At 63.7% G+C, this 57,671-nt stretch carries 46 protein-coding genes, 4 tRNA genes and 1 riboswitch (1 of these 51 running past the window's edge); of the genes, 18 read left to right on the top strand and 32 right to left on the bottom strand.

The window, feature by feature from the left end; all coding sequences use genetic code 11:
* Positions 1-37: 37 nt before the first annotated feature.
* The 11 genes from nusG to AC1RDJ_RS08800 all read right to left on the bottom strand — a co-directional run bounded on the left by nusG (position 38) and on the right by AC1RDJ_RS08800 (position 8,882).
* The gene (gene nusG, locus AC1RDJ_RS08750; protein WP_071325699.1) at positions 38-664 is read right to left on the bottom strand and encodes a transcription termination/antitermination protein NusG; all 627 of its coding nucleotides are present in this window, start codon (positions 662-664) and stop codon (positions 38-40) included.
* Positions 664-1,047 (bottom strand): preprotein translocase subunit SecE, encoded by a 384-nt coding sequence (secE, locus tag AC1RDJ_RS08755; protein WP_010394308.1) that lies wholly within the window; start codon positions 1,045-1,047, stop codon positions 664-666. The genes nusG and secE overlap by 1 nt, the downstream gene beginning before the upstream one ends.
* 32 nt (positions 1,048-1,079) lie before the next feature.
* A tRNA-Trp gene (locus AC1RDJ_RS08760) sits at positions 1,080-1,155 on the bottom strand.
* Positions 1,156-1,221: 66 nt separating this feature from the next.
* Positions 1,222-2,412, bottom strand: a complete 1,191-nt coding sequence (gene tuf / locus AC1RDJ_RS08765) for an elongation factor Tu (RefSeq protein ID WP_034753125.1) — start codon at positions 2,410-2,412, stop codon at positions 1,222-1,224.
* An 88-nt stretch (positions 2,413-2,500) separates the two neighbouring features.
* Positions 2,501-2,575, bottom strand: a tRNA-Thr gene (locus tag AC1RDJ_RS08770).
* Between the two features lie 43 nt (positions 2,576-2,618).
* Positions 2,619-2,692: transfer RNA gene (locus AC1RDJ_RS08775), tRNA-Gly, on the bottom strand.
* A 60-nt stretch (positions 2,693-2,752) separates the two neighbouring features.
* Positions 2,753-2,837 (bottom strand) — tRNA-Tyr (locus AC1RDJ_RS08780).
* 234 nt (positions 2,838-3,071) lie between these two features.
* The gene (locus AC1RDJ_RS08785; RefSeq protein ID WP_289887738.1) at positions 3,072-4,718 is read right to left on the bottom strand and encodes a tetratricopeptide repeat-containing response regulator; all 1,647 of its coding nucleotides are present in this window, start codon (positions 4,716-4,718) and stop codon (positions 3,072-3,074) included.
* Between the two features lie 134 nt (positions 4,719-4,852).
* Positions 4,853-6,448 carry a DUF3369 domain-containing protein gene (locus AC1RDJ_RS08790; protein ID WP_071325701.1) on the bottom strand — a complete coding sequence of 532 codons (1,596 nt, stop codon included), beginning with the start codon at positions 6,446-6,448 and terminating at the stop codon, positions 4,853-4,855.
* Positions 6,449-6,511: 63 nt separating this feature from the next.
* Entirely contained in the window at positions 6,512-7,591 is a 1,080-nt protein-coding gene (locus tag AC1RDJ_RS08795; protein ID WP_493027234.1) for a J domain-containing protein, read from the bottom strand.
* Between the two features lie 139 nt (positions 7,592-7,730).
* Complete coding sequence (locus AC1RDJ_RS08800; RefSeq protein WP_493027235.1) at positions 7,731-8,882, bottom strand: class I SAM-dependent methyltransferase; 1,152 nt, start codon at positions 8,880-8,882, stop codon at positions 7,731-7,733.
* A gap of 78 nt (positions 8,883-8,960) precedes the next feature.
* Here AC1RDJ_RS08800 and AC1RDJ_RS08805 point away from each other — a divergent pair, with 78 nt between their 5' ends.
* The 4 genes from AC1RDJ_RS08805 to pepF all read left to right on the top strand — a co-directional run bounded on the left by AC1RDJ_RS08805 (position 8,961) and on the right by pepF (position 13,232).
* Positions 8,961-9,758, top strand: coding sequence for an SDR family oxidoreductase (locus AC1RDJ_RS08805; RefSeq protein WP_493027236.1), 798 nt, complete (start codon positions 8,961-8,963; stop codon positions 9,756-9,758).
* 67 nt (positions 9,759-9,825) lie between these two features.
* A complete protein-coding gene (locus AC1RDJ_RS08810) occupies positions 9,826-10,224 on the top strand; it encodes a dihydroneopterin aldolase (RefSeq protein ID WP_046682033.1) in 399 nt (132 codons plus the stop codon).
* Complete coding sequence (ttcA, locus tag AC1RDJ_RS08815; protein ID WP_493027237.1) at positions 10,221-11,177, top strand: tRNA 2-thiocytidine(32) synthetase TtcA; 957 nt, start codon at positions 10,221-10,223, stop codon at positions 11,175-11,177. The genes AC1RDJ_RS08810 and ttcA overlap by 4 nt, the downstream gene beginning before the upstream one ends.
* Before the next feature lie 177 nt (positions 11,178-11,354).
* The gene (pepF, locus tag AC1RDJ_RS08820; protein WP_493027238.1) at positions 11,355-13,232 is read left to right on the top strand and encodes an oligoendopeptidase F; all 1,878 of its coding nucleotides are present in this window, start codon (positions 11,355-11,357) and stop codon (positions 13,230-13,232) included.
* 103 nt (positions 13,233-13,335) lie between these two features.
* Here the strand turns inward: pepF and kefC are convergent, their stop codons facing one another.
* The 6 genes from kefC to hppD all read right to left on the bottom strand — a co-directional run bounded on the left by kefC (position 13,336) and on the right by hppD (position 26,595).
* Positions 13,336-15,150, bottom strand: a complete 1,815-nt coding sequence (kefC, locus tag AC1RDJ_RS08825; protein WP_493027239.1) for a glutathione-regulated potassium-efflux system protein KefC — start codon at positions 15,148-15,150, stop codon at positions 13,336-13,338.
* A 69-nt stretch (positions 15,151-15,219) separates the two neighbouring features.
* Positions 15,220-17,001 carry a M14 family metallopeptidase gene (locus tag AC1RDJ_RS08830; RefSeq protein ID WP_493027240.1) on the bottom strand — a complete coding sequence of 594 codons (1,782 nt, stop codon included), beginning with the start codon at positions 16,999-17,001 and terminating at the stop codon, positions 15,220-15,222.
* A gap of 166 nt (positions 17,002-17,167) precedes the next feature.
* On the bottom strand, positions 17,168-19,891 hold the full coding sequence (locus AC1RDJ_RS08835; RefSeq protein WP_071325709.1) for a TonB-dependent receptor plug domain-containing protein: 2,724 nt from the start codon (positions 19,889-19,891) through the stop codon (positions 17,168-17,170).
* A gap of 162 nt (positions 19,892-20,053) precedes the next feature.
* Positions 20,054-21,550, bottom strand: coding sequence for a S41 family peptidase (locus tag AC1RDJ_RS08840; protein ID WP_071325710.1), 1,497 nt, complete (start codon positions 21,548-21,550; stop codon positions 20,054-20,056).
* A 125-nt stretch (positions 21,551-21,675) separates the two neighbouring features.
* A complete protein-coding gene (locus tag AC1RDJ_RS08845) occupies positions 21,676-25,272 on the bottom strand; it encodes an indolepyruvate ferredoxin oxidoreductase family protein (protein WP_071325711.1) in 3,597 nt (1,198 codons plus the stop codon).
* 195 nt (positions 25,273-25,467) lie between these two features.
* Positions 25,468-26,595, bottom strand: a complete 1,128-nt coding sequence (gene hppD / locus AC1RDJ_RS08850) for a 4-hydroxyphenylpyruvate dioxygenase (RefSeq protein WP_071325712.1) — start codon at positions 26,593-26,595, stop codon at positions 25,468-25,470.
* 125 nt (positions 26,596-26,720) lie between these two features.
* Here hppD and AC1RDJ_RS08855 point away from each other — a divergent pair, with 125 nt between their 5' ends.
* Entirely contained in the window at positions 26,721-27,245 is a 525-nt protein-coding gene (locus tag AC1RDJ_RS08855) for an Lrp/AsnC family transcriptional regulator (RefSeq protein WP_034753092.1), read from the top strand.
* On the opposite strand, the gene AC1RDJ_RS08860 is transcribed toward AC1RDJ_RS08855, so the two are convergent.
* From AC1RDJ_RS08860 to AC1RDJ_RS08875, 4 genes are all read right to left on the bottom strand, one after another.
* On the bottom strand, positions 27,246-27,962 hold the full coding sequence (locus AC1RDJ_RS08860; protein ID WP_493027241.1) for a GNAT family N-acetyltransferase: 717 nt from the start codon (positions 27,960-27,962) through the stop codon (positions 27,246-27,248). It abuts the gene before it with no gap.
* Between the two features lie 87 nt (positions 27,963-28,049).
* Positions 28,050-29,147: a tRNA nucleotidyltransferase/poly(A) polymerase-related protein gene (locus AC1RDJ_RS08865; protein WP_493027242.1), complete on the bottom strand. Its 1,098-nt coding sequence runs from the start codon at positions 29,145-29,147 to the stop codon at positions 28,050-28,052.
* Between the two features lie 13 nt (positions 29,148-29,160).
* Positions 29,161-29,877 carry a glutathione S-transferase family protein gene (locus AC1RDJ_RS08870; protein WP_071325715.1) on the bottom strand — a complete coding sequence of 239 codons (717 nt, stop codon included), beginning with the start codon at positions 29,875-29,877 and terminating at the stop codon, positions 29,161-29,163.
* Between the two features lie 22 nt (positions 29,878-29,899).
* The gene (locus tag AC1RDJ_RS08875; RefSeq protein WP_493027243.1) at positions 29,900-31,825 is read right to left on the bottom strand and encodes a lytic transglycosylase domain-containing protein; all 1,926 of its coding nucleotides are present in this window, start codon (positions 31,823-31,825) and stop codon (positions 29,900-29,902) included.
* A gap of 86 nt (positions 31,826-31,911) precedes the next feature.
* Here AC1RDJ_RS08875 and AC1RDJ_RS08880 point away from each other — a divergent pair, with 86 nt between their 5' ends.
* Complete coding sequence (locus AC1RDJ_RS08880; RefSeq protein WP_493027244.1) at positions 31,912-32,511, top strand: 5-formyltetrahydrofolate cyclo-ligase; 600 nt, start codon at positions 31,912-31,914, stop codon at positions 32,509-32,511.
* A gap of 15 nt (positions 32,512-32,526) precedes the next feature.
* On the opposite strand, the gene metF is transcribed toward AC1RDJ_RS08880, so the two are convergent.
* The 4 genes from metF to metK all read right to left on the bottom strand — a co-directional run bounded on the left by metF (position 32,527) and on the right by metK (position 36,592).
* Positions 32,527-33,357 (bottom strand): methylenetetrahydrofolate reductase [NAD(P)H], encoded by an 831-nt coding sequence (metF, locus tag AC1RDJ_RS08885; RefSeq protein WP_493027245.1) that lies wholly within the window; start codon positions 33,355-33,357, stop codon positions 32,527-32,529.
* Entirely contained in the window at positions 33,344-33,700 is a 357-nt protein-coding gene (locus tag AC1RDJ_RS08890; RefSeq protein ID WP_071325719.1) for a phage holin family protein, read from the bottom strand. The genes metF and AC1RDJ_RS08890 overlap by 14 nt, the downstream gene beginning before the upstream one ends.
* 81 nt (positions 33,701-33,781) lie before the next feature.
* The gene (gene ahcY / locus AC1RDJ_RS08895; protein ID WP_034783536.1) at positions 33,782-35,206 is read right to left on the bottom strand and encodes an adenosylhomocysteinase; all 1,425 of its coding nucleotides are present in this window, start codon (positions 35,204-35,206) and stop codon (positions 33,782-33,784) included.
* Between the two features lie 27 nt (positions 35,207-35,233).
* Positions 35,234-35,302, bottom strand: a riboswitch (S-adenosyl-L-homocysteine riboswitch).
* Between the two features lie 123 nt (positions 35,303-35,425).
* Entirely contained in the window at positions 35,426-36,592 is a 1,167-nt protein-coding gene (gene metK / locus AC1RDJ_RS08900; RefSeq protein WP_071325721.1) for a methionine adenosyltransferase, read from the bottom strand.
* Between the two features lie 188 nt (positions 36,593-36,780).
* Here metK and AC1RDJ_RS08905 point away from each other — a divergent pair, with 188 nt between their 5' ends.
* The 3 genes from AC1RDJ_RS08905 to dapF are packed head-to-tail and all read left to right on the top strand — an operon-like array spanning position 36,781 to position 39,397.
* Entirely contained in the window at positions 36,781-37,650 is an 870-nt protein-coding gene (locus tag AC1RDJ_RS08905) for a lysophospholipid acyltransferase family protein (protein ID WP_289887759.1), read from the top strand.
* Entirely contained in the window at positions 37,647-38,522 is an 876-nt protein-coding gene (locus AC1RDJ_RS08910) for an LpxL/LpxP family acyltransferase (protein ID WP_289887761.1), read from the top strand. Before AC1RDJ_RS08905 ends, AC1RDJ_RS08910 begins: the two co-directional genes overlap by 4 nt.
* A gap of 11 nt (positions 38,523-38,533) precedes the next feature.
* Positions 38,534-39,397, top strand: a complete 864-nt coding sequence (gene dapF / locus AC1RDJ_RS08915) for a diaminopimelate epimerase (protein WP_071325724.1) — start codon at positions 38,534-38,536, stop codon at positions 39,395-39,397.
* Between the two features lie 10 nt (positions 39,398-39,407).
* Here the strand turns inward: dapF and AC1RDJ_RS08920 are convergent, their stop codons facing one another.
* A complete protein-coding gene (locus tag AC1RDJ_RS08920) occupies positions 39,408-40,937 on the bottom strand; it encodes a tetratricopeptide repeat protein (protein ID WP_493027246.1) in 1,530 nt (509 codons plus the stop codon).
* Positions 40,938-41,354: 417 nt separating this feature from the next.
* Here AC1RDJ_RS08920 and AC1RDJ_RS08925 point away from each other — a divergent pair, with 417 nt between their 5' ends.
* From AC1RDJ_RS08925 to AC1RDJ_RS08960, 8 genes are all read left to right on the top strand, one after another.
* On the top strand, positions 41,355-42,374 hold the full coding sequence (locus AC1RDJ_RS08925) for a porin (RefSeq protein WP_493027247.1): 1,020 nt from the start codon (positions 41,355-41,357) through the stop codon (positions 42,372-42,374).
* 184 nt (positions 42,375-42,558) lie between these two features.
* Positions 42,559-43,236, top strand: a complete 678-nt coding sequence (locus AC1RDJ_RS08930; protein ID WP_289887764.1) for a DUF484 family protein — start codon at positions 42,559-42,561, stop codon at positions 43,234-43,236.
* A gap of 7 nt (positions 43,237-43,243) precedes the next feature.
* The gene (locus tag AC1RDJ_RS08935) at positions 43,244-44,191 is read left to right on the top strand and encodes a tyrosine recombinase XerC (protein WP_071325728.1); all 948 of its coding nucleotides are present in this window, start codon (positions 43,244-43,246) and stop codon (positions 44,189-44,191) included.
* A gap of 135 nt (positions 44,192-44,326) precedes the next feature.
* Positions 44,327-45,427, top strand: a complete 1,101-nt coding sequence (locus AC1RDJ_RS08940) for a CobW family GTP-binding protein (protein ID WP_493027248.1) — start codon at positions 44,327-44,329, stop codon at positions 45,425-45,427.
* 478 nt (positions 45,428-45,905) lie between these two features.
* On the top strand, positions 45,906-46,358 hold the full coding sequence (dksA, locus tag AC1RDJ_RS08945; RefSeq protein ID WP_034753066.1) for an RNA polymerase-binding protein DksA: 453 nt from the start codon (positions 45,906-45,908) through the stop codon (positions 46,356-46,358).
* Positions 46,359-46,581: 223 nt separating this feature from the next.
* Complete coding sequence (gene hslV, locus AC1RDJ_RS08950; protein WP_010394217.1) at positions 46,582-47,118, top strand: ATP-dependent protease subunit HslV; 537 nt, start codon at positions 46,582-46,584, stop codon at positions 47,116-47,118.
* A gap of 137 nt (positions 47,119-47,255) precedes the next feature.
* Positions 47,256-48,608 carry an ATP-dependent protease ATPase subunit HslU gene (gene hslU, locus AC1RDJ_RS08955; protein WP_071326752.1) on the top strand — a complete coding sequence of 451 codons (1,353 nt, stop codon included), beginning with the start codon at positions 47,256-47,258 and terminating at the stop codon, positions 48,606-48,608.
* A 15-nt stretch (positions 48,609-48,623) separates the two neighbouring features.
* A complete protein-coding gene (locus AC1RDJ_RS08960) occupies positions 48,624-48,818 on the top strand; it encodes a hypothetical protein (protein ID WP_071325730.1) in 195 nt (64 codons plus the stop codon).
* Positions 48,819-48,954: 136 nt separating this feature from the next.
* Here the strand turns inward: AC1RDJ_RS08960 and AC1RDJ_RS08965 are convergent, their stop codons facing one another.
* Positions 48,955-49,569: a porin family protein gene (locus AC1RDJ_RS08965; RefSeq protein WP_083412039.1), complete on the bottom strand. Its 615-nt coding sequence runs from the start codon at positions 49,567-49,569 to the stop codon at positions 48,955-48,957.
* A gap of 166 nt (positions 49,570-49,735) precedes the next feature.
* Here AC1RDJ_RS08965 and AC1RDJ_RS08970 point away from each other — a divergent pair, with 166 nt between their 5' ends.
* Entirely contained in the window at positions 49,736-50,527 is a 792-nt protein-coding gene (locus tag AC1RDJ_RS08970; RefSeq protein WP_071325732.1) for a helix-turn-helix domain-containing protein, read from the top strand.
* On the opposite strand, the gene AC1RDJ_RS08975 is transcribed toward AC1RDJ_RS08970, so the two are convergent.
* From AC1RDJ_RS08975 to gspD, 5 genes are all read right to left on the bottom strand, one after another.
* Positions 50,500-52,764, bottom strand: a complete 2,265-nt coding sequence (locus AC1RDJ_RS08975) for a patatin-like phospholipase family protein (RefSeq protein ID WP_493027249.1) — start codon at positions 52,762-52,764, stop codon at positions 50,500-50,502. The two genes, AC1RDJ_RS08970 and AC1RDJ_RS08975, sit on opposite strands and share 28 nt — an antisense overlap.
* A 74-nt stretch (positions 52,765-52,838) precedes the next feature.
* Positions 52,839-53,408, bottom strand: coding sequence for a type II secretion system protein N (locus AC1RDJ_RS08980; protein ID WP_071325734.1), 570 nt, complete (start codon positions 53,406-53,408; stop codon positions 52,839-52,841).
* 19 nt (positions 53,409-53,427) lie between these two features.
* The gene (gspF, locus tag AC1RDJ_RS08985; protein ID WP_071325735.1) at positions 53,428-54,648 is read right to left on the bottom strand and encodes a type II secretion system inner membrane protein GspF; all 1,221 of its coding nucleotides are present in this window, start codon (positions 54,646-54,648) and stop codon (positions 53,428-53,430) included.
* A gap of 10 nt (positions 54,649-54,658) precedes the next feature.
* Entirely contained in the window at positions 54,659-56,080 is a 1,422-nt protein-coding gene (gene gspE, locus AC1RDJ_RS08990) for a type II secretion system ATPase GspE (RefSeq protein ID WP_071325736.1), read from the bottom strand.
* 10 nt (positions 56,081-56,090) lie between these two features.
* A protein-coding gene (gene gspD / locus AC1RDJ_RS08995; protein WP_071325737.1) for a type II secretion system secretin GspD crosses the window boundary here: on the bottom strand, positions 56,091-57,671 show its 3' portion. 663 nt of this gene lie beyond the right edge of the window; the window shows 1,581 of its 2,244 coding nt (coding positions 664-2,244); its start codon lies beyond the right edge, outside the window; its stop codon occupies positions 56,091-56,093.

The following is a 57,671-nucleotide window of genomic DNA, read 5'->3' on the forward strand; positions in this document are numbered from 1 at the left end:
AGACTGCCGCGGCGCTCCTGGTGGCGCTTGATAATGCTTAAACTTTTTCGACCTGGCCGAATTCGAGTTCCACCGGAGTGGCGCGGCCGAAGATGGTGACCGAGACGCGCACCTTGGATTTCTCGTAGTTGACTTCTTCGACATTGCCGTTGAAATCGGTAAACGGACCATCCTTGATGCGGACTTGCTCGCCCACTTCGTACAAGGTCTTGGGACGGGGCTTTTCAACACCTTCCTGCATCTGGCGCATGATGGCGTCGATTTCGCGCGCGGAGATCGGCGTCGGCTTGTTCGATTTGCCACCGATGAAACCGGTAACCTTGCTGGTGTTCTTGACCAAATGCCAGCTCTCGTCCGTCATTTCCATTTCAACCAGCACATAGCCAGGATAGAAACGACGCTCGGTAACCGACTTCACACCATTCTTGACTTCAACTACTTCTTCGATCGGCACCAGAATCTGGCCGAACTGGTCTTGCATGCCCGCGCGCTCGATGCGCTCGGTCAGTGCGCGCATGACGCTTTTTTCCATGCCGGAATAAGCATGCACGACATACCAGCGCTTGCTGCTCACTGGCACGCTCAGCGCTGCACCAGTATCCGCTGCCGGAGCGTCGCCCGGAACGGACTCTTCCGCCGCTTCATCATGCACATTTTCGCTCATTATTTTTTCCAACCCAGAATTACGTCATACAACAAAAACTCGAGCAATTTATCCGTGCCCCACAGGAAAATCGCCATGACCAGCACAAAGGCAAACACGATCGCAGTGATCTGCGTGGCTTCTTTGCGGGTAGGCCAAACGACTTTCTTGGTTTCGCGCACAGCTTCTTTGGCGAAATTGAGAAATTCACGGCCGGTCGTCGAGACATACAAGAGCGCAACAGCAATAACCAAACCAGCCACAAGCGCGCTTGCACGCACCAGAGCTGGTTGGCCTGCCAGGTAATAAAACCCGACTACTCCTGCAATCGCAGCTACTATTGCCAGCGCGACTTTTATCTTGTCACTCGACGTGCTAACGGTTTGCACGGATTGATTTGACATTTTTCTACTTTCGGTGCCCTGCACCTTGACGGTGGCAGGGACGGAGGGCATCGAACCCCCAACCTTCGGTTTTGGAGACCGACGCTCTGCCAATTGAGCTACGTCCCTACGTAAAACTTTCGAGGAGTGCTATTCTACCACCCAGGACGCCCCGGGTGGAAGCATAACATTTCCTTATGCGAGGATTTTTGCAACCACGCCGGCGCCGACGGTACGACCGCCTTCACGGATAGCGAAGCGCAGGCCTTCTTCCATCGCGATCGGGTTGATCAGCTTGACGGTGATCGACACGTTATCGCCTGGCATAACCATTTCTTTGTCTGCTGGCAACTCGATCGAACCAGTTACGTCCGTCGTGCGGAAGTAGAACTGTGGACGGTAGTTGTTGAAGAATGGCGTATGACGGCCGCCTTCGTCTTTCGACAGAACATAGATCTCGCCGGTGAAGTGAGCATGCGGCTTGATCGAGCCTGGCTTGGCCAGAACTTGACCACGTTGCACGTCTTCACGCTTGGTGCCGCGCAGCAGCAGACCAACGTTGTCGCCTGCTTGACCTTGGTCCAGCAGTTTGCGGAACATTTCCACGCCGGTGCAAGTCGTTTTGACGGTATCGGTGATACCGACGATTTCGATCTCTTCGCCGACTTTAACAATGCCGCGCTCGATACGACCGGTAACCACGGTACCGCGACCCGAGATCGAGAACACGTCTTCCACTGGCATCAGGAACGCACCGTCAACAGCGCGCTCTGGCGTTGGGATGTAAGCATCCAGCGCATCGGCCAGACGCAGCACTGCGTCAACGCCCATTTCGCCTTCTTTGCCTTCCAGCGCCATACGTGCCGAACCTTTGATGATTGGCAGGTCGTCGCCTGGGAATTCGTACTTCGACAACAGCTCGCGCACTTCCATTTCAACCAGTTCCAGCAGCTCTGCGTCGTCGACCAGGTCGCACTTGTTCAGGAACACGATGATGTATGGAACGCCAACTTGGCGGGCCAGCAGGATGTGTTCGCGGGTCTGTGGCATTGGGCCGTCAGCTGCGGAGCACACCAGGATCGCGCCGTCCATCTGCGCGGCACCGGTAATCATGTTTTTGATGTAGTCGGCGTGGCCTGGGCAGTCAACGTGCGCGTAGTGACGCGTTTCCGTTTCGTACTCGACGTGGGCGGTGTTAATCGTGATACCGCGCGCTTTTTCTTCTGGAGCCGCATCGATCTGGTCGTATGCCTTAGCTTCGCCGCCGAATTTCTTCGACAGAACCGTTGCGATTGCAGCGGTCAGCGTGGTTTTACCGTGGTCGACGTGGCCGATAGTGCCGACGTTGACGTGCGGCTTGGTCCGTTCGAATTTACCTTTTGCCATTTTGAACTCCTAATGATTTGATTAGATTGCTCAGGCACACGCCCGACGGTCTGGTTTGAATTGCTTCTGTGCTGCCTGCTGCGAATTCTGGTGCCCTTGACGTGGATCGAACACGTGGCCTCTCCCTTACCAAGGGAGTGCTCTACCACTGAGCTACAAGGGCTGTAATTTGTTGCATGCGATGCATCAAGCATCTGAACGGAAACTGGAGCGGGTGAAGGGAATCGAACCCTCGTCGTAAGCTTGGAAGGCTTCTGCTCTACCATTGAGCTACACCCGCGAGGTATCGTTCACTTTATCTTCACTTACTTGCTACTACCCAGTTTTCCTTGCAAAAACTTGGTGGAGGGGGCTGGATTCGAACCAGCGTACTCATAGAGAACAGATTTACAGTCTGTCGCCTTTAACCACTCGGCCACCCCTCCGCGGGAACCGCAGAGTATGAAGCATCTACTCACAACTGTCAACCTTATTTACTGATGCCTGACTGCTGCATTTGCTTATAAAGAAGAAGTTGGCTGCTTCGGGGCGTGATTATAAGCTCCCGATTTGAGAATGTGCAAGGGTTGGCGCGAAAAAGTCGTCTTTTTTCGCATTTTTTTTATCCGCCCCGCTTGCAAGCCGCATTTTCCCGTCATTTGCCCCGGTTTTACCCCTGCTCACGGGGCGTCAGGCGGATGCATCCACGACGTGCCGCGCGGCTTATATTTGCGCAATAACTGCTGATGCAGGCCCGACAGCACCGGCAATTTGGGGTTGCGCGGGTCCAGGCGGCGCACGCCGGCGATGAAATCGAGCGCCTGCTGGCCCATGCGTTCATCCCAGCCGCCATGCTCGAGGCATTTCAGCACGGCCACGGCCGCGTTGAACACCACTTGCGGGTTGTCAGGCAGGCGCGTGACGGCTTCGCTCATCAGGTCGACGGCGCCGCGGAAGTCGCCCTCGCCCGCCCTGGCCGCGCCGGCCGCCACCATGTCGGCCACTTCCTGGCGGCTTTGCCGCGCCAACGCCTTGGCCAGCTCTTCGCGCCCCGCCTGTTCGAACACGGCCATGGCGCGCGTCATGGCGGCGCTGTCGGGCGCATTGCGCATGACTTCGCGCATCACCTCGGCGGCGCCATCCTCGCGCCCATGCGCCAGGCAATGGCGCGCCAATTCCGTCTTCAGCGTATTCGAGCCGCCGCCGCTATGGCGGTTGGCCGCCAGCGCCGCATCGAGCGACTGCTGCAGCCTTTCCTCGTTGCCCGTATGCGCATGCAACATGGCGCTGCACAGCGCGCTGCACAGTTCCGCGTTCTTTTGCCCGCCCATCGACTTGTCGAGATCGCGGATCACGGCACCCACCTGCAGCGGGTCGCCCTTGCGCACCAGCGTCTGCACGAGGCGCACATGGTCTTCCGGATCGCGGAATTCCGAATACTTGGCCTTGCTGACGACCAGTTTCAGGGCTTTCTCCGCCATCTCGATATCATCGGCGGCCAGGGCCGCCTCGCCCAAGCGGCGCAGGCGGCGCACGGCATGCGGCGACAGGGCCACCGCTTCGCTCAGCGCCGCCTGCGCCAGTTCCGGCTTGCCTTGCGCCAGATGCGTGCGGGCCAGCCAGTCATAGGCGTCGAGAAAGCGCTTGTTGTTTTCCAGCAACCCCTCCAGCGTGCCCTGCGCCGCGTCGTACTCGCCCAGCAGGAACTGCGTCTTCGCCTGGCCCAGGCGCGCCCAGCCGATGGCCTTGCTCTCATACAGCGCCGCATAGATCGGCTCGGCATCGGCCGCTTCGCCGAGCAGCAGATGCAATTCGGCGCGCAGGCGCATGAAATCGGTCGCATAGCGCGGATACAGGCTGGCGCCTTCGGTGCAGGCGGCAATCGCGGCGCGCTCGTTGCCCACGTCGATCAGCGCATACACGGGCACGAAGGCGTTGCGCTTGTCCAGCGCGCGGCCGATGCGTTCGAGCATGCTGTCAGCGGTAAACGGCTTGAGGATGTAATCGGTGGGCAGCAGCTCGACGGCGCTGACCACCTTGGCAAAGCTGCCTTCGCCCGTGACCATGAAGAACATGGTCGAGGCGTGCATCAGCTTGTGGTGGCGCAAGTCTTCCAGCATCTGCTGGCCATCCTGCCCGCCTTCGAGGTCGTACTCGCACAGGATCAGGTCATACGATTTGTTGCCCAGCATGCGGATCGCCTGGCCCGAGCTGGCCGCGTCATCGATCTTCGCCAGGCCGCACAGGTTGAGCATATTGTGCAGGCTGGCGCGCATGCCCGGATGCGGCTCGATGATCAGTGCGCTGAGACCCTTGAGTTCTTTCATGTCGTGATGTCCGAAAACTCAGCGGCGCACCACACTGGTGCATGGCGCCAGCCAGCATGAGGCTGCCGAGTATATGACGGCGCCGTGCGCAAGGGAATGGCACGGCGCCGAAAACCAGCAAGGAAGCCGGCAAATCAGCCGGTGGCGCGCTCCGGATGCCACAGTTGCGGTTCGTGGTCGATCAGGTCGAGCAGTGCGGCCACCACTTCCGGGTCGAACTGGCTGCCGCTGCGCTGTTCGATATATTCGCGCACCTGCGGATATGGCCATGGCTCCTTGTACGGACGTTCGTGCAGCAAGGCATCGAAGACGTCGACCACGGCGACGATGCGCGCGGCTACGGGAATGTCGCGCCCCGCCAGGCCGTTCGGATAGCCGGCACCATCGAAATGCTCATGGTGGCCGCCGGCGATCTGCGCGCCATACGTCAGGTAGCTGACGCCGTCGACCATGTTGGCAGCGCGCTCGAGGATGGTGCGCCCGACGCTGGCATGCAGCTGCATCTGCGCCCTTTCCTCGTCCGTATGCTTGCCCGGCTTCAATAGCACGGCATCGGGCGTGGCCACCTTGCCCACGTCGTGCAGGATGCTGGCCAGGCCGATCATGTCGAGCAGCTGCGGCGTGAGCTCGTCGGCATATACGCCGCGCTGCTGCATGCGGCGGGCGATGGCGTCGGACAGCTGCTGCACGCGCCGCACATGGCCGCCCGTGTCGCTGTCGCGGAACTCGGCCAGGTCGGCCAGGGCCACCACGGTGGCTTCCTGCGCCTTGCGCAGCTGGCCGAACATGTACAGGTTGTCGAAGGCGGCGGCAATGCGCTGGCAAAACACTTCCAGCAAGTCGCGCTGGATCTGCGCCAGCGGCCACGGCGGCGTGACGGAAATGGCCAGCTCGCGGTTGCCTTCCGTATGGATGAACAGCACATTGGCCGGGTGCTCGAACTGGCTGCGCTTTTCCGCGAACGCCTTGTCGATGGTCGGCGTCAGCGCGTGGTCGGCCGGCATGGCTTCGGACTCGGCCAGCACGGCATAGGTGCCCGTGGCGGCCACCACCTCGGGCCGCCCGGCACCGCCCTGCATCAGGCACAGCACGCCGTCGGCACCCACGTCGAGGATGGCGCTGACCTGGTTCAGCACGCCGGAAGCGAATTCGCGCAGCGAATGGATCTGGTACAGATTGGTGGCGCCGGCCAGGATCTTGCCCAGGCCGATGCGGCTGCGCTCGAGCATCATCAGGCTCTCGTAGGCGCGCAGGGCCGAAATGACGGTGGTAAACAGCTTCTGTGTCGTCAGTTCGGTCTTGGCCTTGTAATCGTTGATGTCGTATTCGATGATCACGCGCTGCTCGGGCGCCTGGCCCGGCTGGCCCGTGCGCAGCACGACGCGCACGATGGCGTTGTTCAGGTCGGCGCGGATGCGCTTGGCGAGGATCAGGCCGGCATCATCCGTTTCCATCACCACATCGAGCAGCACCAGCGCGATATCGGGCGTGTCGCGCAGGATCTCATAAGCCTCGCGGCCGCTGTAGGCGGAGAACAGTTCCAGTTCACGCCCCTTGAAACTGACATTGCGCAGCGCCAGCCGCGTCACCGCATGCACATCGACATCGTCATCGACAATCAAGACACGCCACAGGCGCTGGTCGGGTGCGGCCAGTCCGGCAGGACTCGCCACCGGCTCATCCTCGTCGAGCAGCCAGTTATCATCTGCATCGGCTTTGAGGTCGGTCATGGATACTCCTAAGGGGTAGATTCGCTGTGGATGCTGCTTTGACGCCTATCAAGCATAATCAGATTAGATGTTGCTTACAACAGGATTCTGCGTGTCAGCCTCGCCAGCCACCGGGCTCGGCGCAGGTATGGACGCGCCACTGCGCGTCTTGCCGCCACAACTGTCCTGCGCCGGCTCGACCGCCTGGTAGCGCACCTCGTACTTGCCCGCGCTGAGCTGCTCGACGGCCAGCTTGTCATGCGCCAGGATGAACAGATAGCGCACGTTCGAACGCCGCTCCGTGTCATACAGCTTGACGAACACGGGGGTGGCATTGGCGCGGTTGTCGATGCTCAAGGTCAGCTCGTCACCCTTGTTACTGATCGGAAAACCGTCCACATAGCCGGACTGCGCCGGCCAGGGTTCGCCATTCGGCGCCACCAGCGCCGCGGACTGGGCCGTGCCATCGCAGACGGGCTGCATGGCTTTCAAACTCAGCTGGGACACGGCCAGCACGCGGATCTCGGGCGCCCTGGCCTGCTGCGGTTCCGGCGCATACGGCTTGCCCACGGCCCAGCTATCGACCGCCACCGGCTCGCCCTTCAATGCCGGCGGCAGCAGGGCGCTGGCGCCCGGCGTTGCCGTCTCCGTGCGCGGCTTGGCGCCATCGCGCGCAAAACCGCTCCAGGCCGACACCAGCGCGGACGGCATCGGCTGGGACGTATCGAGCATCAGCAAGGCGCCCAGCCAGCCCAGCAGCAAACAGATAAATAAACTCAGCCACCAGCGCCAGTTGCGCCAGACCGGTCGCGCGCCACGCCGCGGCTTGCCCGACGGCGGCGGCACATCCTGTGCCCAGGCGTGATCATGCGCATGGTGGCGGCCATCCTTGGCCTTGCCTTCTTCGTGATGGGTGCTTTCCAGCCATTCGATTTCCCACTCCTCGGCCGCGATCCACTCGTCATGCTCGCGGCGCCGCTGGGGATCGGACAAGGTGCCATAGGCGCTGTTGAGGATCGCCATGATGCGGGCAGCCTTCTCGTCGCCGGGATTCTTGTCTGGATGATATTTCTGGCTGAGGGCCTTGTACGCGGCACGTATGACTTCCTGCGGCGCCAGGCGCGCCACTTTCAGGTTGTCATAGTGTGTATGTATCTTTCCCATCGTTCTATCTTGAAATCGGTGCGCGGCGACGGGTTCTTGCCGGATGGAACCGTGCTGTATCAATCATCATATACGATATGACAAGATAATAACCACCGGCGGACAGGAAATTGCAGGGCGTTAACGCCCTGCCTTGATATTACAGCCGGTGGCTGCGGTCGCCTGACAACAGGGTTTCCGGCAATTCCACCCGGTGTCCCACCACCAGCACCTTGAACAATTCGCCCATCTCGGCTGGCGACAGCAGCTTTTGCACGGCGCTCGCCTGCGGCAGGTAAGCCTTCGCCTGCTCTGGATCCGTGCGCAGCAGCAAGTCGTCTATGCCGGCGCCCAGCAGGAAGGAGGCCTGGTTCATGTAGCCGAGCACATCGAGGCCCGCATCCTGCGCCGCCACGGCCATGGCCGTGAAATCCACGTGGGCCGTGATGTCCTGCAAGCCGGGCAGATAGAATGGCTCCGCATGGGCATGGTGGCGGTAATGGCACATCAGCGTGCCCGTGGCGCGCTGGCCCAGGTAATACTCGTGCGCGGGAAAGCCGTAATCGAACAGCACGGCCGCGCCCCCCTTGCCGGCGGTCAACATGCGCGCCAGCGAACGCATGAAGCCGCAGGCGACGCCATGAATCTCGCTGACATAGCCGACCGGCAAATCGTCCGCGTCGGGCACCTGGGCGGCGATCTGCGCCGCCACCTCGGCGCCGGCAAGGCGCTCGACAAAGACAAACTGGCCATCGGCAATGCTGACGTCGAGCTCGCACCAGCCGGCGGGCGTCTTGCTGATCAGGTTGACGGGCATGGCGTCCAGCACTTCATTGCCGAACACGGCGCCTTCAAAACTGTCGGGGAAGCCGTCGAGCCACACCACCTGCGGGAAGGCGGCCAGCGCCAGCTCCTGGCGCGCGCGCAATTCGCCGGACAATTCGACGATCGCATACTGTTCTACAGGGATGCCGGCGCTGGCCGCTTCCGTCAGGATATCGCAGGCCAGCTTGCCCGTGCCGGCGCCGAATTCGAGGATGCGCGGGGCCGTTTGCGCCATAATAGCGGCTGCCACGTGGGCCAGGGTGGCGCCGAACAGGGACGAGATTTCCGGCGCGGTTGTAAAATCGCCATCTTTGCCCAGCTTGGCGGCACCGCCGCTGTAATAGCCGAGGTCGGGCGCATACAGCGCCAGCTCCATGAAGCGGACAAAGGGAATGGCGCCGTCGTTGCGCGCGATTTCGGCGGCAATCTGGTGCTGCAAGGCATGGGACGCGGCCAGCGCGTCGCTATCGGGTGCGGGAAGAGACATTCCCGCATTGTAGCGAATCGGCGGGCCAGGCCGCCAGTGCCGCCAGTTCACCGACTACTTCAACCATATATAAAGTACATGAATCCAACGCACATGACGCAAGCAAGGCCGGCAGACGGCACACCCCGCGTCGCCCTCGTCACGGGCGCGGCGCGGCGTATCGGCCGCGCCATCGCGCTGGGCCTGGCGCGCGACGGCTGGGACATCGCCGTGCACTACCGCGACTCGCGCGACGACGCCATCAGCCTGGTGGCGGAAATCGAGGCGCTGGGCCGGCGCGCGCACGCCTTGCCGTGCGACCTGGCGCAGGAAGCCGGCGTGCGCCAGCTCTTGCCGCAGGCGCAGGCGGCGCTGGGCCCCGTCACTTGCATAGTAAACAACGCATCGTTGTTTGAATACGACAATGCCGGCGATTTTTCCGTCGCCGCGCTGGACGCCCACATGCACGCCAACCTGGCCGCGCCCGTGCTGCTGGCGCAGGCCCTGTACGAAGCCACCCCAAGCGGCGGGCAAGCCGTGGTCATCAACCTGCTGGACCAAAAACTGTACAATCTCAATCCTGATTTTTTGTCGTACACCCTGTCCAAGGCGGCGCTGCTGTCGGCGACCACCATGCTGGCCCAGGCGCTGGCGCCGAAAGTGCGCGTGGTGGGCATCGCCCCCGGCATCACCATGGTCTCGGGCGAGCAAACGGCAGCCAATTTTGCCAAGGCGCATGAAAATACGCCGCTGGGCCGTTCCAGCACGCCGCAGGATGTGGCCGACTGCGTCTGCTATGTGGCCGGCGCGCGCGCGCTGACGGGCACCACCCTGCTCGTCGATGGCGGCCAGCATCTGATCGGCCTGCCGCGCGACGTCATGTTCCTGGCCAAATAATCAGCAGCCCTAACGACTACCCAACAAAAAATATTAGCATTCAAGCATTCCCTTAAAAGGTAAAACTATGTCGTCCGCCCTGTCCCACCCTCGCCTGGCCGATTGCCGCCGCCTGTTCCTGCGCAATTACGAAGTCCTCATCAATATCGGCGTCTACGACTTCGAGAAAAAGGGCGAGCAGCGCGTCCTCATCAACGTCGACCTGTACATTCCCCTGGCCCTGTCGACGCCGAAGGATGACCAGCTGGAAGAAGTGGTCGACTACGACTTCATGCGCGAAACCATCGCCAAGCGCATGGCGCAAGGTCACGTGCAGCTGCAGGAAAGCCTGGTGGACGACGTGCTCGCCGCCATGCTGGCGCACCCGCGCGTGCGCGCCGCGCGCGTGTCGTCCATGAAACCGGACGTGTATCCCGACTGCGAAGGCGTGGGCGTGGAAGTATTCAAGATCAAGGATGAAGCATGAACAACGCAGTGATGGAAACGGCCGTAGAAATCCCGGCCAACGTGGAAGCGCAGAAACTGGCGCGCAAGAAGGCGGAAAAGATCGCCCTGGAAAACAACAAGCTGCACAAGCGCCTGTGCCGCCTGGTGGGACAAGCCATCGGCGACTTCAACATGATCGAGGACGGCGACAAGGTGATGGTGTGCCTGTCGGGCGGCAAGGACAGCTATGCGCTGCTGGACATCCTGATGACCTTGCGCGAACGCGCGCCGATTCATTTCGACATCGTCGCCGTCAACCTGGACCAGAAGCAGCCGAACTTCCCCCCGGAAATCCTGCCCGCCTACCTGACGGAACTGGGCGTGGCCTTCCATATCGAAAACCAGGACACCTACAGCATCGTCAAGCGCCTGATTCCAGAAGGCAAGACCACATGCTCGCTGTGCTCGCGCCTGCGCCGCGGCATCCTGTACCGCGTGGCCGATGAGCTGGGCGCCAACAAGATCGCCCTCGGCCATCACCGCGATGACATTCTGGAAACCTTCTTCCTGAATATGTTCTTCGGCGGCAAACTGAAAGGCATGCCGGCCAAGCTGCAGTCGGACGACGGCAAGCACATCGTCATCCGCCCGATGGCGTACGTGAAGGAAGAGGACACGCAGCGCTATGCGGAAGTCAAGGGCTTCCCCATCATTCCATGCGACCTGTGCGGTTCGCAGGAAAACCTGCAGCGCAAGCAGATCAAGGGGTTGATGCGCGAATGGGACAAGAAGTTCCCCGGCCGCGTGGAAAGCATCTTCTCGGCGCTGTCGAACGTGGCGCCTTCGCACCTGATGGACCCGAAACTGTTCGGTTTCAAGAACTTGAAGGCCGATGGCGTGGCCAATCCCATGGGCGACATCGCGTTTGACGAAGAGCCATGCTCGACGCCGACCACCTTTGGCACGATCGCGCTGCAACCGCTGCAAGCCTAAGCCTCCCTGCTGAAATCGTTGTTTCGCCGCCACCGCCCAGGTGGCGGCATCCTGCCTCTTTCCCCTTGCGTCCATTTGATGTACCGTAGTCTGCTCTGCCGGTACGCGATGTGTCACGCGCGCATTCCTGTCCGGCGGTCAGCACGCATTCTTCCGACAACCTCACTGGAATGAACCATGACGCCATCCGCGCTCAAGCGCCCCCTGCTGTGTTCCCTGCTTGCCCTCAGCCTCGCCACTGCCTTCGCCGCGCCCGCGCCAACCGACCAGCAGGCGGACCGCTGGGATCTGGCCGCGCTGTACCAGAACGACGCCGCCTTCGACGCCGATGCCCAAAAGCTGTCGGCGCAGCTGCAGCAGCTGGCCGCCTGCAAGGGCCAGCTGGGCAGCACGCCCGCCCGCCTGAAAGGCTGCCTGGACCTGTACGCGGAGGCGCGCAAGCGCGTCAACACCCTGTACGTGTATGCGGCGCAGTATTACGACCAGGATACGGGCGACAGCAAGGGTAACGAGCTGAACCAGCGCGCCGCCCTGCTGGGCAATGAGTTCAACCAGGCAACGACCTTTTTGCAGCCGGAAATCCTCGCCCTGGGCGCCAGACGCATCGACGCCATGCTGGCGAAGGACAAGGGTTTGCAGCTGTACCGCTTCCAGCTGAGCAACATGCTGCGCAGCGCGCCGCACACGCTCGACGCGGCCGGCGAACAGCTGGTGGCGCAATTCGGCCTGGCGACCGGTTCCGCCGCCACCATCTACCGCACCCTGGCCAACGCGGAAATCCCGTGGCCCAGCGTGACCCTGTCCGATGGCAAGGAAGTCAGGCTCGACCAGGCGGCCTACACGAAATACCGGGGCGACGACAACCGCGCCGACCGCAAGCGGGTATTCGACGCCTTCTTCGGCAAGTGGAAGGAATATGAACGCACGTTCGGCGAGACCCTGTACGGCCAGCTGAAGACGGATGCCGCCTACGCCAAGGTGCGCCGCTATGCCGATTCGCAAAGCGCCGCGCTGGACGCCGACCACCTGCCGCCGGCCGTCTACCAGACCCTGATCGCCCAGACCAACGCCAACCTGCCCACCCTGCACCGCTATTTCAAGCTGCGCGCGCGCATGCTGGGCATCAAGGATCTGGCGTACTACGACATCTACCCGCCGCTGCTGAAAAGCGAACGCACCTTCCCGCTGGCCGACGGCAAGCAGATGATGCTGGCCTCCGTCGCGCCGCTGGGGCCCGACTATGTCAAGACCCTCGCATCGGCCGTGAACGCGCGCTGGATGGATGTCTACCCGCGCCCGCGCAAGGTAGCGGGTGCCTACATGAATGGCGACGCGTATGACGTGCATCCGTATGTGCTGCTCAACTACACGGACAACTACGAAGCCGTCAGCACGCTGACGCATGAATGGGGCCACGCCATGCACTCGGTGCTGGCCAACAAGGCGCAGCCGTCGATCTATGCGCCATACAGCATCTTTGTCGCGGAAATCGCCTCGACGACGAACGAGGCGCTGCTGCTCGACGCGCGCCTGAAGCAGGCCACGGATGACGACGAGCGCCTGCTGTACCTGGGCGCGGCGCTGGAAAACCTGCGCGGCACCTTCTTCCGCCAGGCCATGTTCGCCGAGTTCGAGGCGGCCATCCACGGCAAGGTGGACAAGGGCGAGTCGCTGACGGGCGAGCAGATGACGGCCATCTATGCCGACATCCTCAAGCGCTACCACGGCGAAGCGCAGGGCGTCATGACCATCGATCCCGCCTACGCGCTGGAATGGGCCTACGTGCCGCACTTCTACCACGGCTTCTATGTGTTCCAGTACGCCACCTCGATCGCCGCGGCGCAGGATTTCTCGCAGCGCATCCTCGACAAGGAACCGGGCGCGCTGGCAGCCTACCTGAAAATGCTCAGCGCGGGCGGCTCGGCCTACCCGTATGAGCTGGTGAAGGCGGCCGGAGTCGACCTGGCATCGCCGAAGCCGTACCAGGCGCTGGTGGCGCGCATGAACGGCATCATGGACCAGATCGAGGCGATCGAAGGCAAGCGGGGAAGGTAAAACCCGGCAGCGATCGTTGCAGGCGTAGGTCGGCTTGGCGCAAGGCGCCTAAGCCGACACAACCGGCAACACCAGCAATGTGCCGGATTACGCGGCTTTGCCGCTAATCCGGCCTGCCGCTTTCTACTTCTGCCGCCGCAAACGCCGCCGCATCGCTCTCGAACATGTCTTCCAGCTCCTCGCGCGCCTGGCGCGTAAGCGACATGACTTTTTGCTGGTCCTGGAAGTGTGGCGCCACTTCCAACAGGGTTTTCAGGTTATGCCGGCCAAAGATGCCGGCCGCGCGCTGCGCCCGCTCGGCGCTGTAACCCACCTGCTGCAAGGTCTGCTCGCCCAGCAGCAGGGCCGCCGCGAACGTCTCGCGCTCGATCAGGGTCACGCCCCGCTTCATCAACTCATAGTAATGCGTGACGTTGCGCGCGCGCGCCAAAATCGTCAGCTGCGGCAGGCGCAGGCGCACGGCGTCGACCAAGGCCAGGCTGTCTTCCACGTTGTCGATGGCGATCACCAGCGCCTTCGCCTTCTCGATGCCGGCCGCCACCAGCAAATCCACGCGCGTGGCGTCGCCATAGAACACCTTGAAACCGAACTTGCGCAGCAGCTCGATCTGGTCGGGGTCATGGTCGAGCACCGTCACGCCGATCTTGTTGGCCGCCAGCAGGCGGCCGATGATCTGGCCGAAGCGGCCGAAACCGGCGATGACGATGGGATTGTCCTGCGCCTCGATATGGTCGTCGGGGCGGCGTTTCTTTTCGCCTTGCAGGCGCGGCGCGACGAATTTGTCATGCAACAGCAGCAGCAAGGGCGTGGCCACCATCGACAGCGTCACCACCACGACCAGCAAGGCCCCCGTTTCCGGCGTGAATACGTGCGCGGCCACGGCGGCGGCAAATACGACGAAGGCAAATTCGCCGCCCTGCGACAGCAGCAGCGCAAAGAACAGCTGCTGGCCGCGGGGAATGTCGAACAGCTTCGACAGGCCGTACAGCAGGGCGATCTTGATGGCGACGAAGCCTGCCACCAGCGCCAGGATCAGCACGGGCTGGGCGCGCAGCACGCCGAAATCGACAGACATGCCGACGGCGATGAAGAACAGGCCCAGCAGCAGACCCTTGAACGGTTCCAGGTCGCTGATCAGCTCATGCCGGTATTCGGAATCGGCCAGCAGCACGCCCGCGACGAACGTGCCCAGGGCCATCGACAGGCCCACCGATTCCATCAGCACGCAGATGGCGATCACCAGCAGCAGGGCGAACGCCGTGAAAATCTCGCGCAAGTCGGTCCTGGCGATGAAGCGCAGGATGGGATTGACGAGGAAGCGCCCGCCGATCACCAGCGCCGCCAGCACGGCCGCCAGCTTGGCCACGCGCAGCCAGCCCGGTTCGCCGCCATGCGTGGCCAGCCCGCCCAGCAGCGGCACCAGCGCGATCATGGGAATGGCGGCGATATCCTGGAACAGCAGGATGGAAAAGCCGGCGGAACCGGCCGGCGTGCTCATTAATTTACGTTCGCCCAGGGTGGCCAGCACGATGGCCGTCGACGACAGCGACAGGCCCAGCGCGCCCACCAGCGCCGTGCGCCAGTCCACGCCGAAGGCCATGGCGGCCGCGCACAGGCCCGCGCTGACGAGGGCCACCTGCGCCCCGCCCCAGCCGAAGATGGGACGGCGCAGCAGCCACAAGCGCTTCGGCTCCAGTTCCAGGCCGATCAGGAACAGCAGCAGCACCACGCCGAATTCGGAGAAGCTGAGGATTACCTCGACATTCTTGATCAGTCCCAAACCCCACGGCCCGATGACGATGCCGGCCACCAGGTAGCCCAGCACGGCGCCCATGCCCAGGCGCTTGGCCAGCGGCACCATGATGATGGCCGCCACCAGGTAAAACAGTATGTTGATGAGGAAGCTGTGGTGTTCCATGCGCGGCCCGGGAAAACATGTGGATGAAACGACATCATGCCTGAAATGCCGGAACTCGGGGAGCGCCGCTTATTTCATGAAACTGGCGGGCCTCGCATCGACGCGCATCACCGGATACAGGTTCAGCCGCTCATCCCACGAAGCGTGGCGGCGGGCGAAAAATTCCAGGCGCGCAGCCGGGCTCCCGGCAAACGCGGGATCGTCGGCCAGTTTCTGGTGAAACTGCGCCGCCAGCGCCGGGTCGGCCGCCAGCTGCGCGCGCGCCACGTCTTCGGCGACATATTCCTCCATGTATTCCTTGCGCTCGAACGCCGTATTGAAACTGCCCCAGGCCAGCAGCGAGTCGGGCGCGCGCGGCTCGAGCATGGCGACGACCAGGCGCGCCTTGGGCTGGTTGACGGGCACGTACAGCGCCCCCGCCTCGACCAGGCGCTCTTCTTTGCGCCATTCGCCCTGCACCGCCGCCGTTTGCCTTCCCTCGAACGACTGCGCGCCAAACTTGACGGCGCTGGCGCGGAAGGTTTCGACGGCCAGCTTGCCGGGCGCGGTGCCCAGCACCTGATACGACACGCCATGCTGGCGCAGCTTGGCCGCCACCATCTGCGCCTGCGCGGCGGGCACCAGGTAGCCGGCCTTCGGCGCGGCCAGCTGCAGGTCGGGCACGATCTCGTCGCGCAGCGGCACGTTCCAGATCTGCGGCGTGGTTTCATCGTAGCGCGTCATCAGCGCGCCCGACACCTCGGACGGCGTGCGCGTGTAGGCATAGCCGCGAAACGCGATCATGCGGCTCTTGTCCGTGGTTTTATAGGTAAGCGGCAAGGTGCTGCCGGCCAGCTGCGTTGCGCGCTGGTCCGCCTCGAGCGCCGTTTGCCGCCACTGCGCGCCATGCTGCGCCACTTGCGACAGCAGCGACACGATGGTGTTGCGCGTGATGCGCACGCGGGTCGGATAATCCTTCCACGAATGGGTTTCCACCAGCATGCCGAAGCGGTTGCGCAGCAGGAAATAGCCGTGCGAGAAGCGCGGGTTCGGCGCCGAATCGACAAAGCCCGATTGCGGATTGTCGTTCTCGGCAAACGAGATATAGAACGGCTTCGGATCCGAGCCCTGCTGCGCCAGGTCGGCCAGGACATTGTCGCGCAAGGCCGTGCCGGCCACGCGCAAGGCGGCGTCGCCCGCATGCACGGGTTCGACCTGGATCGAGATATCGGGTTCGAACTGGGCGCCATCGGTGACGTGCAGGTCGACGTAGGCCAGGGGATCCCAGGCGTTCACCAGCGCCAGCATGTGCTGCATCTCGGGCGTATCCGCCTTCATGTATTCGCGGTTCAGATTGTAGTTTTGCGCCGTGCTGCGCCAGCCCATTTCCACGGGGCCGCGCTGGTTCGGGCGGTTCCACTGGCCGAAGCGTTCATGGCCATCGACATTGAAGACGGGGACGAACAGCAGCACCTGCTTGTCGAGCGCGCCGGGCGCCGCCTTGCCGTCCAATACTTCGCGCAGCGCCAGGAAGCCGGCATCCTTGCCATCGATCTCGCCCGCATGGATGCCGCCCTGCACCAGCAGCACGGGCAGCTTGCGCCGCGCCGCCTCGGCCGGCGTCAAGGCGCCCGTATTGGAGACGGCCAGCGCCAGCATGGGGCGGTTTTCCGGCGTGCGGCCGAATTCAAAGCAGCGCACCTGTTTCGGATAGCGCGCCTGGAACTGGCGGCACAAGGCTTCCACTTCCGCATAGCGGCCCGTGTGCAGGAATGCCGAGCGCTCGGCCACCGTCGTCAGGGCGGGAGCGGCGTGCGCGCTGGCGGAAAACACGGTCAACAAGACGGCGGACAACAGGGTGTGGCGTAGCATGGGCAAACTCCATCGAGAGAGGACAAGCGGGCAATTATAGGGTGGCGGTGGCGAGAAAAACGCGCCGGAAATGAAAAAAACCGGAACAGCATGCGCCGTTCCGGTGTGTTTTTTTAATGCCCACCTGCGGCCGGCATTGCGCCAGAAACCAGGTGATGGCGCGCTATCAGGAGCCGAAGTGGTAGTTGAATTCCACCCAGCCCTGGCGTCCCTGCGGGCTGAAACTGCCCACCGGGTAGTACGGCCAGCCGCCGCTGGTGTCGCGCTTGATCTTGTCGAAGACGTTGTTGACGATCAGCGACAAGGTGGCGCGGTCGTTGATGCGGTACACGGTGCTGATGTTGGCCAGCGCCGTCGGCGTCAGATAGCCCGTGCTGGCGGCGTTCGGGATCTTGCCGTAGCGGCTGACCAGCAAGGTGTTCGACCAGTCGCCCGCGCTCCAGTTCACGCTCAGGTTCAGCTTGTCGGGCCAATCCATGTTCGTCAGCGATTTCGTCTCGTCGATCTCTTCGTCGCCGACGAATTGCTGCGACTTCTTGCTCAGCACCTTGGCGTAGTTGGCCTTGAAGGCGAAACGGCCGTAGTCCGTCGTGCGCAGCAAATACTTCAGGCTCACGTCGATACCGCTGCTGCTCTGTTTTGCCGCATTGATCGGATTGACGGTGATGGTCTTGATTTCGCCGGCGCGGTTCAAGGCATTGGCGGCAAAGCGCTCGACGCGTCCCAGGGTATCGACGCAGGTCGGCGAATTGATATCCGTCCTGCCCAGGCGGCAATCGGCTTCATCGCGCAAGATCTTGTCGGCGCTCAGGTTCGTCACCAGGTCATCGATCTTGATGTTCCAGTAATCGACGGAGACGTCGAAGTTCGAGCTTGGCGACCAGACGGCGCCGACGCCGAACGACTTGCCCTTTTCCGACTGCAGGTCCTTGCTGCCGTTCTGCACATAATCGGCGCCTGGCGACTTGTTGGCGTACTCGCAGCCTTCGATGGCCTGGCCGGCCGCGCCGCAGCGGTAGTAGTCGGTGGTGCTCGAGTAGTAACCGGTGCCGCGCGCCTTGTAGATGTAGTTCATGTCCGGCGCGCGGAAGCTGGTGGCGTAGTTGGCGCGGAACAGCAGCTCCGGCGCGGGACGCAGTTCCAGGCCACCGTTGTAGGTGAACTTGCCCTCGTGGCGGCCGGCAAAGCTGTAGCGGTCATAGCGGCCGGCCAGGGTGCCGGTCAGCTTTTCGTGCAGCGGCAGGTTCAGTTCCGCGCCCAGCGCATAGCGCGTGCGGGTGCCAGCCGTCACGTCCGATGGCGTGGCAACATTGAAGTAGCCTTGATTGATGCGCGCGTCGGGCGTATTGCTGAAGCCCTGCTTGCCCACCTCGGCGATAGTGGCGATCTTGGCGGCGCCGGCCGGCAGCTGGAACAGGTCGCCGTTGGTGGCCAGGCTCAGGGTATTCGTCCAGGCCTTGTCGTCGCTGTTGGCATAACCGGTGATGCTGTCAAATTCGGCCGCCGTCACGCGGCGCGACAGGCGGGCCGGATCGGGTGCGTAGATCGGCACGCCATTCGCGTCGGTACCCAGTTTCGGACCGAGGAAGAAGCTGTCGATGTTGGCCAGCGCGCGCGGCGTGTGGCTTTCGCTCTTGTACATCGAAGCGTTGTAGTTCGCTTCATACTGCCAGCTGCTGGTACCCGGCACGCGGCCCTTGGCGCCCAGCGAGATGGCCGTGGCCATGTCGTCCCACTTGCGGTTGTAGCGCGACACGCCGCCCATTTCCTCGGGCGATATATAGCGCGTCCACGCCTCGTAGGCATTGGTGTTCTGGTTGCGGAAGTAGCTGCTGCCGGTCGACGACGAAGTCCAGCTCGGTCCGCGCGTATTGTTCTCGGTCGAGTTCTTGCCGATCAGGAAATCGGCAAACAGCGTCGTTTCCGGCGACAGCTCGTAATTGGCGCTGCCGAAGACGTTCTGGCTCTGGTTCTTGGTTTGCGTGGTCCAGTAGGTCGGGCTCACCTTCGGGCTGGCGCAGTAGCTGCCGTTCTTGGCCTGGTACTTGATGGTGCTGCCGCCGAACAGGTCGCCAAACTGGCTGCAGGTATCGCCCAGGTCCACATACTTGCCGGAGGTACCCGCCTGCACCAGGCGGCGCGAAGCGATATTCGTCGGCGTGCCCGAGCGGGTGGCCATGAAGTCGCGGTCCAGGCTGGACAGCGAATCGCGCTGGCTCAGCTCCACGCTGAACAGCGTGTGCAGCTTGTCGAAATTGCCGCCGCCCGTCAGCTGCACGCGCTGGTTGCCGCCGCCGCCGCGCGTGGTGCCACCGGCCTTGACGTTGATATCGAAGCCTTCCGTCTGCTTTTTCAGGATCACGTTGACCACGCCGGCAATCGCGTCCGAGCCATAGATGGCCGAGGCGCCGCCATTGAGGATCTCGATGCGGTCGACGATGCTCGACGGGATATTCGCCAGGTTGGTGAAGTTGACCGTGCCTTCATAGGCGACGGGGAAGTCGGCCAGGCGGCGCCCGTTCAGCAGGATCAGCGTGTGGTTCGGACCGAGGCCGCGCAGGCTGATGGTATTGGCCGACGGCGTGAAGGTATTGCCGAAATCCTCGCCCTGGGTAAAGCCGCTGTTCTGCACCTGGTTGGTCAGCGCGTCGAAGACATTCTTGTAACCCTGCTTGGTGATTTCATCGCCGGTCAGGATGGTGACGGAAGACGGGCCTTCCAGGCTGGCGCGGGGAATGCGCGAACCGGTGACCACGACGGCCTGCGGGGTGGCCGCCGGCTGCTTGTCCGCTGCGGGCGCTTGCGTTTGCGCGTGCGCCTGCCATGCGGTGCCGCCCAGGATGGCCAGTACGCCAAGGCTGAGCGGGGTTAACTTGAACTGTTTCGACATCGTTGCGCTTCTCAAGGTTGGAGAAAGCCGAAAGATAACAAGATGCCAGCGTTTACAGAACGAATGGATTCATCTTTCTATATATCATAATTGTTATATAGAAATATTTCTGAGCAGAAAACCGCCCCCCATTTGGCGGGGCGGGAGGCAGAAGTCCCCGTCTTATCGTTGCATTACAGCAATTTCCTTGTAGGCGGGCCGCAGCACGCGCAGGGCCGTGTCCGCCGGGCTCTCCACCAGTCCCAGCAGCCTGGTCGCACCCGTGGCCGGATTGCAGCTGCCGCTGGCGCGGTAGCGCAGCGCCGCCGCCAGCATCGCTTCGCCCGTGTCGCCCAGCGCATGCTGGTAATCGTCCGCCACGCTGCAGGTGGGCGCCATGCCGTCGGCATAGTCGCCAAAGCCCTTGGCATTGACGCCCTGGAACTGCACGGCAAAATACGTGGTGCCGCAGTTCGGTTCGGGATAGAAGCCATACGGCTTGCCGCATGTGGCGCCGCCGATCAGATTGACCTCGACATCGACGCCGCGCAAGCCATTGATGATCGACTCGGTGGCCGAGCAGGTATTGCCCGTGGTGAGCAGGGTCACGCGCTTGAGAGCGAGGGCAGGCAGCGGCGTGCCCTTGGCGAGCGGATTCGGGCCGGGAAAGCCCTGGCTCTGCGCGTGAAACGGCAGCGGGGCTTCCGGCTTGCTCTTGTCGTTGAAGAGCACCTGCTCGAACGTCTTGCCGGCCGTCGCCTGCGGACCGGCGATCATGTAGGCCAGTTCGCTGGCGACATCGAGCAAGCCGCCGCCGTTATAGCGCACGTCGAGCACCAGGTCGCTGATGCCGGCCGCCTGGAAGGCCCGCATGGCGTCGACCAGCTGGCGCTCGGCCACATTGTTGTGCGTGTTGAAGGTCAGGTAGCCGACCTTGCCAGTGGGCGTGTCGATGATGCGCTGGTTGAGCACGGCGCTGGTGGCGACCTCCAGCGCTTTCAGGCTCGCGCTCACGGTCGCGCCGTCGCGGCTGAAGGCCAGCGTGTGCGTGCCTTGCGCATCGGGAAACAGGCCAGCGTTGATGATATCCACGCTGGCCTGGCCGCCGGCATTGACGAAATCGACGCCATCGATGGCTTGCAGCACGTCGCCGCGCCGCAAGCCGGCCAGGTCGGCGGGCGAACCCGGCTCCACGATCGAGATCACGGCCTTGCGCGGCGGCGAGGCCTGCGTCATGGCCAGCAGCATGCCATAGCCAAACTCCACGCCATTGAGCGAGGCTTCCCATTGCGCCGTCGCGTAAGTGAAATGAAAGCGGTCCTTGGGCTTGCCGGATGCCGTCGTGGCAGTCGTTTTCAGCACATCGAAATACGCCGTGGCCGTGCCGAAGTTCTGCGGCAGATAGGTCGTCGGCACTTCGCGGTACCACAGATAGGTTTCATCGATCCAGCTGCGCACCCACGTCTGCTCGTCGAGCAGGGTGCCCGGCTTGTCCACGCTGCTGCCGCTGCGCGGCTTCTCGCAGCGGTTCGCCACCGTGGACGAGGCCACCAGCGCCGTCGGTCCGGTCGGCGTCACCGGTGGCGCGACAGGCGCGCTGCCCCCCCCACCGCCGCCACCGCAGGCACTCAAGACGCAGACGAGGGAAACGGCCAGGCAGGAGAGGCGCAGGGCAGGCATGGCATACTTTCCAGAAAGAAATTATCTGAAAATTATAATGCGTTTCCGGCGGCGGCGCTGTTTTCCCTGACACGAAAAAATGGCGCCCGCAGGCGCCATTTCGTCACAGCATGCCATTCACGCCATCAGGCGACGGTGGCCGCCACCGGTGCCGCCACGGCGATTGGCACCACGGGCGGGGCGTTGAAGGCGATCAGCAAGCTTGCCTCCTTCTCCTTGGCCGCCTTCAGGTGACGCTCCTTCACATGGCCATAGCCGCGGATGTCTTCCGGAATACTGGCGATGGCCACGGCTTGCGCCAGTTTGGCCGTCGTCAGCTTGGGCAGCAGGCCGCCCACCGTCGCGCGGTAGTCACGAATCAGCGCGCGTTCCATCTTGCGTTCGGCCGTGTAGCCGAAGATGTCGAACGCGCCGCCGCGCAAGCCCTTGAACTTGGCCAGCACGCCGAACGCCTTCATCATCCATGGGCCGAATTCCTTCTTCACCAGATGACCCTGGGCATCGGTCTTCGCCATGATCGGCGGCGCCAGGTGGAACTTGAGCTTGATGTCGCCTTCGAACATGGCGGCGATCTTCGCCTGGAAGGCGCCGTCCGTGTACAGACGCGCCACTTCGTACTCGTCCTTGTAGGCCATCAGCTTGTAGAAGTAGCGGGCCACGGCTTCCGTCAGGCGCAGGTGCGGGCCATTCAGGGCGCTTTCGGCGGCGCGCACCTGGCCGACGAAGTCCAGGTACTGCTGCGCATATGCGCGGTCCTGGTAAGCCGTCAGCAGGGCCACGCGCTTCTCGATCAAATCATCGAGCGTTTCGATGCGCTTGAATTCCACCACTTTCGCCGGCGTCGTCATGCGCACCAGGCTGGCCGTATCGTGGGCACCGGCGCGGCCCCAGTTGAAGGCAGCCTTGTTGAACGCCACCGAGACGTTGTTCAAGTCGATCGCCTTCATGATGGCCGCTTCGCTGAGTGGCACTTTGCCCTTTTGCCAGGCATAGCCGAGCATGAACATGTTCGTCGCGATGGAGTCGCCCATCAGCGCCGTGGCGATCTGGCCCGCGTCGATGAAGTCGACATGATCGCTGCCGCAAGCCTTTTCGATTTCCATGCGCGCCGAGGCGCCGGGGAATTGCCAGTCCGGGTTCTTCACGAAGGCGGCCGTCGACGAGCTGGTCGAGTTGATCATGGCCCAGCTGCGTCCTTCTCCCATGCGCGACAGGGCGTCGCGGCTGGCCGTGACGATCAGGTCGCAGCCGATGACGAGATCGGCCGCACCGGTGCCGACGCGCGTCGAGTGGATGTCTTCCTGGCGGTCCGCCAGGCGCACGTGCGACATCACGGGGCCGCCCTTCTGCGCCAGGCCGCTCATGTCCAGCACGGAACAGCCCTTGCCTTCCACGTGGGCCGCCATGGCAAGGATCTGGCCGACGGTGACCACGCCCGTGCCGCCGATGCCGGTGACCAGGATGCCGAACGGCTCGGCCGTCGAAGGAATATCAGGCGTCGGCAAGGCCGGCACTGCCGGCGCGTCCTTGTCGGCGGCAGCCGCCTTCTTCGGCTTTTTCAGGCCGCCGCCTTCCACCGTCACGAAACTCGGGCAGAAACCCGTCGTGCACGAGAAATCCTTGTTGCAGGACGACTGGTTGATCTGGCGCTTGCGCCCCAGTTCCGTTTCCAGCGGTTCCACCGACAGGCAGTTCGATTGCACGGAGCAGTCGCCGCAGCCTTCGCAGACGGCTTCGTTGATGACGGCGCGCTTGGCCGGGTCCGGGTATTCATTGCGTTTCCGGCGGCGGCGCTTTTCCGAGGCGCAGGTCTGGTCGTAGATCATGGCCGATACGCCGGGCATGTCGCGCAGTTCGCGCTGCACGTCCATCAGTTCCGAACGGTGGCGCACGGTGACGCCTTCCGCCCAGGCGTAATCGTCCGGGTACTTTTCCGGTTCGTCGGTGACGACGATGATCGGGCCGACGCCTTCGGCGGCGATCTGGCGCGAAATGATGGCCGGCGACAGCGGGCCGTCGAATTCCTGGCCGCCCGTCATGGCCACCGCATCGTTGAACAGGATCTTGTAGGTGATGTTCACCTTGGCCGAGACGGCCGCGCGGATGGCCAGGATGCCCGAGTGGAAATACGTGCCGTCACCGAGGTTGGTAAACACGTGCTTTTCATTCGTGAACGGCGCCTGCCCCACCCAGGTGACGCCTTCGGCGCCCATGTGGGTAAACGTCGAGGTCTCCCGGTCCATCCACAGCACCATGTAGTGGCAGCCGATGCCGGCCAGCGCGCGCGAGCCTTCGGGTACCTTGGTCGAGCTGTTGTGCGGGCAGCCCGAGCAGAAGAACGGCGTGCGGTCCTTTTGCGGATCGGGTTTCACGCTGATCGCTTTCAGCACATTCTCTTTGGCTTCCAGGTAGGCGATGCGTTCCTTCACGCGCTGCTCGACGGGGTGGCCCGCGTAGTAGCGCGAAATGCGGCTGGCAATGGCGCGCGCGATCATCGCCGGGTTCAGCTCATACGTGGCCGGCAGCAGCCAGTCGCCGTGACCCGTGCCCTTCTGGTTGCTCCACTCGCCCGTGTCGTCGAACTTGCCGACCACGCGCGGACGCTCGCCATCCTTCAGGTTGTACAGCTCTTCCTTCAGCGCGTATTCGAGGATCTGGCGCTTTTCTTCCACCACGAGGATCTCGTCGAGGCCCTTGGCGAATTCGTGCACGCCGTCCGCTTCCAGCGGCCACGTCATGCCGATCTTGTACAGGCGGATGCCGATGTCGGACGCCGTCTGCTCGTCGATGCCCAGGTCGGCCAGCGCCTGGCGCGTATCGAGGTAGGATTTGCCGGCCGTGATGATGCCGATGCGCGCCTTCGGGCTGTCCCAGATGATTTTATTGAGCTTGTTGGCGCGCGCATACGCCAGCGCCGCATACCATTTGTAGCTGTTCATCCGCACTTCCTGCTCCAGCACCGTGTCGGGCCAGCGGATGTTCAGGCCACCGGCCGGCATCTCGAAGTCGGTCGGCAGGGTGATCTGCACGCGGTCCGGGTCGAAGTCGACGGCGGCGCCCGACTCGATGATGTCGGTCACGCATTTCATCGACACCCACAGGCCCGTGTAGCGGCTCATGGCCCACGCGTGCAAGCCGTAGTCGATGTATTCCTGCACCGACGACGGATACAGCACGGGGATGCCGCAGGCGTTCAGGATATGGTCGGACTGGTGCGCCGTGGACGACGATTTCGCCGCATGGTCGTCGCCAGCCAGCACCAGCACGCCGCCATGCTTGGCGGAACCGGCGTTATTCGCGTGCTTGAACACGTCGCCGCAGCGGTCGACGCCGGGGCCCTTGCCGTACCACATGCCGAAGACGCCGTCGTATTTCGCGTCTTCGAACAGATTCGTTTGCTGCGTGCCCCAGACGGCCGTGGCGGCCAGGTCTTCGTTCAGGCCCGGGTGGAATTTGACGTGGTGCTCGTCGAGGTATTTTTTTGCCTTGATCGCCGTCATGTCGACGGACGTCACGGGCGAACCGCGGTAGCCGGTGATGTAGCCGGCCGTATTCAGGCCCGCTTTCAGGTCGCGCTCGCGCTGCAGCATGGGCAGGCGGATCAGCGCCTGCGTGCCCGTCATGAAGGCGCGGCCACGCTCGAGCGTGTATTTGTCGTTCAGGGAAATGTCGGCCGCGTGCGGGCCTGGCTCAAGACTCGAGCCCTTGACTGGTGCATTCATTACTTGTCTCCATTATTCTCGGTGCTACGCGTGCAAAGTCGGTTGAACTCACACGTACCGGCCGCGCTTTGTGGGCATGCCGGTGCGGAAAAATGACTTGTTTGTCGTAGACTACCACAGGAATGCGTGCAGTTCTTTGCTGCACTGCACTCCCAGGCTGCTGCTATTTTTACTACTATTTGTTACAAAGCAACATTACGCCGCGTTCGTATCCTTCAGCACGCCGCGCTTGATCTGGTCCAGCTCGATCGACTCGAACAGGGCGCGGAAATTGCCTTCGCCGAAGCCCTGGTCGCCCTTGCGCTGGATGATCTCGAAGAAGATCGGACCGATCACCGTCTGCGTGAAGATTTGCAGCAGCAGTTCGCGTTCCGTTTCCGTGCTGTGGCCATCGATCAGGATGCGCAGGCGGCGCAGTTCTTCCAGCTGCTCGCCATGGTTCGGCAGGCGGCGGTTGACCAGCTCATAGTAGGTTTCAATCGTATCCTGGAAATCGATACCCGTATCGCGCATGCCTTGCACGGACGCGTAGATATTGTCCGTGCCCAGCGCGATGTGCTGGATGCCTTCGCCATGGTACTCGTCCAGGTATTCGGCGATCTGCGACTTGTCGTCCGACGATTCATTGATCGGGATGCGGATCTTGCCGCACGGCGAAGTCATGGCTTTCGACTTCAGACCCGTCAGCTTGCCTTCGATGTCGAAATAGCGCACTTCGCGGAAGTTGAACAGGCTTTCATAGAACGTCGCCCATTCCTTCATGCGGCCACGGTGCACATTGTGCGTCAGGTGGTCGATATAGGTCAGGCCATGGCCGACCGGGTTGGCGACGGCGCCCGGAATGGCGACGAAATCGACGTCATAGATGCTGATGTCGCCGATGCCGCCCGGGGCGGCCGCGTCCGGCTTGTCGGCGCCCTTGCCGCGCCAGCGGTCGACGAAATACAGCAGGGAATCACCCACGCCCTTGATGGCGGGGATATTCAGCTCCATCGGGCCGGTCTTGTTATCGAAACCCCAGGCGCCCAGTTCCAGCGCGCGGCGGTAGACGAAGGCCGCGTCGTCGACGCGGATGGCGATGGCGCACACGGACGGGCCGTGATGGCGGGCAAAACGCTGCGCGAACGAATCTTGTTCGGCATTGATGATGAAATTGATGTCACCCTGGCGGTACAGGGTCACATCCTTGTGGCGGTGGCGCGCGATGGCCGTGAAGCCCATGTTCTCGAACAGCTTGCCCAATGCTTTTGGGTCTGGTGCTGCATACTCGACGAACTCGAAACCATCGGTACCCATCGGGTTGTCCCAAGGCTGAAATTGCATGATGTCTCCTCCAAGAAGTAGCGCACAGTATAGGCGCGGTCTGTGGGCATTAAATGCCAAAGATCTCCCGAACAATCATGATTTGCGCAATAATATTGCGTGAAACAAGAACCACCGGAGGAAGCATGAGCAAAATTACGCTGGATAAAACGGACCGCAAGATCCTCGCCGTCCTGCAGGCCGACGGCCGCTTGTCGAATCAGGACGTGGCCGAGCAGGTCAGCCTGTCGCCGTCGCCATGCTTGCGCCGCGTCAAACGGCTGGAAGAAGCGGGCGTGATCCGCCAGTACGTGGCCCTGCTGGACCCGGAAAAGATCGGCCTGGGCTTGCTGGCCTACGTCAACGTGCGCCTGGAAAAGCACAGCGACGCCACCGCGCACAGCACGGCGCGCGTGCTGGCGCCCAACCTGGTGACGAACACGTCGCCGCGCGCCGACTTCGCCGTAGCCGTGGCGCAATGGCCGGAAGTGGTAGCGTGCTATGCGATGACGGGGGAGATGGATTACCTGCTGCGCGTGCACGTGGAAGACATGGAGCATTTTTCCCGCTTCATGATGGCGACCCTGCTGCGCCACCCGGCCGTGCTGGACGTCAAATCGAGCTTCGCCTTGCAGCGCATCAAGGATACGACGGCCCTGCCGCTGCTGTAATTACTCGGCTGGCGGCGGCGGCGGGGGGAGCACCGGCTTCTTGCGCCCCGGCAAGCGCTCGAACAGCTTGTACGCGGCGCGCGCGTTGGCCTTGAACGTGTAGTCGAACATGGCGAATTGCTCCTGCACGGCTTCCTGCAGCATGCTCGATGGGTTCGGCGGCAATAGTTTCAAATAAGCATCAGCTTCGCCATAGTCGCGCTGGATTTCCATGCCCGCCTTCTTGGCGATATGCATCATCGTCTTGTTGGACGACAAACAATGCATGTACAGGGTGTCGACGTCGTTGTTGCGGCAGTGGATCGCCGCCCGCTCGAACAGTTTCGAACCCACGCCCATGCCGCGCATGGATTTCGACACGGACACGCCAAACTCGGCCACCTGCTCCTTGTCCGTCACCACGCTTTTCGCCGGCGACTGGTCCTTCGGCGCAAACGCCAGATGTCCCACGCCCACCAGCTTGAACAGGCTGTTGTAGACGCCGTAAATCATGTCGCGCGAGAAATCCATTTTTTGCACGTACTGCGCCACGAGTTCGTCGGGCAAGGCGCTGCCGAAGCGCAGCAAGCGGTCGCTGCGCTCGAGCGAGAGGAAATGCTTCATCATGCGGCGCCGGTCGCGCTCGTGCAGTTGCTTGACGAGCACGGTCGGCCGCGCGCCGCCGCTACGGCTGAGCCAGCGGCGAAACGGGTTTTGAAACAGCTTGGGTAAGGTCACGTCGACTCCTGGAAGCGGTGCTGCCGCACGTCACGTCGCTATTGTGCAGTGCAACATCATGCCGTCATTGTAGCGTATTCCCGCCATTCAAGCCTGTGCCAGAAAGGCCGCCACGGCCGCCACCCGCGCCGCATGGATGACTTCCGGGATGCGTTTCGGGTCCGTGCAGCCTTGCGCCAGCGCGCCCGCGTTGACGGCGCGCGCCGCGTCCAGCCCGCCTTGCAGCCGCGCCGCCGGCGCAAAATCGCCGGTGACCAGCCCATCGCAGGCAACGGCTTGCAGCAGTTGCGCGTAGCGCTGCGGCTTGCGCAAGCCGTCGCAGCGCTCGCACAGGCTGACGATGGCCTCGGCGCTCAAGTCCAGCGCGCCGTTGATATTGTCCAGTTCGCGGGCCGCCATGACGGCCAGTTCGCGGCATTCATTGGGCACGCGCAGGCGCTCGCTCAACTGCTCGATGGCATCCTTGCGCATATGCAGCATCAAGGCAGCAAAGCGCACGGGCAAGTCAACACCTTGCGCGGCAGCATGGTCGATCACCTGCAGCAAACGCGCGCTGACGGTGATTTCGCCCATGATGCGCGCCAGGGCGCCGCATTCCTGCAACACGGTCAGCATGCGCGAAGGATGGTTTTCCATCAAGCCTTTCGCCACTTCCTGCCACACGCGCTCGGCCACGAGGGCGTCGACTTCGCCGTCAGCCACCATGCGGCGCATCAAGTCCATGGTGGCGGGCGCCACCGTGAAAGCGTCGTAGCGGGCGGCAAAGCGGGCCAGCCGCAGGATGCGCACGGGATCCTCGCCGAACGCGCCGGAGACGTGGCGGAACACCTTGTTTTCGATATCCGCGACGCCGCCGAACGGGTCCGTCAGGCTGCCATCCTCGGCCATGGCGATGGCGTTGATGGTGAGATCGCGCCGCACCAGGTCGTCTTCCAGGGTGACGTCGGGCGCCGTGTGGAAGACAAAGCCCCGGTAGCCGGGGGCCGTCTTGCGCTCCGTGCGGGCCAGCGCGTACTCTTCCTGCGTCTGCGGGTGCAGGAAGACGGGGAAATCCTTGCCGACGGGCCGGAAGCCCTGGCGCAGCATGTCCTCGGGCGTGGCGCCCACCACCACGTAATCGCGGTCCTTGATGGGCAGTCCCAGCAGTTGGTCGCGCACCGCGCCACCGACCGTGTAAATCTTCATGGTGAACTTTTCTTTAATCGGGTAATTCCGCGTCGTGCTTGGGCGCCGTTTCCGTTTCCGCCAGCGCTTCCGCGATCCAGCGCGCCACGGCCGGGTGCGCCTGCACACGCTCGCAATACGCGTTCAGCGCCGGCGCCAGGCTCACGCCATAGGTGCGGAAACGCATGACGACGGGGGCGAAATATGCGTCGGCGATGGAAAAGTCGCCAAACAGGAACTGGTGGTGGCCAAAGCGCGACAGACACTCTTCCCAGATTTCGCTGATGCGGCCAATGTCCGCCTGCGCGGCGGCAGTGCGGCCCCGCCCCGGCAGCTTGGCTTTGATATTCATCGACATGTCCGTGCGCAAGCCCGCGAAGCCGGAATGCATTTCCGCGCAGACACAGCGCGCCATGGCGCGCGCGGCCACGTCCTGCGGCCACAAATGCTTGTCCGGAAACTGCTCGGCCAGGTATTCGCAGATGGCCAGGCTGTCCCAGATCGTCATCTCGCCGGCCAGCAGCACGGGCACGCGGCCGCAGGCCGAATACTCGGCGATTTTCGTCGCCGTGTCGCTCTGGTCGAGCAGCACGCGCACTTCCTGGAACGGGATGCCGAAGGCCGTCATGGCCACCCACGGGCGCATCGACCAGGATGAGTAATTCTTGTTGCCGATGATGAGGGTCAGGCCCGGCTCGCGCGCGGCGGCCAGGGCTTGCGTCAGGCTGGGATCAAGGATGGTCGTTTGCATAATCAGCTATTCCAGGAAAGGTTCAAGGCAAATCGGCCGCGACGGCGCTGTTTTTCGGTCCCACGGTGCCCAGGCGCGCCTTCAGCGACTGCGGGCTCTTTTCGAACAGGGCTGCGTAATAGGTGGCGTTGGCCATCACGTTCTTCACGTAGCCGCGCGTTTCCGTGTAGGGAATGATCTCGGCAAAGATGGCGCCTTCCAGCGGCCGCGTCATGGTGGCGCGCCAGATGCGCAGGCGCCCCGGTCCCGCGTTATAGGCGGCGCTGGCCAGCACTTGCGAGCCGTCCAGGCCACCGAGCACCATGTTCAGGTAGTTGGTGCCCAGCAAGACGTTGGTGCGCACATCGCTCAGCGTTTCCGTGACGAAATCGGTCAGGCCGATCTTCTTGGCCACATAGCGGGCCGTCGACGGCATGACCTGCATCAGGCCGGAGGCGCCCACGTGCGACTGCGCATCCATGATGAAGCGCGATTCCTGGCGGATCAGGCCATACACCCAGGCCTTGTCCAGACCCAGGGTTTGCGTGGCCGGATGCATGACGTCGTCGTGCGGCGTCGGATAGCGCTGCGTATAGTCCACTTCCAGGCGCGTGCGGTCCGAGGTGTTGACCATGCGGTCGAGCACATTGTTCTGGCGCGCAAATTCCGCGGCCGCCAGGTGCTGGCGGTCCGTCATCGAGCGCAATTCCCAGTTCCACTCGCGCGTGCCTTCGAAGCGCAAACGCATGTTGAAAAATTTCAAGGCCCGCTGCAGGCCCGGATTGGCGGCCATGGCGGCGATTTCCGTCGGGCTGATCGGCTGGCCCGGCGGCGGCAAGACCAGATGGTTGCCCAGTTCCTCGTTGGCCAGCAAGCCATAGAAGTTCGACTGTTCGCTGATCGTGCGGTACAGCGCGTCGGCCTGGGCGTTCGGGCGGCCCGGCGTTTCCGCCTGCTGCGCGCGCGCCAGCCAGTACACCCAGGTCGGGTCCGCGCGCAGCGAGGCCGGCATGGCCTGGATGCTGGCCTTCACCAGCGGCCAGTTACCTTCGCGCAAGGCGATACGCGCCTTCCACTGCATCTGCTCCTGGGTCAGGGGCGCGCCATTGGTTTTTTGCCAATACTCAAACGCTTCCGGCGCCAGCGCATACGACGCCTGCAGGGCCAGGCTGGCCCAGCCGATGGCCTGTTCCTGCACCGTCAGTTGCGCGCTGGCCTTTTGCAGCGCCACCACGCCCAGCTTCAAGGTGCTTTTCGCCATGCGGCCGACAGCCACCAGGTACATTTCATGGTCGGCACGGCTGGCGCCCGCGCCCTTGGCCAGCACCAGCGCCGGCAAGTCGATCGCCTGCGCCATCTTCGCGTCGGATGCGCCCAGCAGCAGCGCGATGCGGCGCGCCGGCCCCGTGGCATTGGTCTGGCCCGCCAGGCGGATCTGCGCCCACAGGTCGTTCGTGTCGAACTGGCCGCTTTGCGCCAGCGCGGCGATCAGGCTGCCGCACGCTTCGCCATAGCCGGGCGGCGACACGAGCAGGGTGCGCGCCTCGGGCGCCACGTTCTGTCCCTTGGCGATGCGGGACATCAGCGCATAGCACTTGAGCTGGGTGTCGTCGTCGAGGGCGAATTGCGGGTATTGTTCATCAAAGATGAGCCAGTCGCGCTTGCGGCCCAGCTCCAGCAGCCAGTCGTTGCGGAAACGGTCGGCGATGGCGCTGCCCTTGTAGCGGTTCAGGTAATCGCGAAATTGCGCTTCGCTCAACTGCTTGATGCGCGGTTTCAGCCGATAATAGTCAACATATGAGGGAATCTGGTAATTCGTCAGGCGCCCGGCATAGAAGTCCGCCTTGTCGACGTCATCCTTGCGCGCGGCGTCGCGCAGCAGCAGGAAGGCGTCGTCCTCGCTGCGCGTATCGGGCGCGGCGGGCGTTGCAGTGGCGGACACCTGGGCAAGGACGGCCAGGGGAGACATGGCCGATGCAACACACAGCATCGTGCCGGCAATCCATTTCAGTGGGGAAATCAATGTACGACTCTCAATCTTAACTTGATGGTGATATGAATAGCGACCCTAGAATAACATGCGATCCGGCTACACGGCCACCCATTGCGCCACAGGATAAAGCCGGCTTGCGCAAGGCCTTGCTGGCGGCCCGGCGCGCCCTGCCCGAGGCCACGCGCGCGCAATGGGATGCGGCCATCGCGCGGCGCCTGCTCGACTGGTGCGCGCAGGAAAATATCGGGGAACTGGGCGTGTACTGGCCCCTGCATGGCGAGCCGGACTTGCACGGCGCGTATGCGCAGCTGGCCGCGCGCGGCGTGGCATTGTCCCTGCCGGTGGTGCTGGAAAAGCATGCGCCGCTGGCGTTTTCCGGCTGGACGCCGGGCGAGCCCATGGTCAAGGATGGCATGGGCGTGGCCGTGCCGGCGCAGTTGCGCCTGCGCCCGGCGCCCGCGACCCTGCTGGTGCCCTGCCTGGGTTTTAACGCGGAACGCTACCGGCTCGGCTATGGCGGCGGCTATTACGACCGCACCCTGGCGCAAACGTCGCGTCCGCGCACGCTCGGCATCGCGTATGCCTGCCTGGCGGCAAGCTTTCCTAACGGCCAATACGACATCGCCCTCGATCACATCGTGACCGAGGGCGATCTGCTCTGACGGATCAGAACGCGGCTACTTGACCAGGCGCTGCCACAAGGCCGTCGTGGCGGCCGCCTGGTTCATGCTATAGAAATGCAAGCCTGGCGCGCCGCCTTCCAGCAGGCGTTCGCACATGCCCGTGACCACGTCGAGGCCGAAGGCCTTGATCGAGGCGCTGTCGTCGCCAAAGCTGGCCAGTTTCAGACGCACCCAGCGTGGAATTTCCGCGCCGCACATGTCCGAAAAGCGCATCAGCTGCGTGTAATTCGTGATCGGCATGATGCCGGCCACGATAGGCACGTTGATGCCCATCTTCTGCGTCTGCTCGACAAACTGGAAATACGCGTCGGCATTGTAGAAGTACTGGGTGATGGCGGCATTGGCGCCGGCCTGCACCTTGCGCGCGAACGCGTTCAGGTCGTCCTGCGGCGAACGGGCTTGCGGATGCACTTCCGGATAGGCTGCCACTTCGATATGGAAATGGTCGCCCGTCTCGGCGCGGATGAATTCCACCAGCTCGTTGGCGTAGCGGAACTCGCCGGAGGCGCCATAGCCGCTCGGCAAGTCGCCGCGCAAGGCCACGATGCGATTCACGCCCGCCGCCTTGAAATCGGCCAGCACGGCGCGGATCGATTCGCGCGAGCCGCCGACGCAAGACAGATGGGGTGCGGCTTCTTCGCCGGCCGCCAGAATCTCGCGCACGGTGTCGAGCGTGCCCTGCTGCGTGGTGCCGCCGGCGCCGAACGTCACCGAAAAGTACTTCGGATGCAATTCAGACAACTTGACACGCGTGGCGCGCAGCTTTTCCGCCCCTTCCGGGGTTTTCGGCGGGAAAAACTCAATACTGAAGTTATGGTTTGCCATCGTCATGACTCAAAAGTAAGGTCGACAAGGCCCAGGAAATGACGCTGTACAGCAATGCACCACCCACGGCCGACCAGAAACTGGCGACATGGAAACCGTCGATCATCTGCGCCACCAGCCAGAACATGAAGCCATTGATGATCAGGATGAACAGGCCCAGCGACAAAAACGTCACGGGCAGGGTCAAGAGGATCAGCAAAGGACGGATCAGCGCGTTGACCAGTCCCAGCACGGCGGCGGCCAGCAGCGCGGTCCAGCCGCTGCTCATCGTCACCGAGTGCATCAGATACGGGACGGCAAACAGGGCTGCCGCATTGATAAACCAAATCAGTAGCAAGCGCATTTCTCTAGCCTGTCAAAAGTGAGGTCAGGCCGGCGGCGGACGCCGGCCCTCGGAGGATGAGTTACAGCCCCGGACTACCGATTAGTAGCGGTAGTGGTCTGGCTTGTATGGACCTTCCGTGCGCACGCCGATGTAGTCGGCTTGCTCTTGCGTCAGTTCCGTCAGCTGCGCATTCAACTTTTTGAGTTGCAGGCGCGCGACTTTTTCATCGAGGTGTTTCGGCAAGGTGTACACGCCGACCGGGTAGTTGGCCGTGTTCGCGTACAGCTCGATCTGGGCGATCGTCTGGTTGGCAAACGACGAGCTCATCACGTACGACGGGTGGCCCGTGCCGCAACCGAGGTTGACCAGGCGGCCTTCGGCCAGCAGGATGATGCGGCGGCCCGACGGGAAGATGATGTGGTCGACTTGCGGCTTGATGTTTTCCCACTCGTATTGTTTCAGCGAAGCGACGTCGATTTCATTGTCGAAGTGACCAATGTTGCAGACGATGGCCTGGTCTTTCATGCGCGTCAGGTGATCGTGCGTGAGGATATGGTAGTTGCCGGTGCAGGTAACGAAGATGTCGCCGTGTTCGCAGGCGTAATCCATGGTTACCACGCGGTAGCCTTCCATCGCCGCCTGCAGTGCGCAGATCGGATCGACTTCCGTCACCCACACCTGGGCCGACAGGGCGCGCATGGCTTGCGCCGAACCTTTACCGACGTCACCGTAACCGGCGATGACGGCAACCTTACCGGCGATCATCACGTCGGTGGCGCGCTTGATGCCGTCGACCAGCGATTCGCGGCAGCCATACAGGTTGTCGAACTTCGATTTCGTGACGGAATCGTTCACGTTGATCGCAGGGAAGGCCAGCTTGCCTTCCTTGTGCATCTGGTACAGGCGGTGCACGCCGGTGGTGGTTTCTTCCGTCACGCCGAGGATTTCCGGCAGGCGCTTCGAATACCAGGTCGGATCGGCCAGCAAGTGCTTCTTGATCGAGTTGAACAGGCAGATTTCTTCTTCCGAACCGGGGTTGGCCAGCACCGACAGGTCGGTTTCCGCGCGCACGCCCAGGTGCAGCAACAGGGTAGCGTCGCCGCCATCGTCGAGGATCATGTTCGAGTAGACAGCCTTGCCGTCCACGTTCGGCCATTCGAAGATGCGGTGCGTGTATTCCCAGTAGTCATCCAGCGATTCGCCCTTGACGGCGAACACCGGCGTGCCGGCGGCGGCGATGGCGGCGGCGGCGTGGTCTTGCGTCGAGTAAATGTTGCACGATGCCCAACGCACTTGCGCGCCCAGTGCTTCCAGGGTCTGGATCAGCACGGCGGTCTGGATGGTCATGTGGATGGAACCGGTGATGCGCGCGCCTTTCAGGGGCTGCGCTGCCGCGAATTCCTCGCGGATGGCCATCAGGCCAGGCATTTCCGTTTCAGCAATCTTGATTTCTTTGTCGCCCCATGCGGCCAAGGTGATATCGGCGATGGTGTAGTCGTGTTGCGATTTGAGTACGGCGTTCATCACGCCCTCCTTTCAGTTGTTGAAAAAGGTACGTGAGCGCGGTTGCAGGATATTCCGAGCCTGGCGAATTTCTTCGTCGCAACGCTCCTCGGACACGGGATTTTATCATTGTCAAGGCCGCCGCGCCAGCCTGTTTGCACGGCATTGCCACGTAACAACACATAAAAAAAGCGCCCGCGGCCAGCAGGCCGGGGCGCTTTGCTTGCCAGTCTGACTAGATTACTTCAGGCCGGCGGCGTCGCGCAGCAGGGCCACCTTGTCGGTGCGCTCCCACGTGAATTCCGGCTCTTCGCGGCCGAAGTGGCCGTAGGCGGCGCTCTTCTGGTAGATCGGGCGCAGCAGGTCGAGCATTTGCACGATGCCCTTCGGACGCAGGTCGAAGTGCGCCAGCACCAGCTTGGCGATTTCCGCATCGGGAATCACGCCCGTGCCTTCCGTGTAGACGGTGATGTTGATCGGCTTGGCCACGCCGATGGCGTAGCTGACCTGCACCTGGCATTGGCGCGCCAGGCCGGCCGCGACGATGTTCTTCGCCACGTAGCGGGCCGCGTAGGCTGCCGAACGGTCGACTTTCGACGGATCCTTGCCCGAGAACGCGCCGCCGCCGTGCGGGGCCGCGCCACCGTAGGTATCGACGATGATCTTGCGGCCAGTCAAGCCGCAATCGCCTTGCGGACCGCCGATGACGAAACGGCCCGTCGGGTTGACGAGGAATTTCGTTTCGGTCAGCCATTCGCGCGGCAGGATGGGCTTGATGATTTCCTCGATCACCGCTTCTTCGATCTGCGAATGGGAAATTTCCGGTGCATGCTGGGTCGACAGCACGACCGTGTGCACGCCGACCGGGCGGCCATCGACGTAGCGCAGGGTCACTTGCGATTTCGCATCCGGACGCAGCCATGGCAAGCGGCCATCCTTGCGCAGCTGCGACTGGCGCTCGACCAGGCGGTGCGCGTAGTGGATGGCAGCAGGCATCAGCTCGGCCGTTTCATCGCAGGCGTAGCCGAACATCAGGCCCTGGTCGCCAGCGCCTTGATCCAGGTCAATGCCCGCACCTTCATCGACGCCTTGCGCGATGTCCGGCGACTGCTTGTCGTAGGCCACCAACACGGCGCAACCCTTGTAGTCGATGCCGTATTCCGTGTTGTCGTAGCCGATGCGTTTGATGGTTTCGCGCGCAACTTGAATATAATCCACATTGGCGTGGGTGGTGATCTCGCCAGCCAGCACCACCAGACCGGTGTTGCACAGGGTTTCGGCGGCCACGCGGGCGGCTGGATCCTGGGTCAGGATGGCGTCAAGGATGGCGTCGGAAATTTGATCGGCAACCTTGTCGGGATGGCCTTCCGAGACGGATTCGGAAGTGAAGAGATAGTCGTTTGACATTGCAAGCTCCTGATTACTATGTGAATGTTCTGTCGCAGTAAAGAGGATTTTGCCTGCGACGCTTTAGCGATATTTATATTCCGCTTCGCAAGTTGTCTATTAACTCAGCGGTTACTGCATACGTGGTATTTTACGCTTCTTAAAAAATTTTGGCACGGCAACACGCCATTCCTGGAAACAGCTTATTCATGTTAGTCCCTATTTTCCGCTTCTTATCCGTCTTTCCCTTGCCGGTCTTGCATGGCCTGGGCGCTGCGCTCGGCTGGGTGATTTACGCCATTTCCCCGTCCTACCGGCGCCGCATGCGCGAGAACATGCAAGGTGCGGGGTTTTCGCAACACTTGCACACGGCCGTGGCCGAAGCGGGCAAGAGCGTGCTGGAACTGCCCTTCATCTGGTGCGCGCCGGCCGAGCGCGTAGCGCGCCATGCCACCGTGGAAAACTGGGAACTGGTGGAAAAAGCGTTGCAGCACGGCCGCGGCATCGTCTTCCTGACGCCGCACCTGGGCTGCTTTGAAATCGTCGCGCAGCAGATCGCCCTGCGCACGCCGCTGACCGTCATGTACCGCCCGCCCAAGCGCGCCGCATTGAAACCGCTGATCGAAGGCGCGCGCGCGCGCGAAAACCTGATGCTGGCGCCAGCCAACATGTCGGGCGTGCGCATCTTCGCCAAGTGCCTGAAAAAAGGCCAGCCGATCGGCCTGCTGCCCGACCAGGTGCCGCAGGAGGGCGAAGGCGTGTGGGCCGACTTCTTCGGCCGTCCCGCCTACACCATGACCCTGCCGGCCAAGCTGGCGCAGATGGGCGGCGCCGAAGTCATCATCACCTATGCCGAGCGCCTGCCGGGCGGGCGCGGCTACGTCGTGCATTTCGTGCCCTTCACCGAGTCGCTCGACAGCACCTCGGCCGAACAGGCGCGCACCATCAACGCGGCCATGGAGCAATTGATCGCGCGCAGTCCCGCGCAATACCTGTGGAGCTACAACCGCTACAAGGTGCCGCGCGGCGCGCCGCCGCCGGCGCCAGCCAGTCCGGATGCGGGCAAGGAGCCGGCATGAGACTGCTGATCGCCTTCATGTGGCTGCTGCACTGGCTGCCCTTGCCCATCCTCGGCCGCTTCGGCGTGGCCGTCGGCAGCGTGCTGTTCATCGCCATGCCGACGCGGCGCAGGATCGCCCTGACCAACCTGCGCCTGTGCATGCCGGAACTGACGGAAGCCCAGCGCGTCGCCCTGGCGCGCCAGCATTTCCAGGCCTATTCGCGCAGCGTGTGGGAGCGCAGCATCCTGTGGTGGGCCCCGGAAGCGCGCCTGAACCGCCTGATCAAAAAAGTGCCGGCCTTCCCGGGCCAGCAGATCGCCGACAAGCCGACCATCCTGCTGTGCCCGCACTTCGTCTGCCTCGACGTGGCCGGCGCCGCCACGGCCATGGAGATCTCCGCCTCGTCGATGTATGTGCAGCAAAAGAATGCCGTCTTCGACCAGGCCCTGCGCGCGGGCCGCTCGCGCTTCAAGCCGCCCAAGCTGTTTACGCGCCAGGACGGCATCAAGACCATCCTGCGCGCGCTGCGCGACGGCTTGCCCTACTTCATGCTGCCGGACATGGATTTTGGCGAGAAGGATGCGGAATTCGTGCCCTTCTTCGGCGTGCCGGCCGCCACGCTGACGGCCACGGCGCGCCTGGCGCTGGCCGCGCGCGCGCAGGTGATCCCCGTCATCGCCACCTTCCTGCCCAACTACCAGGGCTGGAAAGTGACCTACTATCCGGCCTGGGATGACTATCCCGGCGACGACATCACGGCCGCCACGCGCCGCATGAACGAATTCATCGAGGAACGCGTGCGCGAGGCCCCAGCCGAATACTTCTGGACGCACAAGCGCTTCAAGACGCGCCCGGAAGGCGAAGCGTCGTTCTATAACCAGCACAAGTGACACGGCACACCATGAAACTCCACTTTACCAAGATGCATGGCGCCGGCAATGACTTCATCGTCATCGACGCCATCAACCAAGACATCGACTTCACGCCGGCCCAGTGGCAGCGCCTGGCCGACCGCCGTTTCGGCATCGGCGCCGACCAGATTCTCGTGGTGGAAAAGCCGCGCCTGCCCGGCTGCGACTTCCGCTACCGCATCTATAACAACGATGGCGGCGAAGTCGAGCAATGCGGCAATGGCGCCCGCGCCTTCGTCAAGTTCGTCAGCGAAAAAGGCCTGTCCGACAAGCGCAGCATCAGCGTGGAAACGATGGCCGGCGTCATCGCGCCGCGCCTCGAGGCGGACGGCAGCATCACGGTCGACATGGGCGCGCCCGTGCTGGAGCCCGCGCTGGTGCCGTTCGACGCGAATGGCCTGGACGGCGTGGCGCAAGGCACGGATCTGCTGTGGCCGCTGGACCTGGCCTTGCCGGGCCATGGCGCCACGGTCCTGGTGTCGGTGGTCTCGATGGGCAATCCGCACGCCGTGCAAGTGGTCGACGATGTCGATGCGCAAGAGCTGGAAGTGTCGGGCCCGCTGATCGAACGCCACGCGCGCTTCCCGCGCCGCGTCAACGCCGGCTACATGCAGATCGTCGACCGCCACCACGTGAAACTGCGCGTGTACGAACGGGGCGCGGGCGAAACCCTCGCCTGCGGCACGGGCGCCTGCGCCGCCGCCGTGGCCGGCATACGCCGCGGCCTGCTCGATTCGCCCGTGCGCATCAGCGCGCGCGGCGGCGAACTGTCGATCGCCTGGCAAGGTCCGGGCCAGCCCGTGCTGATGACGGGCCCGGCCGTGACCGTGTTCGAAGGCACGATCGAACTGTAATCCCCTTGCCTCATGCCGCCAGGAACTGCCGCTCCTGCGCCAGATCGTCCTGCGGCACGTGCTCCTGCGCCGACTCCAGTTCGGCCAGGTAGCATTTCAGGCGGTACAAGCGCTGCCGGTAATTGCCTTCCGGACCATCCATGCCGCAATCGACGCGTTCGAACAGGCGCATCACCTGGTCGAGCACCTGGCGCTCCTGCGCCGTGCGGATCAGCACCAGGCGCCGCTTGCCGCGCCCGTGCGTGGCGCTGATATCGATCAACAAGCAATGCCCCTGGTCGGCCGCATGCACATCGAGCAGCAGCGCTTCGGCGCGCGACAGGTGGAAGCAGCGCGCCAGTTCCAGGCGCGCCGCCAGCAAGGGGTGATTCTGTCCCAGCTGGCGCCGCTGCGCGCCCGCATGCAGGACGCCGCACTGGCCCCAGTCGCCGGCGTCGCCGCGCGGCGCGATGCGCGCCAGCGCCGCCTCCGCTTCATGGCTGCCTTGCGCCTGCGCCTGCAGCAGCCAGTAGGCGGCACGCACGTCGCTGTTCACGCCTTCGCGGCGAGTGCGCCACGCATGCATCCCACATTCAAGCTGGGCCGGGCCATGCCCGAGGTCGGCAGCGCGTTCGAGGCAGGACTGGGCTTCGACCACATTGCGCTGGGAAAATTCCGGTTTCGTATAGATGCGCGACAGCACGAACCAGGCTTCGGCCAGGCCCTGCTCGCCAGCCTGCGTCAGCCAGCGCACTGCCCGCTTGAAATTTGCCGCGCCATTGCGCGTGGCCAGGCGCTGGCCATGCGCATCCATGCGCGCATAGCCGAGTCCCAGCTCCAGCTGCGCCGTGCGGTCGCCGCCATGCGCCGCCAGTTCGCAGCACTGCCAGCCTTCGGCACCGCCGCCGGGCGCCAACGCCTGGGCGCAGCGCGACAGCAACAGCACCTGCTGCGCATCGAGGGCGAGCGTGCGCGCGCCTGCCGCCGCCTGGCGCTGCAACAGCTCGCGCGCCAGCGGCAAGCCCTGCGCCAGGAATGCCGCATGGTCGCCCGTGTTCCAGGCCTGCTCCAGCCACGCGTGCGTATCGACATCGCCGCCCTGCGCCGCGGCCTGCCTGACGGCCGGCATGAACGCGTCCGACGGCCCTTCCTGCAAGGACAATAGCCATTGTGCATCGGGCAAGCCGGCGCGCACGGCCGCCTCCAGCCCCAGGCGCGCCTTGGCCCGCAAGGTGTCGCAACTGGTGCTGGCGGCATTGCCCAGCACCAGTTGCGCCAGCACCAGCCCGGCCTGCACCAGCCCCGCATCGTACGCTTGCGCGTAATACGGTATCAGCGCCTTGGCCGTCGGTTGCGCCAGCTCGAACGGTACATGCGTGCCGATCAGCAAACATGCCTCCTGGCTATCCTCCTGGGCCGCCCGCGCCAGCCAGTGCAGGGCCGTGGGCAAACTTTGCGGCACGCCCTGCCCGAACAGATAGACGCGTCCCAGTGCCAGCTGACAGGCAACGTCACCCGCACGCGCCCCCTTGATCAATCCTAGTGTTTCGCGATTTGCCATCGATTCTCGATATTTGAGTCAATGATTCTAATAATGGTGAACGGTCTCCGGGCCCGTCGATGCAGGCCGTCCCCTAGTGTAACGTCCTTGTGTCACAAATCCGCCGATACGGGCGTAAGAACTTGATTCAACGCAACAATATCGGACCGCCACCACGCCAGCATGCGGGTTTGCGCGAGGTATGGCAGGGGTAAACGGCGCTCGCCGGCGTCCGCCGCGAAGCAATCGCTGCGTTACGAAAATACAACAGGGCCATGGATTTATGGCGCTTTCCACCAATCTTTTCACGCATATTTGACCAATCCCATGCGCCCGGCACGCCGAGGAATTAAGGTTCATTCATCGAAACGCGGCAATTGGCGCATTTCAATCTGCTCGGATCTCGGACGGAACTCACTTTTAAATAGGGAATAAGACATGAAAAAATCACTCGTTGCCCTCGCACTCTTCGGCGCATTTGCCGCAACCGCACAAGCACAGTCGTCCGTTCAAATCTACGGCACGGTTGATGCTGGCCTGGGCAAAACGACCGGTTCGACCACTGCCGTGACGAAACGCGACAACAACAAGCTGGGCTTCAAGGGCACGGAAGATCTGGGCAATGGCCTGAAAGCCATTTTCCAACTGGAAATTCGCTATGAATCCGACACCGGCACGCTGGAAAACAATTCCCGTCCGCTGTTCCAGGGTCAAAGCCGCGTCGGCCTGCAAGGCGACTTCGGTACCGTGCGCCTGGGCCGTGGCCTGACCGCATTCCAGGAATCGAGCACCGCATTCGAACCATGGTCGGGCATGCCAACGCCAGCCGGCTTCCAGACCGACATCACCGTGGCCGCCTACAGCAGCGATCCACTGAGCGCGCCAGGCAACTCGCGTAACCGCTTCTCGAACGCCGTGTTCTACAACTCGCCAGTGTTCAGCGGCTTCCAGATCAACGCCACCGTCGCCGCCAAGGAAGCCAATGGCAACGCCGCCGTCATCGCCACGCCTAGCAACCACGGCGTACCGGCCAATGCCACGCCGGATTCGAATCCATACTCGGTCTCGGCCACGTACACCAACTCGCAATTCGCCGCCATGGCCGCCTACGAGCGCAATGCGCTGGAAGCCAAGCTGTGGTCGGTTGCGGCATCGTTCAATCCGGTCCCGGAACTGAAACTGATGGCGTCGTACCAGCATCAGGATGACAGCGGCCTGAAAATCATCAACACCGATACCAAGGCATGGCTGGTCGGCGCCAACTACGACGTCGGCCCAGGCAAGATCCGCGCTGGCTACGGTCAAAAAACGCCGGATGGCGTGACCAAGACCAAGCAGGCATCGCTGGGCTATGACTACAACCTGTCGAAGCGCACCTACCTGTACGCGGACATCTCGAACCGCAAGGCAGCCACCTCGATCACCTACATCGGTCTGGGCGTACACCACAACTTCTAATGGCTGCGCCTGTCGCCCGCTGCGGGTGACAGGCCAGACGCAGGGAAGACCAGGCGGCATGGGCAACCATGCCGCCTTTTTCATGGGCGCGAGGAAAATGCACGCGCGTGGCGCCCTTTGCGCCTATGCCGCGGCACTCTCGGTTAGAATTAAGCGTTCACCCTTCTATCATCTGACACTATCAATGACCGCCACACTCGATTCCAGCACCGTCGCCCAGTATCTGAGCGAGCATCCGAATTTCTTCGAAGAGCATACCGCTCTGCTCGGCGAAGTCAAACTGAGCAGCCCGCTGACGGGACGCACCATCTCGCTGCAGGAGCGGCAAATGGAAGTGATGCGCGACAAATACAAGGCGCTCGAACTGCGCATGTCCAAGCTGAGCCGCGTGGCCGAGGAAAATGGCGACATCGCCAGCAAATTCCACGGCTGGAACCAGGCCATGCTGCAGGTGCGCAACGATGCGGCCATGCCGCGTGTGCTGGTCGATGCGCTGCAAAGCAATTTCGACGTGCCCCACGTCAGCCTGCGCCTGTGGCAAGTGCTGCCGGAACACGCCAACGGCTGGTTCACGGAAGATGTCACGGCCGACGTGCGCATGTTCGCCAACAGCCTGCAAGCCCCGTATTGCGGCAGCAACCGCGATTTCGAAGCCGTGCACTGGCTGCAGGCCGAGAAAATCGAATCGACCGTCATGATCGCCCTGCGCGCGCCCGGCACTACGGGCACCTTCGGCCTGCTGGTGCTCGGCTCGCCCGACAGCGAGCGCTTCACCTCGAGCATGGGCACGGATTTCCTCGTGCATATCGGCGCCACGGCCAGCGCCGCCCTGGCCGCGCTGCGCGCCGGTGCGCCTGCCTGAGAACGCCATGAATGCGACGCGCGGCAAGGCGGAATGGCTCGACGCCTACCTGGCGCAACTGGCCACGCAGCGCAAACTGTCGCCGCACACGCTGGACGCCTACGGGCGCGACCTGCGCGCGCTGCTGGAACTGAGCGGCAACACGCCCTGGACGGCCCTGGCGCACAACGAAGTGCGGCGCTACACGGCCAAGCTGCACGCAGGCGGCCTCGACCCGCGCTCGATCGCGCGCAAGCTGTCGTCGTGGCGCGGCTTCTTCAACTGGCTCAGCGGTGAAACGGCACTCGACGCCAACCCCGTCGACGGCATCCGCGCCCCGAAGCGGGCCAGGACGCTGCCGCGCGCGCTGTCGGTGGACGACGCCGTGCGCCTCGTGGCGCCCGCGCAACACCAGCAGGGCCAGGCCGAACCGGAGCAGCTGTGCAACCGCGCCATGTTCGAACTGCTGTATTCGAGCGGCTTGCGCGTTTCCGAACTGACCAGCCTGGACACCCACTACTGCAAGGCCGAGGGCGGCCAGCCTGCCTCGCTGGGCTGGCTCGACATGGCCAGCTTCGAAGTCATCGTCACGGGCAAGGGCAGCAAGATGCGCAAGGTGCCGGTCGGCAAGGCCGCCCTCGTCGCCCTCAGCAGCTGGCTGGCCGTGCGCCCGCCGGCCAGGGATGGCAGCGCCGCCTTGTTTTTGAGCACGCGCGGTACGCGCATCTCGCCGCGCGTCTTGCAGCTGCGCCTGAAGGCGCACGCGCTGGCCACGGAGATTCCCGCGAATGTGCATCCGCACGTGCTGCGCCACTCGTTCGCCTCGCACGTGCTGCAATCGTCGGGCGACTTGCGCGCCGTGCAGGAAATGCTGGGCCATTCCAGCATCACCTCGACCCAGGTCTACACGGCCCTCGATTTCCAGCACCTGGCGCACGTGTACGACCAGGCCCACCCGCGCGCCAAGGTCAAGTAAAGAGAGCGCCGGCCTGATCCATATCAAGCGGATCGGCGCCCATTTGCAAGCATTTGCAAAATTCCGGCATAATCGTCCGGATTCGCCCGCTTGCGCGGCGGCACCACCGAACCACAGCATAGGCATGCATTCTTCATGGCACTGATTCCCACCACCATACTCACCGGTTTCCTCGGCGCCGGCAAAACCACCTTGCTCAACCGCATACTGCAGGAAGACCACGGCATGCGCATCGCCGTGATCGAGAATGAGTTTGGCCAGGAAAACATCGACAATGAAATCCTGGTGCAGGACAGCAACGAACAAATCATCGAGATGAACAACGGCTGCATCTGCTGCACCGTGCGCGGCGACCTGATCGTGGCCCTGTCGGCCCTGGCGCAAAAGCGCGATGCGGGCCTGATCGCGTTCGACCGCCTGGTCATCGAAACGACGGGCCTGGCCAATCCCGGCCCCGTGGCGCAAACCTTCTTTGTCGACGAGGAAGTGGGCAGCCACTACATGCTCGACGCCATCATCACGGTGGTCGACGCGCGCCATGCCATGAAGCAACTCGACGAATACGAAGAGGCGCAGCGCCAGGTGGGCTTTGCCGACAAGCTGCTGCTGTCGAAAACCGACCTCGTCAGTGAAGACGACGTGGCCGCCCTGACGCGCCGCCTGACGCGCATCAATCCGCGCGCCCCCATCGGCAAGGTCGACTTCGGCCGCGCGCCGCTGGCCGAGGTGCTCGACATCCGCGGTTTCAATCTGAATGAAAAGCTGGAACTGGACCCGGATTTCCTCGCCACCGAAAGCGAGCACGTCCACGACCACGACCATGCGCATGAACACGCAGATCAGCACGCACACGGCCATGCGCATGAGCACAAGCATGAGCACACCGCAGCCTGCGCCACCGATTGCGGCCATGCCGACCACCACCATGCGCAGCACAGCGACGACATCGCCGCCTTTGTTTTCAAGAGCACGCAACCGTTTGACAGCGCCAAGCTCGATGAGTTCCTCGGCGGCCTGGTACAGGTGTATGGCCCGCGCATGCTGCGCTACAAGGGTGTGCTGCTGATGCAGGGCGCCGAACGCAAGGTGGTATTCCAGGGCGTGCACCAGCTGATGGGCAGCGATCTGGGCGCCAAATGGGGCGAGAACGAGGTGCGTGGCAGCAAAATGGTCTTTATTGGCAAAAATCTACCAAAAGACATTTTTATTCGCGGACTCGAACAATGTTTGGTATAAACTAGCCGGGTTTTGCGAAGTATCCGTTGCAAAGCAGAAACAAAAGGGAAAGTTAAGCATGCTTTCCCCCTGCCTGACGAACATCTTGCTGGCATAAACCAACAAGTGGCCACATCTGATCGGCTAGTCAACAAATCGGGATGGCAATATAAAGCAAAGCGTGCCAAAATCAGCGACGAAAACGGCCCATGTCGTTCGCCTGTCATGAAATGCTGGCAAACTGCCGCTGGCCGCATGCCAGGCATGCAACCGATCCACCCAACACGCAGGTCGACGCGGCGAGCGAGACCGGCATATAGCGGCAAAAAGTTATCAACATGGCATTATCGCCGGCCGGTAGTCCTGGCCACCGCCGGCAAGCCAAGGTCGCAAGCAGTACAGCTGGACAGCAATGCCAAGCGGAACCTGTACAGTTGCTCGGCATCGCCGATCAACTGATCAATTTGAAAACTCTGTCGTATCGAAGGTAAGCGAAGTTATGACCAAAACTAATAAATCGACCCCGGCCGCCAACCAAGACATCCCTCTCATCAGCGAAGACCAAATTCGCGCCATGAGCGAAGATGACTACATGAATCCGGCACAACTGGCATTCTTCAAGGCACGTCTGCAACAGCTCGAGAAAGACTTGCTGAAAAACGCAGGCGAAACCACGGAACACTTGCGTGAAACCGTGCTGGTACCGGATCCTGCCGACCGCGCCACCATCGAGGAAGAGCATGCGCTGGAACTGCGCACGCGCGACCGCGAGCGCAAATTGCTGAAGAAAGTACAACAATCGATCGCCAGCATCGACGCCGGCGACTATGGCTGGTGCGAAGAAACGGGCGAGCCTATCGGCATCCCGCGCCTGATCGCCCGTCCGACCGCCACCCTGTCGCTGGAAGCCCAGCAACGGCGCGAACTGAAGCAAAAACTCTACGGCGACTGATCGCCCCGTCCCTTGCGCGGCCGCCCCGGCGGCCTGGCGATGGCGAATAAAAAAGCACACAACCCCGGTTGCGTGCTTTTTTTTCGTCCCGCGCCGACTACACTGAAGCAGGCGCGACAGTGGCACATGCCGCTTGCAATTGCCTTTTCCATCCCCACTTTTGGGCCATGGGCGCGCACACGCATGACGCTGCACGCATAGGCACGAATCTTTTGAGGTCACTATGGAACAATTTCACGGCACCACCATCCTCTGCGTCCGGCGCGGCAAGCAAGTCGCGCTGGGCGGCGATGGGCAAGTTACGCTAGGCAACATCGTCATGAAGGGCACGGCGCGCAAGGTACGCAAGTTGTACCAGGGCAAGGTCCTCGTGGGCTTTGCCGGCGGCACGGCCGACGCCTTCACCCTGCTCGACCGTTTTGAAGGCAAGCTGGAAAAACACCAGGGCAACCTGCTGCGCGCCTCCGTTGAACTGGCCAAGGACTGGCGCACCGACCGCGTGCTGCGCCGCCTCGAAGCGATGCTGCTGGTGGCCGACAGCGAGTCGACCCTGGTCATCACGGGCAACGGCGACGTGCTGGAGCCGGAAGACGGCATCGGCGCCATCGGCTCGGGCGGCACCTACGCCCAGTCGGCCGCCAAGGCGCTGCAGGAAAACACGGACTTGTCGCCGGCCGAAGTGGTCAAGAAATCGCTGACCATCGCCGCGGAACTCTGCATCTACACGAATATGTCCCACATCATCGAGACCCTGGACTAAGAGTCCTTCGAGAAAACGCCCATGGCTGCGTTGCATGGCCTGGGCGTACAAAAAGGTACTGCCTGCGGCCACGCGCCTTGCCCTGAACGTTTTTCGGGCACTCTACGCAAAAGAAAGATAGAAAGCCAACTATGATCATGAACATGACCCCGTCGGAAATCGTCACCGAACTCGACAAGCACGTGGTGGGCCAGGCCAAGGCCAAGCGCGCCGTCGCCATCGCCCTGCGCAACCGCTGGCGCCGCCAGCAGGTGGCCGAACCCCTGCGCCATGAAATCACGCCCAAGAACATCCTGATGATCGGCCCCACGGGCGTCGGCAAGACGGAAATCGCGCGCCGCCTGGCCAAGCTGGCCGAGGCGCCGTTCATCAAGATCGAAGCGACCAAGTTCACGGAAGTGGGCTATGTGGGCCGCGACGTCGACACCATCATCCGCGACCTGATCGACATCGGCATCAAGCAGACGCGCGCGCTGGAGATGAAAAAAGTACGCGCGCGCGCCGAAGACGCGGCCGAAGACCGCATCATCGACATCCTCGTGCCGCCGGCGCGCGACTTCGGCTTCACGCCGAATACGGCGGCGGCCGTGGACACGGGCAGCGGCGACAGCACGCGCCAGACCTTCCGCAAGCGCCTGCGCCAGGGCGAACTCGATGACAAGGAAATCGAGATCGAGCTGGCCGAGGCGGGCCCGCAGATGGAAATCATGGCGCCGCCGGGCATGGAAGAAATGACGGAACAGATCAAGTCCATGTTCTCGGGCGTGGGCGGGCAGCGCAAGAAGGCGCGCAAGGTCAAGATCAAGGAAGCGCTGAAACTGCTGGTCGAGGAAGAAGCGGCCAAGCTGGTGAACGAGGACGAGCTGAAACAGAAGGCCATCCAGAACGTCGAGCAGAACGGCATCGTCTTCTTAGATGAAATCGACAAGATCGCCTCGCGTTCCGAAGCGGGCGGCGCCGACGTCTCGCGCGCCGGCGTGCAGCGCGACCTGCTGCCGCTGGTCGAAGGCACGACCGTCAACACCAAGTACGGCATGATACGCACGGACCATATCCTGTTCATCGCCTCGGGCGCCTTCCACCTGTCGAAACCGTCGGACCTGATCCCCGAGCTGCAGGGACGCTTCCCCATCCGCGTGGAGCTGGAATCGCTGTCGATTTCGGACTTCGAGCGCATCCTGACGAGCACCGACGCCTGCCTGACGATGCAGTACGAAGCGCTGCTGGCGACGGAAAACCTGAAGCTGCAATTCGCGCCGGAAGGCATCACGCGCCTGGCGGAAATCGCCTACTCGGTTAACGAGCGCACGGAAAACATCGGCGCGCGCCGGCTGCACACGGTGATGGAAAAACTGCTGGAAGAAGTGTCGTTTACGGCCAGCGAAGGCAGCAGCAGCACGGAAAACCTGCTGGTGATCGATGCCGCCTACGTCAACGAACGCCTGGAAGCGCTGTCGGTCAACGAAGACCTGTCGCGCTACGTGCTGTAAACAGGGAGGGGACCGATGGCAAACAAGGCATTGGCGACGCGGCAGAAAATGCAGTTCCGCGTCGAACCCTCGCAAAAACCGCGCAACCCGGTGGCCGCCGCGGCCCTGCAGCGCGCCGCCGGCGCGCACGTGAAGACCGTCTCCGGCCAGCGCCAGCAGGAAAAACGCCTGCTGGCGAAACTGCTGCAGAAAGCAGACGTCACAGACTGATCTTGAAATGTCCAAGGCAAGGCGCCTGGACGCAGCAGCATGAATCAAGGCCTTGGGGCGTGCTCATCGCAGGCCGCCTGCGGACACCCCCGATGGGGGCGTCCGCGATCAGGCCATCGTCTGCCCGGCGTCCGCCTTAGAAGCGGTAGGACGCGCCCAGCGAAAACATGTCGACCTTGGTCGTTTGCTTGCTGCTGTACTTCACTGGCACGCGATCCCAGTCCAGGTGCAGCGACCAGTTCTTGTTCAGCGCGTAAGCCGTGCCAATGCCGTAGGTCAGGCCTATCTTGTCCTTCTTGTCCGAACCGCCGTCCAGATAATCGACCTTGCCCTGCGTGTAGGCCGCGCCGGCGCGTCCGCTCAAGGTGAATGCATCGAACTTGTAGGCCAGCACGCCCTGCATGCCGAGGCCCGTGAACTTGCCGCGCCCAGCGCGCTTGCCGGCGCCCGTGTCGAAGCCGGACTTGACCTCTCCCCCCAGATACCCCACCAGCTCAATCGCAGGCACGGCCACGCCGCCCTGAAACGGCAGCGCGTCGAAAGTGTAGCCCACGTAGGCCTTGCCGCTGCGCTTGCTGCTTTTGTCGCAGTCGCGCTGGGCGGGCACGCAATCGAGGTCGGTGTTGGCGCGAAAGCCGTAGCTGGCGCCCATGTAGACGGGGCCCGGCGCCGGCTCGGCGGCAAAGGCGGACAGGGGAGCGATGGCGGCAAGCGCCAGCATCGCTACTGGGAAACGTAATTGGATGGACATGAATAACCTCTACAAGTGGATGAGTGCCTGGTTGTAGCGCGCTGTGCGGGCTACAAGCGGGAGTGTCATCTCTTTTGCCTGGAAGTACTATCTCCTTGTGCAAAGTGCCATTAAGGGCTACATTCGGTACCGGCATCCGCTACCAAACTTGTAGAAAGGAATTATCGTGAGTTCGCCTGAACTGGTCCTGCGCGTCCTGCGCACCCAATTGCGCGCCGCCGGCATCACCTACAAGGTGCTGGCCGAGCGCATCGCCATGAGCGAATCGAGCGTCAAGCGCATGTTTGGCCAGCACGACATGTCGCTCTCGCGCCTGGCCTTGATCTGCAAGGCCTCCGGCATCGCCATGGAAGACGTGCTGCGCGGCGCGGCCGACATCACGCCGCATGCCGACACGCTCACCCTGGTGCAGGAAAAGTCGCTGGTGGCGCATCCGCGCCTGCTGCTGGTGGCGATCTGCTGCCTCGGCCACTGGAGCGTGGAGCAGGTAGTGGAAACGTATGCGCTGACGCAGGCCGAATGCATCGTCTGCCTGGCCGAGCTGGACCGGCTGGGCTTGATCGAGCTCAAGCCGCTGAACCGCTACAGCCTGCGCGTCTCGAACGCCTTCCACTGGCTGGCCGACGGTCCCGTGCAGCAGTACTTCCGCGAGCACGTGGTGGCCGACTATTTCAGCGGGCATTTTGACGGCGCCGGCGAGACGCTGATGTGCATCCCGGCCCGCCTGTGCCTGCCCAGCGCACAGGAAATGGTGCAAAAGATCCGCCAGCTGGCCGAGGAACTGGCGCGCCTGCACCAGAGCGACCGGCGCCTGGCGCCGGCCGAACGCGATGGCTTTACCCTGCTGCTGGGATTTCGCTCATGGGAATTCGCCGCCTTCACGGCCCTGCGCCGCAGCGCGCCCGCCGCGCCGCCGGCGCCGGGCGCCAGCTACCAGACAGGGCCCAGGAACAGGTAGAACGTGCTCTCGCCGCCCTTCGATGCGCCCGAGGCCATGTAGACGGGGCCGAAGCGCGTGTCGACCGAGATGAAGGCGCTGCTCGCCTGCGTGAATTTGCTGGCCTTCCAGCGTTCGCTCTGATCGAAGCCGCCGCCCATTTCCAGCGAAAAGCCGGCCCGCACGGCGCCGCCCAGGGTACTCGGCAGGGAACCGATGCGGCGCGCCATCACCAGGCGCGCCAGGGCGATGCTGCGCCCGCTCACCGATTGAAATTCCGTGCCGGACAGGCGCAGGAAACCGCCGAGGTTGAGCGGCGCCTCGCCACGCTGCGAACGCGCCCATTCGCCATACACATGGCCAGCCCAGTTGCCGCGGCTAAACGCCTTCAACCCTGTGATGGAGGATTGGCCCACGGCCGTTTCGCCCGATCCCGTGGTCGTATCGCGCGTCCAGGTGGCGTCGAACAGCACGCCGCGCGTGGGGAAGCCGGGCGAATCGAGCGTATCGACGCGGAACTGCACGAACTGCGTGGTGCCCAGCGCGCGCAACTCCGGCATCTCGGGGTCGGCCGGAATCGCCAGCTTGCCCTTGACTTCCCTGCGCGTGACGCCAAACTGCAAATCGCCCCAGGTACCAAACTGGCGTCCCAGCACCAGCGCCGCCGTCTGGCCGTTATAGGCCAGGCGCGCGCTGCGCCGGCCCTGGTCGAACAAATCCATCGCCGACGAGGTGTATTGCAGCTGCGGCGCGATATACCACGGGTTGCCGGCGCCCAGCGGCTGCCAGAACTGCACGCCATAACCGCGCGCATTGCCGATCTGCGCCGTGCTGCGCAACTCGCCACCCCAGCTGTTCAGGTTCGAACGCACATGCAGCAGCTTCAGGGCAAAGTTGTTGCTGTCCTTGAAATCGCTGGCCAGCTCCAGGCCCACGCGCAGGCGATTGCTGGCCCACGGCGCCTCGACGGCCTTGATGGTCACCGTGCGCTGCTCGCCCGCGTCCACCACCGCGCTCTCCACGCGCGCCACGTCGCCGCGCCCATACAGCTTGCCGGCCGCCTTGAGCACGTCTTCCTGGGTGACTGACTGGCCTTCCACCAGCCCGGACTGGGCTTGCAGGATGCGCGGATTGATATCGCCTTCGCTTTCCACGGCCAGACGCGTGAGCGGCAGGGCCACGTCCAGCAGGGCCGGCGCGGCCAGGCGCAGCTGCTCGCGCGCCGCATACTGCTCCGGCGGCAGGGCCAGCGGCGCCAGGCGCGTGGCCAGCGCCTGCGCCGCCTGTTCGCCGGCGCGCATGGCGCGCGCATAGTTTTCGAAGTCGAGGAAACTGACGCCCGTCAGGTCCGGCGCCACGAGGATGTCCTGTGGCCGCATTTCCTTGAGCGAGCGCTGCACGTTCTGCTCCGTGAGGATCTGCAGCATCTGCTGCGCCACGCCGATGGCGCTGCCCAGCTCCTTTTCCGGCGCCAGCGGCGTGCCCACGTTGACGGCGATGACGATGTCGGCGCCCATGGCGCGCGCCATGTCGACGGGCAGGTTGCGTACCAGCCCGCCATCGACGACCAGGCGGTTATTCACGCGCACGGGCGAAAACACGCCCGGCACGGCCAGCGAGGCGCGCATCGACAGGAACAGCGGCGTGTCGACCAGCTCCACCAGCTCGCCACTGACGAGGTCCGACGCCACCGAACGGAAAGGCAGCGGCAGCTGGCTGGCGGGACGGTCGCGCATGCCGGCGGGCAGCAGCCGGTTCAAGGCCATCTCCAGCGCCGCATTGCTGGCCGCCGCCGGCGGCGTGGAAATACCGTTGCGGCTGATGCCGAACTCGATGCGCGACGGCAGCAATAAATCCTCTTCGCGGCGGCGGAACACCAGTTCGTCGCGCGGCGGACGGTCGGCCACCACGCGCGCCCAATTCGTTTCGCGCGCCATCTTTTCCAGGTCCGCCACGGAAGCGCCGGCCGCATACGCGCCACCGACCACGCCGCCCATGCTGGTGCCGACCACCATGTCGACCGGCACGTGCAGCTCCTGCAGCACTTTCAGCACGCCGATATGCGCGAGGCCGCGCGCGCCGCCGCCCGACAGCACCAGCGCGATGCGCGGACGCGCCGGCAAGGGCGTGGCGGATGATGGCTGCGCGGCGGCAGGGGAAGACGTGGCGGCGGGAGTGTCAGCGGCGGCGCCGGCTTGCGGCAGCGCGCACAGCGCCGCCATGCAGCCTGCTGCCAGGACGGCACGGATCGAAAACATGAAGACTCCTGTAGCGATGGCGGCACGGCGCCATCGGCAAAAATGCGGTTGAAGCGAAGGTGCTGATTAATGCATCAATTTGACGGCGGCTGCACGCTCGTCACCTGGGCCGGCGCCGGCATCATCGTCGGACGCTGCTGCGTCTCCATCGGCATCGGTGGCGGCACCAGGTTCGTCGTCGCGGCCGGCGCCGGGGCGGGAGTCGGCGTCGGCGTGGCCGGCAGCACTGCCGGCATGGCCAGCGCCTTGTCGTCCGCCACCAGGTCGATGCGCTTGCTCACGCCGCCATCCTGCAGCAGCACGTGGCGCGCATGCACTTCCAGCACCGTCACGCCGGGCACCACCTCGGCACCCTCGGGCAAGGCCACGGAAGGCTTGCCGTCGGTCGAGATGATGGCCACGCTGCCACGGCCGTTGCCCGCCGCCACCACGCCCTTGAGCTGGTAGTTGCTGGCCGTGGCCACGCTGACCTGGCCGCCGAACAGCGAGGCGCCCGCCTCCACGCTGGCGTCCTGCACCACCGGCACGGCGGGCGGGTTGATCGGGCGTTGCGGCGCCTTGAACAGCTGCATGGCCCAATAGGCCAGCGACACGGACAGCGCCACGACGGCGACCAGGCTTACAAGTTGGGGCAAACGCTTCATGGTTTCCTTGATATTTCTCTTAACGCACCAGCTGATTAATTTCGATAATCGGCATCAGCACTGCCAGCACGATCAGCAGCACCACCACGCCCATCGCCAGGATCAGGGCCGGCTCCAGCAGGCCGGCAATGGTCAGCGTGCGGCGCTCCAGGTCCTGCTCCTGCGCGCTGGCGGCGCGTTCGAGCATGGCCGGCAGCTCGCCCGTGATTTCACCGGCGCGTATCATGTGGATCAGCATCGGCGGGAAATGCTTTTGCGCCGACAGCGCGCGCGCCAGGCTCACGCCCTCGCGCACGGCGCCGCTGGCTTCCTGCACCAGCTCCTGCATCGCCACGTTGGTCAAGGTGTCGCGGCTGGTGTCGAGCGCGCGCAAAATCGGCACGCCGGAACCGGTGGTGATGGCCAGCGTGCTGGCGAAACGGGCCGTGTTCAGGCTGCGCTCGAACTTGCCGTACAGGGGCGCCGTCAGCAGCCACGTATGCCAGCGCCGTTTCAGGGCCGGCTGCTGCAGCGCGCGGCGCCAGGCCACCCAGGCGCCGACGAGGGCAATCGCCACGACGATGCCGTAATGGCGCACGAAGTCCGACAGCGCCAGCATGATCACGGTCAGCATGGGCAGCTTCTGCTTGGTGTTGGCGAACACGGAAACGATCTGCGGCACCACGTAGGTGAGCAGGAAGATGACGATGGAAAACGCCACCACCGTGACGATGGCCGGATAGGTAAACGCCAGCTTGACCTTCTGCACCAGCGCGTTGCGCCGTTCGATATAGTCGGCCAGGCGCGACAGCACGCGCGACAGATGGCCGATCTGCTCGCCCGACGCCACCAGCGCGCGGTAGATTTCGGCGAAGTCGCGCGGATGGCGCGCCAGCACGTCGGAAAACGCGGCGCCGCCGATCACTTCCGAGCGGATCGAAGCGATCAGGTCGCGCAGGTAGGGCCGCTCGGCCTGTTCCAGCAGCGCGGAAAACGCCTGCTCCAGCGGCAGGCCCGCTTCCAGCAGGCTGGCCAGCTGGCGCGTAAACAGGGCCAGTTCGGTGCTCGACAGGCGCTCGCCGAAGCCGCGCCGCCTGGTCACGCCGGCGGCGTCCACCTGCGCGGCGATCTGCTCGACGGCCAGCGGCACCAGGCCTTGCACGCGCAGTTCGGCGCGCGCGGAACGGGGGCTGTCGGCGTTGAGCACTCCCTTGCGGGTGGCGCCCTGGGCGTCGACGGCTTCATAACGGAATGCGGGCATGGTGGCGGGCCTAGTCTTTGGTCACGCGCAGCAATTCCGCCTGCGTGGTGGTGCCGTCGCGCAGCCAGCGTTCGCCGTCGTCGCGCATGCTCAGCATGCCGTCCTGCAGGGCGACCGTGCGCACCTCCGCCTCCGAGGCGCGGTTGTGGATCTGCGCGCGGATCTGTTCCGTCGTGCGCAGCAGTTCATATACGCCGACGCGGCCCTGGTAGCCGGTCTGGCCGCAATGCTCGCAGCCGACGGCCTGCCAGTATTCGCCATCGAAGGTCTTGCAGGAACCGCACAGCTTGCGCACCAGCCGCTGCGCCAGCACGCCCAGCAGGGAGGACGACAGCAGGAACGGCTCGATGCCCATGTCGAGCAGGCGCGTGACGGCCGCCGACGCATCGTTGGTGTGCAGGGTCGCCAGCACCAGGTGGCCCGTCAGCGACGCCTGCACGGCGATCTGCGCCGTTTCCAGGTCGCGGATCTCGCCGATCATGATCACATCGGGATCTTGCCGCAGAATCGCCCGCAGCGCCTTGGCAAATGTCATGTCAATGCGCGGATTGACCTGCGTCTGGCCCACGCCCGCCAGGTCGTACTCGATCGGGTCTTCCACCGTGAGGATGTTCGTGGTGGTGGCGTTGAGCATCGACAGCGCCGCATACAGGGTCGTGGTCTTGCCCGAACCGGTGGGGCCCGTGACGAGCACGATGCCGTGCGGCTGCGTGATCAGGCCATCGAACTGCGCCAGCATGGGCGCGCTCATGCCCAGGTGCTGCAGGTCGAGGCGGCCCGCTTCCTTGTCCAGCAAGCGCAGCACGGCCCGTTCGCCATGCCCGGTGGGCAGGGTCGAGACGCGCACGTCGACGGGCTTGCCGCCCACGCGCAGGGTGATGCGGCCGTCCTGCGGCAGGCGTTTCTCGGCGATGTCGAGCTGCGCCATGATCTTGATGCGCGAAATGAGCGAACCGTGGATGGCCTTGCGGGGGCGCACCACGTCGCGCAGGCTGCCGTCGATGCGGAAGCGCACGACGGACGTCTGCTCGAACGGCTCGATGTGGATATCGGAGGCGCCTTCGCGCAGCGCCTGCGTCAGCAAGGCGTTGATCATGCGGATCACGGGCGCGTCGTCGGACGACTCGAGCAAGTCCTCGATGGCCGGCACGTCCTGCAGCAGCTTGGTCAGATCGAGGTCGGCGTCGAATTCATCGGCCATCTGCGAAGCGTCGCCGCCGCCGCCCGCATAGGCGCCGGCGATGGCCGCATCGAGGTCGGCGCGCGGCAGCACCGTCAGCTGGATCTGGCCGAAGCGGCGCGACACTTCGGCGATGGCCGCCGGCGCCGTCGATGCGGCCACCAGCACGTCGACCGGCGCGCCATCGACGGCGCCGGGCCGGGCCAGCAAGCCGAAATCGCGCGCGTAGGCGTAGGGAAGCAGGTTACTCATGGCTGTCCCGTCATTTCTGCTGCTGCGGCAGTTGCTGCTGCTGGTATTGCTGCAGCAGCGGCTGCGGCGGCGTGGCCGCGTTGGCCGGCGCGCCTGGCGGCGGCGTCGGCGCCGGCGGCACGGGACGCGTCACCATGTTGCCGCCCACCGGCTGGCCATCCTGCAGCGCCGGCAGCACGGGCGTGCCCAGGTCTTTCAGCATCAGGTTGCCCGAAGCCGGCACGGCGGCCGTCTCGGCCGAGCGCATGTAGTCGTAGCGGTCGGCCGCCAGGCTGCCGCTCTGCTCCTTGTTGCGCACGATGACGGGGCGCAGGAAGATCATCAGGTTGGTTTTCTTGCGCTCGCGCGTCTGGTACTTGAACAGGTTGCCCAGCAGGGGAATGTCGCCCAGGCCGCGCACCTTCTCCGCGTTGTCGCCCGTGCTGTCCTCGATCAGGCCGCCGAGCACGATGATCTGGCCATCGTCGGCCAGCACATTGTTTTCGATCACGCGGTTGTTGATGGTGATGCCGCTGACGGCCGACGCCGTGGATTTGTCCACGCTCGACGTCTCGTGATAGATGCCCAGCTTGATGGTGCCGCCTTCGGAAATCTGCGGACGCACCTTCAGCGTCAGGCCCACTTCCTTGCGGTCGATGGTCTGGAACGGATTCGTGTTGGTGCCGGCCGTGCTCGTGTACTGGCCCGTCAGGATAGGCACGTTCTGCCCCACCTTGATGGTGGCCAGCTCGTTGTCCAGGGTGATCAGGTTCGGCGTCGACAGGATGTTGGCGTTGCCGTCCGATTCCAGCGCATGCGCCACGGCGCCCAGGCCCAGCGCGCCGTTGATCTGCTTGAAGATGCCCAGGGTCAGGCCGCCCGTCGGCAGCACCTTGCCGCCGCCCAGCGCCAGCTTGGCGATATTGTTGTCGGTGCCGCCGGCGAACGACTGCAGCGCGCCCACGCGGTAGCTGCTGTTGCTGTCGCCGGAAAGCCCCAGCCACTGCACGCCGAACTCGGACGCCTTGGCCGACGTCACTTCGACGATCAGCGCCTCGATGTAGACCTGGGCGCGGCGCACGTCGAGCTGGTCGATCACGGCGCGCAGGTTGCGGTACACGGCTTCGTTGCAGGTCAAAATCAGGGTATTCGTCGAGGCATCGGCCTGGATGAAGCCGGCCGCGCCGCCCGAGGACAGCTGCTGCGGTCCGTTGCTCAGCGACGCGCCGCCCGAGGTGCCGCTCTGCGAGCCGCCGCCCAGGCCCGTGCTGTTCATGCCGCCGCCCTGGTTATTCTGGTTGTTCGTGTTCAGGCTGTTGCTGGTCGGCTGCTGCGCCGTGGCGGCCGTGCCGTCCGACGTCACCACCGAACGCAGGGTTTGCGCCAGCTTGGTGGCGTCGGCGTTCTTCAGGTACACCACATGCACATTGCCCAGCTGCGTGGTGGGCTGGTCCAGCTTCGAGATCAGCGACTTGGCCAGATTGGCGCGCGCCGCCGATGGCGCGCGCAGCACCAGCGAATTGGTGCGCGGGTCGGCCAGCACGGAAACCTTGCCGCTATCGGCCGTCGCGCCGGCGCCGCCGCTGCCGCCTTCCATCAGCTTGTTTACCAT

It is taken from the genome of Janthinobacterium sp. GW822-FHT07H10 (assembly GCF_058798675.1).

Bases quoted from the DNA above. Each gene is read 5' to 3' on its own strand.
- AC1RDJ_RS08805 (WP_493027236.1), top strand. From the start codon at position 8,961: ATGAATCCAACGCACATGACGCAAGCAAGGCCGGCAGACGGCACACCC.
- secE (WP_010394308.1), bottom strand. From the start codon at position 1,047: ATGTCAAATCAATCCGTGCAAACCGTTAGCACGTCGAGTGACAAGATA.
- AC1RDJ_RS08975 (WP_493027249.1), bottom strand. From the start codon at position 52,764: ATGTTTTCGATCCGTGCCGTCCTGGCAGCAGGCTGCATGGCGGCGCTG.
- AC1RDJ_RS08840 (WP_071325710.1), bottom strand. From the start codon at position 21,550: ATGCCTGCCCTGCGCCTCTCCTGCCTGGCCGTTTCCCTCGTCTGCGTC.
- AC1RDJ_RS08940 (WP_493027248.1), top strand. From the start codon at position 44,327: ATGGCACTGATTCCCACCACCATACTCACCGGTTTCCTCGGCGCCGGC.
- nusG (WP_071325699.1), bottom strand. From the start codon at position 664: ATGAGCGAAAATGTGCATGATGAAGCGGCGGAAGAGTCCGTTCCGGGC.
- AC1RDJ_RS08960 (WP_071325730.1), top strand. From the start codon at position 48,624: ATGGCAAACAAGGCATTGGCGACGCGGCAGAAAATGCAGTTCCGCGTC.
- AC1RDJ_RS08910 (WP_289887761.1), top strand. From the start codon at position 37,647: ATGAGACTGCTGATCGCCTTCATGTGGCTGCTGCACTGGCTGCCCTTG.
- AC1RDJ_RS08880 (WP_493027244.1), top strand. From the start codon at position 31,912: ATGAATAGCGACCCTAGAATAACATGCGATCCGGCTACACGGCCACCC.
- AC1RDJ_RS08930 (WP_289887764.1), top strand. From the start codon at position 42,559: ATGACCGCCACACTCGATTCCAGCACCGTCGCCCAGTATCTGAGCGAG.
- dksA (WP_034753066.1), top strand. From the start codon at position 45,906: ATGACCAAAACTAATAAATCGACCCCGGCCGCCAACCAAGACATCCCT.
- AC1RDJ_RS08925 (WP_493027247.1), top strand. From the start codon at position 41,355: ATGAAAAAATCACTCGTTGCCCTCGCACTCTTCGGCGCATTTGCCGCA.
- ttcA (WP_493027237.1), top strand. From the start codon at position 10,221: ATGAACAACGCAGTGATGGAAACGGCCGTAGAAATCCCGGCCAACGTG.
- pepF (WP_493027238.1), top strand. From the start codon at position 11,355: ATGACGCCATCCGCGCTCAAGCGCCCCCTGCTGTGTTCCCTGCTTGCC.
- gspF (WP_071325735.1), bottom strand. From the start codon at position 54,648: ATGCCCGCATTCCGTTATGAAGCCGTCGACGCCCAGGGCGCCACCCGC.
- AC1RDJ_RS08785 (WP_289887738.1), bottom strand. From the start codon at position 4,718: ATGAAAGAACTCAAGGGTCTCAGCGCACTGATCATCGAGCCGCATCCG.
- AC1RDJ_RS08935 (WP_071325728.1), top strand. From the start codon at position 43,244: ATGAATGCGACGCGCGGCAAGGCGGAATGGCTCGACGCCTACCTGGCG.
- AC1RDJ_RS08800 (WP_493027235.1), bottom strand. From the start codon at position 8,882: ATGTCTCTTCCCGCACCCGATAGCGACGCGCTGGCCGCGTCCCATGCC.
- AC1RDJ_RS08870 (WP_071325715.1), bottom strand. From the start codon at position 29,877: ATGCAAACGACCATCCTTGATCCCAGCCTGACGCAAGCCCTGGCCGCC.
- AC1RDJ_RS08855 (WP_034753092.1), top strand. From the start codon at position 26,721: ATGAGCAAAATTACGCTGGATAAAACGGACCGCAAGATCCTCGCCGTC.
- dapF (WP_071325724.1), top strand. From the start codon at position 38,534: ATGAAACTCCACTTTACCAAGATGCATGGCGCCGGCAATGACTTCATC.
- metK (WP_071325721.1), bottom strand. From the start codon at position 36,592: ATGTCAAACGACTATCTCTTCACTTCCGAATCCGTCTCGGAAGGCCAT.
- AC1RDJ_RS08980 (WP_071325734.1), bottom strand. From the start codon at position 53,408: ATGAAGCGTTTGCCCCAACTTGTAAGCCTGGTCGCCGTCGTGGCGCTG.
- AC1RDJ_RS08835 (WP_071325709.1), bottom strand. From the start codon at position 19,891: ATGTCGAAACAGTTCAAGTTAACCCCGCTCAGCCTTGGCGTACTGGCC.
- AC1RDJ_RS08830 (WP_493027240.1), bottom strand. From the start codon at position 17,001: ATGCTACGCCACACCCTGTTGTCCGCCGTCTTGTTGACCGTGTTTTCC.
- AC1RDJ_RS08795 (WP_493027234.1), bottom strand. From the start codon at position 7,591: ATGGGAAAGATACATACACACTATGACAACCTGAAAGTGGCGCGCCTG.
- AC1RDJ_RS08905 (WP_289887759.1), top strand. From the start codon at position 36,781: ATGTTAGTCCCTATTTTCCGCTTCTTATCCGTCTTTCCCTTGCCGGTC.
- AC1RDJ_RS08965 (WP_083412039.1), bottom strand. From the start codon at position 49,569: ATGTCCATCCAATTACGTTTCCCAGTAGCGATGCTGGCGCTTGCCGCC.
- AC1RDJ_RS08810 (WP_046682033.1), top strand. From the start codon at position 9,826: ATGTCGTCCGCCCTGTCCCACCCTCGCCTGGCCGATTGCCGCCGCCTG.
- hppD (WP_071325712.1), bottom strand. From the start codon at position 26,595: ATGCAATTTCAGCCTTGGGACAACCCGATGGGTACCGATGGTTTCGAG.
- hslV (WP_010394217.1), top strand. From the start codon at position 46,582: ATGGAACAATTTCACGGCACCACCATCCTCTGCGTCCGGCGCGGCAAG.
- AC1RDJ_RS08865 (WP_493027242.1), bottom strand. From the start codon at position 29,147: ATGAAGATTTACACGGTCGGTGGCGCGGTGCGCGACCAACTGCTGGGA.
- AC1RDJ_RS08920 (WP_493027246.1), bottom strand. From the start codon at position 40,937: ATGGCAAATCGCGAAACACTAGGATTGATCAAGGGGGCGCGTGCGGGT.
- AC1RDJ_RS08875 (WP_493027243.1), bottom strand. From the start codon at position 31,825: ATGTCTCCCCTGGCCGTCCTTGCCCAGGTGTCCGCCACTGCAACGCCC.
- kefC (WP_493027239.1), bottom strand. From the start codon at position 15,150: ATGGAACACCACAGCTTCCTCATCAACATACTGTTTTACCTGGTGGCG.
- AC1RDJ_RS08790 (WP_071325701.1), bottom strand. From the start codon at position 6,448: ATGACCGACCTCAAAGCCGATGCAGATGATAACTGGCTGCTCGACGAG.
- AC1RDJ_RS08890 (WP_071325719.1), bottom strand. From the start codon at position 33,700: ATGCGCTTGCTACTGATTTGGTTTATCAATGCGGCAGCCCTGTTTGCC.
- tuf (WP_034753125.1), bottom strand. From the start codon at position 2,412: ATGGCAAAAGGTAAATTCGAACGGACCAAGCCGCACGTCAACGTCGGC.
- hslU (WP_071326752.1), top strand. From the start codon at position 47,256: ATGAACATGACCCCGTCGGAAATCGTCACCGAACTCGACAAGCACGTG.
- AC1RDJ_RS08845 (WP_071325711.1), bottom strand. From the start codon at position 25,272: ATGAATGCACCAGTCAAGGGCTCGAGTCTTGAGCCAGGCCCGCACGCG.
- ahcY (WP_034783536.1), bottom strand. From the start codon at position 35,206: ATGAACGCCGTACTCAAATCGCAACACGACTACACCATCGCCGATATC.
- metF (WP_493027245.1), bottom strand. From the start codon at position 33,357: ATGGCAAACCATAACTTCAGTATTGAGTTTTTCCCGCCGAAAACCCCG.
- gspE (WP_071325736.1), bottom strand. From the start codon at position 56,080: ATGAGTAACCTGCTTCCCTACGCCTACGCGCGCGATTTCGGCTTGCTG.